The sequence below is a fragment of the Micromonospora sp. NPDC049201 genome, assembly GCF_055586805.1.
The window spans coordinates 230685-287688 of the sequence record NZ_JBVJHM010000005.1 but is presented as its reverse complement, the minus strand read 5'-3'; the positions used below and the strand labels follow the sequence as shown (position 1 = coordinate 287688).

Here is a 57004-nt window from a genome sequence, read left to right as displayed (position 1 = left end):
CGGACGGCGCCGACGGTGGCCGACAGCGGGTTCCACTCCGCCACCGTCCCGAGCCACGCGGGCATGGTGGACGGCGCCACGAACGCGTTGGACAGGAAGCCGAGCGGGAACTCCAGCGTCTGCACGCCGGCGACCGCCTGCTGCCCCCTCATCACCAGGCCGAGGAAGATGCCGACCCAGACCAGAGCGAAGCGCAGCAGCAGGATCAGCCCGAACGCGGCGAGCGTGGCGCCGACGCCGCCGTGCGCCCGCCACCCGACGGCGAGGCCGGCGAGCACCATCACCGCCAGGGTCACCACCGCGAACAGCATGTCGGCCGCGGCGCGGCCGATCAGCGGGGCCAGCGGCGACACCGGCATCGACCGGAGCCGGTCGGTGACGCCCCGGTCGACGTCGGCGGAGACGGCCAGGGTGGTGAGGCTGATGCCGAACACCATGGTCATGACGAACATGCCGGGCATCAGGAACTCGCGGTAGCTACCGCCGCCCGGCACCTGGAGCGCGCCGCCGAACAGGTAGGCGAACATCAGCACCATGACGACGTCGAAGCCCAGCGACGCGATGAGCGGCCCCGGGTCGCGGCGCCAGTGCGCCAGGCCGCGCCGGGTCAGGGTGACGCTGTCGGCGAACAGGAACGGTCGCCCGGGCACGGCGGCCGGGCCGATCGCGGTGGGCAGGGTCGTGCCGGTCACGCGGCCACCTCCTCGGCCGCCCGCGAGCGGTGGCCGGTCAGGTGCAGGAACACCTCGTCGAGCGTCGGACGGCGCAGCGCCACGTCGGCCACGGAGACGCCGCCCGCGTCGAGCGCCCGCAGCACCTCGGTGAGCGCGCCGACCCGGTCGCCGACCGGGGCGCTGACGCGGCGGCGGTCGGGGTCGACCTCCGGCTCGGCGCCGGCGACCAGCCGCAGCCGCGCGGCGGCCACGGCCAGGTCACCGGCGTCGTGCAGCACGAGGTCGATCCGGTCGCCGCCGAGCCGCGACTTCAACTCGTCGGGGCTGCCCGCGGCGATGACCCGCCCGCTGTCCAGTACCGAGATCTGGTCGGCGAGCCGGTCGGCCTCGTCCAGGTACTGCGTGGTGAGCAGCACGGTGGTGCCGGAGCGGACCAGTTCGCGGACCGACTCCCAGACCTCGTTGCGGCCGCGCGGGTCCAGACCGGTGGTCGGCTCGTCGAGGAAGAGCACCGACGGGGTGAGGATCATGCCGGCGGCGAGATCGAGCCGGCGCCGCATGCCGCCCGAGTACGCCTTGACCGGCTTGTCGCCGGTGTCGGCGAGGCCGAAGCGCTCCAGCAGCTCGGTGGCGCGCTGCCGGGCCCGCTTCGTGCCGAGGTGGCAGAGGCGGCCGAAGATGACCAGGTTCTGGTGGCCGCTGAGCACCTCGTCCAGCGCGGCGTGCTGCCCGACCAGACCGATGCGGTGGCGCACCTGGTCGGGCCGGCGGGCGACGTCGAAGCCGGCGACCTCGGCCCGCCCCTCGTCGAACCGGAGCAGGGTGGACAGGATCCGCACCGCGGTGGTCTTGCCGGCGCCGTTCGGGCCGAGCAGGCCGCACACGGTGCCCGGCGGGACCCGCAGGTCGAACCCGTCCAGGACGCTCCTGTCCCCGTACCGCTTGCGTAGCCCCTCCGCGATGATCGCGTGTTCGCCCGCTGCCACGTCGCGCCCTCCTCCGCAGTGTCGCTCCGACGGCAGGCCCTAGCGTACATCATACGGTAAGTGCTACGGCAGAGTTGGACACGACGCGGGGACGCCGGCTGGACGGCGGGGTCACGACATTCGGCGGGGCGCGGTCCGGCGACGGCCGGGACGGCGCGGAGCGGGCCTCGCGACGGCGAACCGGCCCGGGAGAGAGCGGGGGGCGCTCGCCTTCCCGCCACCATCACCATATAGCGCACCCCGGGTCTTGCGGCAAGACCCCGGTGAGGGCGCAGAATGGCCGGCCGAAGCGATTCTCCCGACATGGAAAAGGCCGCCCGGAGCGGCGGATGACTCGTGTCCGCGTCCGCCCGGACCGGCCCACCACAAGCGTTTCGCGGCACCCCGGCCGGCCGCCGGCCGCAGATCGGAGCTGATTTCGTGAATCAATCCGCCACCAGCGTCTTCGACCTTCCCGAGCGCCTCTCCGCGAAGGCCGATCCCGAACTGATCGCCCACGACGAACGGCACTTCGCGACCATCGGGGAGAGCCTGCGACGGTCGATCGCCGAACTGTCCGACCGGCTCGACGCCGAGCGCCGGGCCGCCGGCGGCAAGGGCCGGCAGGCCGTCGACCGGGACCAGGAGATCCGCCGGCTGACCGCGCGGCTGCGTACCCTGCGCCGGTACGGCCTGGACCTGTGCCTGGGCCGGATGGTCGGCGCGGACGGCGCCGACCCGGTGTACGTGGGCCGGCTCGGCCTCACCGACGGCGCGGGCGGCCGGCTGCTGCTGGACTGGCGCTCCCCGGCCGCCGAGCCGTTCTTCGGCGCGACCCACGCCAACCCGATGGGCCTGGCCAGCCGCCGCCGGTACCGCTGGACGCGGGGCCGGATCACCGACTACTGGGACGAGGTGTTCACCACCGACGGGCTGGCCGGGCACGCCGCGCTCGACGACCAGTCCGCGTTCATCGCCAGCCTGGGCGACACCCGGTCGGCCCGGATGCGGGACGTGCTCGGCACCATCCAGGCCGACCAGGACGCCATCATCCGGGCCGGGTCGCGGGGCACGCTGGTGGTCGACGGCGGACCGGGCACCGGCAAGACGGTGGTCGCGCTGCACCGCACCGCGTACCTGCTGCACGCCGACCCACGGTTGGGCGAGCGCCGGGGCGGCGTGCTGTTCGTCGGCCCGCACCAGCCCTACCTGAGCTACGTCTCCGACGTGCTGCCCAGCCTCGGCGAGGAGGACGTGCAGATCTGCACCCTGCGTGACCTGGTGCCCGAGGGCGCGACGGTGGTGGCCGAGACCGACCCGGCCTCGGCAAGGCTGAAGTCGTCCGCGGACCTGGTCCGGGCCGTCGACGCGGCGGTGCGCTTCTACGAGGAACCACCGACGTCCGGCATGACGGTCGGCGTCGCGGACGCCGAGCTGCGACTGACCGCCGACGACTGGGCGGACGCGTTCGCGGCGGCCGGGCCCGGCGTCCCGCACAACGAGGCCCGCGACGACGTGTGGGAGGAACTGCTCACCATCCTGCTGGAGCGGTACCACGGCGACGAGCCGGAACACGCGGTCCGGCGGTCACTGGCCGGCAACCGCGACCTGGCCGTCGCGTTCGGCCGGGCCTGGCCGCTGCTCGACCCGACCGACGTGGTGGCGGACCTCTGGTCGGTGCCGGCCTACCTGCGCCGATGCGCCCCGTGGCTGAGCGTGGACGAGATCCGGACGCTGCGCCGGGACGACGCCCGCGCCTGGACGGTCGCCGACCTGCCGCTGCTGGACGCGGCGCGGCAGCGAGTCGGCGACCCGGAGGCGTCCCGGCGACGGCGCCGAAACGCCGCGGCCCTGGCCGCGCAGCGGGAGCGGATGGACACGGTCGTCGACGCCCTGATCGCCACGCACGCCTACGACGACGGCGAGGGCCTGATGACCATGCTGAGCGGTGCGGACATGCGGACCAGCCTGATCGACGACAGCGGGCTGGCCGTCGCCGACCCGGACCTGCTGGCCGGCCCGTTCGCGCACGTGGTGGTGGACGAGGCGCAGGAGCTGACCGACGCGCAGTGGCAGATGCTGCTGTCGCGCTGCCCGTCGCGCAGCTTCACCGTGGTCGGCGACCGGGCCCAGGCCCGGCACGGGTTCGCCGAGTCCTGGCGGGAGCGGCTGGAGCGGGTCGGTCTCGACCGGATCGAGCTGGCCTCGCTGACCGTCAACTACCGCACCCCGGCGCAGGTCATGGCCGCGGCCGAGCCGGTCATCCGGGCCGTCCTCCCGGACGCCAACGTGCCGACGTCCATCCGCACCGGCGACCTGCCGGTGCGGTACGGCGACCGGTCGGAGCTGGGCGCGGTGGTGCACGGGTGGCTCGACGCCCACCCCGAGGGGACCGCCTGCGTCATCGGCGACCCCGCGTTCCCGGCCCCGCCCCGGGTCCGGTCGCTGACCCCGGAGCTGGCCAAGGGACTGGAGTTCGACCTGGTGGTGCTCGTCGACGCGGCGGCGTTCGGCGACGGCGTCGAGGGCGCGGTGGACCGCTACGTCGCGATGACCCGGGCCACCCGGCAACTCGTGGTGCTCGACTGACCGCCGCGGCGGGGCGACGACGTGCCGTCCCGCCGTCGGCGCCCGCCCGCCGTCACCGGGCCAGCAGCGCGCGCAGCGCGGCGCTGACCTCGGCCGGCGCCGACTCCGCCAGGAAGTGCCCGGCGGAGGTGGTGCGGTGCTCCAGGTCGGAGGCCCAGGCCCGCCACACCGCCGCGGCGTCGTAGCCGAGCGCCGCGCCCCAGTCCTGCTGGATCACCGTGACCGGCATCGCCAGCCGCCGCCCGGCGGCCCGGTCCGCCCGGTCGTGCGCGACGTCGATCCCGGCCGAGGCACGGTAGTCCGCGACGATCGAGTCGACCGCCTCCCGGGAGGCCCGCAGGTACTCGGCGCGCACGTCGGCCGGAATGGCCGCCGGGTCGCCGGCCCAGGCGTCGAGGAAGTACCCGAAGAAGTCGTCCGCGCTCGCCGAGATCATCCGCTCCGGCAGGCCGGGCGGCTGGGCCATCAGGTAGAGGTGGAACGCGACCGACGCGGACGCGCCGTGCAGCACCTCCCACATGTCGAGGGTGGGCAGGACGTCCAGCGACGCCAGGTGGGTGACCGCGTCCGGGTGGTCGAGGCCGGCCCGGACCGCGACCAGGGCGCCCCGGTCGTGACCGGCGAGCGCGAACCGCTCGTGGCCGAGCGCCCGGGCCAGGGCCACCACGTCGGCGGCCATGGTCCGCTTCGCGTACGTGTCCTCGTCGCGCGCGGCCGGCTTGTCGCTGGCCCCGTACCCGCGCAGGTCCGGGCAGATGACGGTGTGGTCGGCGGCCAGGTCGGCGGCGACGTGCCGCCACATCAGGTGGGTCTGCGGGAAGCCGTGCAGCAGCACGATCGGGCTGCCCGAGCCGCCCACGGCCACGTGCAGCGCCACGTCCTCGGCAACGGTGACCCGTCGCGTCTCGAATCCGGCGATGGTGGAGGTCATCGGTCGTTCCTTTCTTCGCTCGACTGGTGCCCGACCAGCGTCGCCGCGCCGGATGAGCAACCGATGAGCGCGGTACGGTGGCCCGGTCGAGGAGGGGGACGGTCGGTGCGGGTCAACTTCGGTGTGCTCGGTCCGGTGACGGCCTGGGACGACACCGGCGCACCCGTCGACCTGCGGGGTCCACGGCACCGCGCGGTGCTGGCCCGGCTGATCGTGGCCCGGGGTCGGGTGGTGCCGGTCGGGCACCTCGTCGAGGACCTCTGGGACGACCCGCCGGCCGGCGCGGTCGGCGCGGTCCGCACGTTCGTGGCGGCGCTGCGTCGCGGCCTGGAACCGCACCGCCCACCGCGGCAGCCGGCCCGGCTGCTGGTCACCGACGGACCGGGGTACGCGCTGCGCGCCGCCCCGGACACGGTCGACGCCTGGCGCTTCGAAACCGCGGTCGCCGACGCCGCCGACGCGCTGCCCCGGCCGACACTCGACCGGCTCGACGCGGCGTTGGGCCTGTGGCGCGGGCCCGGGTACGCCGACGTCGACAGGTCGTGGGCGCAGGCCGAACGCGCCCGACTCGACCAGGTGCGGCTCACCGCCGTCGAACGCCGGGCCGAGGCGCTGCTCACGCTCGACCGGGCCGCCGACGCCGTACCCGACCTGGACGCCCACGTGGCGGACCACCCGTGGCGGGAGGACGGCTGGCGGCTGCTCGCGCTGGCGCTCTACCGCGCCGGGCGGCAGGCCGACGCGCTCGCGGTGCTGCGCCGGGCCCGCGAACTGCTGCGCGACCAGCTCGGCCTGGACCCCGGCCCGCGACTGCGCCGGCTGGAGACCGACCTGAGACGCCAGGCCGACCCCGAGCCGGCCGGTCCCGCGCACGTCTGGGCGGAGGCCGCCGCCGCGTACCAGCGCAGCGTGGTGCCGGGCGCGCGGGCCCGGCTGGAGTCCACCGTCGGCCTGCTGCGCAGCCTCGCGGTGACCGGGCCGGGCGGCCTGGCCGCCGCCCGTGACCAGCGGCTGGCGGCCATCGACGCGGCCGAGCAGCTCGGCGACCCGGACCTCACCGCGCGGGTGATCGGCGGGTACGACGTGCCGGCGATCTGGACCCGGTCGGACGACCCGGAACAGGCGGCCCGGGTGGTGACCGCGGCGGAGCGGGCGCTCGCCGGCCTCGGTCCGGACGCGCCGGAGACGACCCGGGCGCGGCTGCTCGCCACCGTCGCGGTCGAGTCACGCGGCCTGCCGTCGACGCGGGGGCCCGAGGCGGCCCGGCAGGCCGAGGCGATCGCCCGGCGACTGGCCGACCCGGGGCTGCTGGCCCAGGCGCTCAACGGCGTGTTCCTCCAGATGTTCCACCGCACCGGGCTGGCCGCCGAACGGGACGCCGTCGGCGCGGAACTGGTCACGCTGGCCGCCCGGCAGGGCCAGGCCCCGGTCGAGATCCTCGGACACCTGATCCGGATGCAGGCCCGGGGCGCACTCGCCGACTTCGCCGGCGCGGACGGGCACGCGGACGCCGCGGACCGGCTCGCCGACCGGCACGAGTCCCCGCTCACCGGCGTGTTCACCACCTGGTACCGGGCCATGCGGACCGCGGCGACCGGCGCGCCGTACCCCCGGGCCGAGGCCGCCTACCGCTCGGCCGCGCCCCGGCTGGCCGGCTGCGGCATGCCCGGCGTGGCGCGCGGCCTGCTCCCGTTGGCGCTGCTGTGCCTGCGGGTGTGGCACGACCGGCCCGCCGACTTCCCCGACGACACCGACTGGGGTCCGTACGCGCCCTGGGCCCGCCCGCTGGTCCTGCTCGCCACCGAGCGCCCCGCCGACGCCGCCGTCGCGCTGCGCCGGACCCCCGCGCCCCCGCCCGACCTGCTGCTCGAAGCGCTGTGGTGCCTGACCGGCCGCGCCGCGGTGGCGCTCGGCGACCGGGCCGCGATGCGGCGGGCCCGGGCCGCGCTCGCCCCGGCGGCGCACGAGGTGGCCGGCGCGGGCAGCGGCATGCTCACCGCCGGGCCGGTCGCGACGCACCTCGACCGGCTCACCGCCGCTCTCGGGGAGGAGTCCGAATGACTCCCTCGTCCCCGGCCCGCCGCGCCGCCGCATCCGCGTGTCGCCGAGGCGGCTCCTCCGGCCACCGCCACCAGATGCCGTAGGCGCACTCCGGGTCCGGTCGCCGGAGGGTCAACTCGTAGACGACCTTCTCCCCCGCCGGGTCGGCACTGGGCCGGCAGCGGGTACGGGCGACCTCCTGACGGCTCGACCCCGACCGCGTTCTCCGCCACACCACGTGCCACGCCTCGGCCGGCGCGTCCACGTGGTCGAACTGCACCCGAACCGACAGCTTCCGAACCTGTCGCTCCTCGCAGCTCTCCCGGTAGTACGGCTTCATCGGCGCGTACACGTCCTCGAACACCTGCTTGATCCCGACGTTCACCCGACGGCCGCGGGCGAGCGGGCCGAGCAGGTACAGCCACCGGTAGACACGCCCGTCCTCCTCGGCGACGGCGCCGTCGAGCAGTCGATGTTCCGGAAACAGCGAACTCGCCTCCTCGACCACCCGGTTCTGGCCGCTCCAGTGGGAACGTACGCCCACCAACCGGATCTGCCGCGTGGCCCGGACGCGCTGCCGCCGGGTGTAGGCGTAGCGGTGATGGTCGGGGCCGCCGTCACCCGGAACACGCGTGACGACGAGCGAACCGTCGAGTTCCTCGATGACGAAGTCCGGTGGGCGGTAGACACACCGGAGGTAGTACGCCGTCACCACCACGGTGAGCAGGAGCGGCGCTAGCACGACGAGCGCCAGCGGTGAGAGGTGCAGCGCCACCGCCCAGGTGGTACCGACGCCGCACAGCGTCGCGAGGGCCGTGCCGGCCAGGACGACCAACTGAAGCAGGTCGGAACTCCGTCCGGCCAGTTGGGCGAGTGTGCTGTCCAACAATCTCCGCAGACTCATGGGTCCTCCCCCGGGGCGCCTGTTCGTCGGCGGGAAAGCCACCGACGGTCCGACCCACTCCACACAAACGCAGGAGTCCGTGGGTGAGCCAGCGGTCACGGGCGTCACTCAGCACTCACTCCGACTGTGCCGGCCGCCCGACCGCCCTCCCGAGCCGGCGGTCACGGCGCTAGGGTGCGGCGATGGACGAGCTGCGGAAGCTGTTCCGGCGGGCCGCCGACCACGCCGTCGACTACCGGCGGTCACTGCCGGAGCGGCCGGTCGGCCGGCCGGTCGACCAGGCCGCGCTGGACCAGGCGTTCGCGGCCCCGTTGCCGGCCGCGCCCACGCCCCCGGAACAGGTGCTGGCCGACCTGGTGGCCGCCGCCGACCCGGGGCTGGTCGCCACCGCCGGGCCGCGCTACTTCGGCTTCGTGGTCGGCGGCGCGTCCCCGGCCGCCACCGCCGCCGACATGCTCGCCGCCGGCTGGGACCAGATCGCGTTCAACGCGGTCACCTCGCCGGCCGCGGTCGCCGCCGAGACCGCCGCCGGCACCTGGCTCAAGGACCTGCTGGGTCTGCCGGCGTCGGCGTCGGTCGGCTTCGTCACCGGCGGCCAGGCCGCCAACACCGCCGGGCTCGCCGCCGCCCGGCACCAGGTCCTCGCCGACGCCGGCTGGGACGTGGAACGACGTGGCCTGCTCGGCGCGCCGCCGGTGCGGGTGCTCGCCGGCGCCGAACGGCACGCCACCATCGACCGGTCGCTGCGCCTGCTCGGTCTCGGCTCGGACGCGTTGCGCGAGGTGCCGGCCGGCCCGCAGGGCGCGATCGACCCGGACGCGCTGGCCGTGGCGCTGCGCGACGCCGGCCCCGGCCCCACCGTCGTCTGCCTCCAGGCCGGCAACGTGAACACCGGCGCCTGCGACGAGCTGCGCCGGGCCTGCGAACTCGTGCACCGGCACGGCGACTGGGTGCACGTGGACGGCGCGTTCGGGCTGTGGGCCGCCGCCAGCCCGGCCACCCGGCACCTGGTGGACGGCATCGAGGCGGCCGACTCGTGGGCCTGCGACGGGCACAAGTGGCTCAACCTGCCGTACGACACCGCGTTCGCGTTCTGCGCCCGGCCCGACGCGCACACGGCGGCAATGTCGTACTCGGCCGCGTACCTCGTGGGCTCCGGCGGGGCGCCGGCGGGCGCGGACCTGACCGCGGAGTCCTCCCGCCGCGCCCGTGGCTTCGCGGTCTGGGCCGGCCTGCGGGAGCTGGGCCGCGACGGCGTCACCGCGCTGGTGGACCGGTGCTGCGCGCTGGCCCGCCGGTTCGCCGCCGGGCTTTCCGCAGCCGGGTTCGAGGTGGTCAACGACGTGGTCCTCAACCAGGTGCTGGTCGGCTTCGGCGACGACGCGCGCACCGACCGGCTGGTGGCCGCGGTGCAGGCCGACGGCACGTGCTGGGTGGGCGGGACGACGTGGCGGGGCCGACGGTTGATGCGGATCTCGGTGTCGAACGCGACCACCACGGCGGCGGACGTGGACCGGTCGGTGGCGGCCATCGCCCGGTTGGCCGGCCAGCGGGGCACCTACTGAGCGCGACCGATTGATAGCGTCACGGTCACCGATGTCCTCCGGGGAGGTGGCCATGTGGGCGGACGAGGCCGCGCTAGACGCGGCGGGGCGCCGACTCGACGAGTGGGAGGCGGGCCTGGCCGACCGGGCCGCACGCGCGACGGCGCTGTCCACCCGGGCGCGGGCGCTGACCGGGTTCGCCCGCAGCGCCGACGGCCTGGTCGAGGTCACCGTCGACGCCGCCGGCCTGCTGGCCGACCTGCGGCTCGACGAACGCACCCGGCAGCACTCCGCCGCCCACACCGCCCGGCAGGTCCTGGCCGCCACCCGGGCCGCGCGCGCCGACCTGCTGCGGCAGCTCACCGACGCGACCACGGAGACGTTCGGCGAGGACGACCCGGCCGGGCGCTCGATCGTCGACTCCCACCACCGACGGCTCGACCCCGACCCAGGCCCGCCGGATGCCCGGCGGTGAGATCCTCCAGGTCGACCCCGACGACCTGACCGCCCACGCCGCCCACCTCGACCGCTGCGCCGACAGCATCGACACCGCCCACCGGGCCGGCCAGCACGTCCGGCTCGGCGCCAACGCGTACGGGCAGCTCTGTGCCGTCATGCCGGTCCTGCTCGACGGCCTTCAGCGCACGCTTGTCGATGGCGTCGGCGCCGCGGCCGCCTCGGTCCGGGACACCGCCGGCAAGGTCCGCGCCGGCGCCGAACGCTACCGCGCCGCCGACGCCCGCGCCGCACACCTGCTCGACCAGGCACGAGACCGGCGATGACCACCAATCCGCTGGTCGCCGGCGCGGCGGACACCGGGCCCAGCGCCTGGGCGGGGATCTGGATCTGCGAGGACATCGACCTCATCGCCCAAGGCGTACGCACCGGTAGCTGGATCGACGGCAGCCTCGGCGTCGTCAGCGCCGGCCTGGACGTGCTCGCCCTCGTCTCCGACCCGGTCGGCGCCCTGCTGCAATACGGCATCGCCTGGCTCATCGAGCATGTCAGGCCGCTCAGCGAGGCCCTTGACTGGCTCGCCGGCGACCCCACCGAGATCACCGCGCACGCCCGGACCTGGCGCAACGTCGCCGCGTCGCTGCGCGAGGACGCCGCCGAGCTGACCCACGCCGTCCGCACCGAGGTCGCCGGCTGGACCGGCGCCGCCGGCACCGGCTACCGGAACTGGGCCAGTGAACAGCAGCAGGCCGTCACCGGGCTGGCGCAGGGCGCCGAGGCCATGGCCGAGATCACCGAAGGCGCCGCCGGCCTGGTCGCCGCCGTCCGGCTGCTGGTCCGCGACGCCGTCGCCGCCTGCGTCTCCCGCCTGATCGGGTACGCGGCGGAACTGGTCGCCACCGCCGGGCTCGCGACGCCGCTGGTGGTGGAGCAGGTCACCACGACGGTGGCGTCGTGGGGCGCGCGCATCGCGCGGTTGTTGCGGGGGTTGCTGGCGAGCCTGCGGCGGCTGATGCCGGAGGTCCGACGCCTCGGCGACCTGATCGAGAAGCTGAAGCAGGCGCTGGGCCGCCTCACCGACTCCTCTCCCCGCTCTCCGCACGACCCGATCGACGGAGTTCACGGCGGGCACACCAGCCGCCCGCGCAACCTGTCCGACTACGACCGTCAGGAGGGCTGGGCGAGGAAGGCCTATGCGGCGATCCGACAGCAGGACGACACCGCGACGATCGCGGCCAACCTCGCCGAGGCACCTCGGCTTGATGGGTCCCGAGGCTTCTCACCCGCCGAGGTCGAGCGGATTCGACGGCACGTCTTCTTCGAAGAGCATCCGATGGACGACTTTGCCGGCGGGATCGTCCGCCAGCGGTACGACCCGAGCGCGCCGATGGCCGAAGCGTGGTTGCGCCTGCGACGTGGCGATCCCCTGCCGGAGGACTTCCGGCTGCTGGAACACGAGCTGGCCGAATCAAGGTACTACTCGGCCAACCCGCACGCGGACTACCGGGAAGCTCATCTCGCCGCGAATCGCGTCTCGAACTGGGAGGACGCGATTCCCGGCCCCACGTACGAGGACTACGCAGGGTGGGGAGAATAGCGCCATGGGCATGATGGTGGTTGCCCGCCGGGCCGACGCCCCGGTGGATGAGGTGCGCTACGAGTTCGGGTTCGAGGACCGGTTCGACCGCGTCCTCATCATCGACCCGCGGACGCTTGCCGCGCGGGTCGATGATGGCAGCTTCGATGCCGCCGCCAGCGCCATCACTGCCAAGATCGTCAACTCGTGGCGCGACACTGGCGACTTCCCGCAGAAGATGCTCTTCGCGAGTTGACCACCGGCCCCGCGATTCGGGCGCCCGTTCCGATCGCCGACGCCGGTAGGAAGCCAGCTGGGACGGCTACGCGTCGAGGACCCCGCACTGCAACGAGACGCGGACCCGCTCGGTGACCACCTCGCTCCCGCTGAGAGCGTCGCGAACCTCGGCAGCGAACGCGACACGACGCGGCACGGAGGGGAGCCGGTCGGCCGACATCGCGGAGAAGACACCGCCGACCATGTCGTCGACCGTGAGCGGAGCGTCGTACTCCACCGACGTCTCCGCGTACCGGTATCCGGCTCGGACGAGCGCCTCCCGGTTACGGCGCCGGCCCGCTTCGTCGGTCTGGCAGCTCGCGGTGACCGGATGCCCGAACAGCCGTTCCAGGCATCCGCGCAACGCCACCGACCACTCGGTGTCCTGCAGCCACAGCGGCGCACCGTTGGTGACCACGGCGATGCCGCCCCCGGGACGCAGCAACGGGCGCACCGCCTCGAACAGGGCGTCACGGTCCATGAAATGGACGGCGACGGCGACGGTCAACGCGCCGACGGCCCGCTGCCCGAGCAGCCGCCCCCACGAGGACAGGTCGCGGTCCGAGCCCCGCACCCAGGTGACGTTCGTCGTTCCGGCGTCCACGGCGGTGCGGCGGGCGATGGACAGCATGTCCGGCTCCGGGTCCACGCCGACGACCGCACCGACCCGGGCGGCGAGCGGAATGCTCATCTGGCCGGTGCCGCAGCCGAGGTCGACGACCGTGTCCTCGGCGCCGAGGCGGAACGCCGTGGTGAGCGCGTCGGGCACCTCAGGCGGATAGCCGCGCCGGTGTCGTGCGTAGTAGGTGGCCACCTCGCCGCCGAAACCCGTTGCCATGACGGAAGCGTGCCCGCTGCCGGCAGCATGGTGCGAGCCATTCTGCTCAGGGCACGGCATCGCGCAGGCGGCCCGTCGCTCAGCCGCTCGCGCGCGGTGCCGTTGCGGTGCGCGGCTCCGCCGTGCCAAAGGTCGAGGTGACGTCGCGGCCGTCGGGGAGCACGTCCGTGAGACTGATCCGTACGCCGGCGCGCACCACCTCGGTGCCGCGGCCGAACGACGCCGGCATCCGCCAGGTGCGCCACTTACGCAGCGGCACCCGCGCGTCCCGCTTTTGCCGCTTGAGGGTCGCCTCGGCGGCGATGACGTCGGCGTGACGGCCTCGACCACCTCCACGAGTTCCGCACCCGCCAGCAGGTGTTGCCGGACCCGACGCGCGCCACCGACCCCGAACTTGAGCAGACCGCGGTGCCGGACCAGGTAGAGCAGATAGGACGTGTCCTGCAGAGCGGTGAACGACCTGTCGCCCCGGCTCCGGTGGGCACTGCGGGCAGGAGCGGTCGCGAAGTCGCTGCCAGGCTCCGCACCGCTCGTGGACGCCCCACGTGCCGTGGGAGGAGGTTCCGGTCCGTTCGCCGCACCACGGCAGCCCGTGGACGTCGCCGGTGAGGTCGGTCCAGCCGTCGCGGCGGCGTCGGTCGAGTTCGGCGCCGAGGGCGATCGCGGCCTGGAACTCGGCGGCGACGCGTACGGGAATGGCGTCCGTCGGCGGAAGGTCGGCGAAGCGGCGAACCTGTTCCGCCAGGGCGGGTTCGTGCGGGACGCGGGCCAGCAGCCGCTCCCCGGCCGCGAGGGCGTAACCGGCGGACCGCTCGTCCAGGCAGGTGTGACAGCGGGTCCGCCAACCCGTACGGCAGATCCGATGGGCGCCGCAGGCCGTGCACCGGTAGAGGGCGACGCCGCTGTCCTGCGGCAGCACGTCGAGCCGCTCCATCTGCTCCGCCACCAGGTCGGCGCACGGACGGCAGTGGGCGTACCACGCGATGTCGGGGCCGCGCCCGCGCGAGTTCGCCCGGCCGTGGACGACCTCACCGCAGTTGACGCAGACCACCACGGGAGGCCGACCGGCTTGTGCCCTGCGAGTCGTCATTCGGCCGTGTCGACGTGGTGTCGGGTCGCCGCCACCGCCTGCGGGGTGCCACCTCGACCGCCGGTCTTCCACGACACCGTGCTGTAGTCGTCCCACCGCTTGTCGAGCGCCGTGGCGTCCGCCTGGTCGTCCGGGGCAACGGTGAAGTCGCGGCCGATCGCGTTCATCTGTGCCCAGGTGGCGTTGACGACGTCCGCGTACTGGTTGGCGTCCCGGCAGTCGAACCTGATCGTGATCGTGCGCTTCTCATCACCGACGGGGGTGCGGGGTTGGTTCATGGATCTCCTGTCAGGATCGGTCACCGACGGCGAACGACAGGTACGGGCTGGGCGCGCCGCTCCAGGTAACGTGCAGGGCCTCGCGGGCGCGGGTGGCGGCGACGAACAGCGGGGACCGCTCCCGGAGCAGGTCGTTGTCGTGCTGCATCCGGTCTACCTCCGTCGGCGTGACCTGCTGGAACTTCTGCATCGCCTTGCGTACGCCGGCCTTGATCGGCTTTTCCAGGACGTCGTAGCTCTGCCAGAACACGTTGGCGAAGGCGAGCTGGGGCACGAGCGGGCCTCTCGGGGTGGTGGACGGTCAGTCGACGACCAGTTCGTCCGAGGCGGGCACCTGCGCCTGGTCGTAGAACCAGCGGAGGTGGTCCAGCAACGCCTCGCGGGCCTCGGTGTCGGCGAGCACGGTCAGCGGGAAGCCGGGGCGCAGGGTGAGCTTGGCGGCGGCGATGTCCACCCCCGGCAACTCGTTGAGCCGTTGGCGCAGCTCCTCTCGAAGGGCCACCGCGTCGAACGGCGTACGGATGCTGAGGTGCTGGAAGACGACCTCGCACTTCCCGCTGGGATAGAGCGCCACCGGCCAGATGCTGCCGTACTCATGGTCCTTCCCCCGGGCCACCAGGAAGCAGGAGGTCTCGTCGCCGCTGCCGTAGCCCAGGATCCCGCCCATGGTCGTCCACGCGTCGAGCACGACGGCGACGGCCGTGGCGACCGTCGGCCCCTGGGACCCGGTGAGCTGTTCCATGAACCGTGCGGCGCGGTCGACGGCGCCGGTGGCGCGGGATCGCGGCTCGGGCAGGTCGGGGGGCGTCACCCCGGCGAGCTGCGCCAACTCCTCGACGGTGATGCGCTGCGCTTGGTCGGCGCGGCCGTTCTTGTCGAACGTCACGCCTTCGCCGCGCAGCACGTCGCGTGGGTCGTCGGTGCGGCCGGGTTCGAGCCACTTGAAGTTGCCCGCGACGACCCCGCCCGCCTGGAGCACCCGGTGGGCGTTCAGGGTCGGGTGGTTGGCCAGCCGGTTGCCCACCGGCTGAGGGGCCGTGCCGATCAGGGCTGCCAGGTCACCGTAGGTGGTCCACGTGCCGGCCGGCAGTTCGGCGAGGGCTTTCGCCAGCACGTCCCAGGGCACCTCGGACTGATTGCCGCTCTCCTCGGTGGGGCCGGGCCAGATGGTAACGATCCGGTCGGCGAGGGCGTCGGCCCGCGCCAGGATCTCCGAGCGACCCCACCGCTGCCGATCGGCGATGTCCCGGCTCAACTGGACACCGCTCTTCGCCAGGGCGGTCCGCTTGACAGGGAACGGTTTGTTGCTCAGTTCCGAGTTGTAGCCGGTGAGGGTCAGGTTCCCCAGGGTGTGCACGAGCGCGTCGTGCGCCTCGTCGGGGGTCTCGTCGGTGTCGAGGTCGGCGGCGAGCATCTGCCGCCATTCGTCGCTCAGGGTCTGCGGAAGCACGTGCTCGATGGTCAGCTTCTCCAGCGCCACCGGCTCCTTGCTGCCGTGGGACTCCTCCAGCCAGCGCAGCACCAGGTTGCGCTGGCTGGCCCGGCCGTTGAGATAGAACGGGATGGTCCGCACCAGGGCACGCAGGCTCGAGTCGGCGGCCCAGTGCTTGCGGCCCGTCGACAGGTATCTGCGCACCGCCTCGTGGACCGGCAGGTCTCGGTCCATCTCGGTGACCACGGCGAGCAGGATGCGGTTGATGTTCATCGTGCTTCGGCCGATCAGCAGCCGCCGGACGAAGAAGCTCTCCAGGTACAGCATCGCGGCGGCGATCTGCTCGGAGGTCGCCGTGCCCCGGTCCCGCCGGTCGAGCAGGTGCAGCAGCACCGGATAGACGGTGGTGGTGCCCCACGCGCTGAGTCGCTCCAGCCGCTGCCGTACGGCCGGGTCATGCTCCTCGGCGGGGTGCAGTATCACCCGCAGCAGCGCGCCGAGCCGGCTGAACCGCTGCACCTCGGCTTCAACGTCCGCTTCCGTCCGCAGCTTCTCGAGGCGGGCCTGCTGGCTCGCATACGTGTCGGTCTGCTTGACCTTCGGGTCGCGGTGGACCAGGTCGAGCCAGAAGAGCAGGACCAGCTCCGTCGGGGTGAACCGCTGCTGCAGCGGCAGCCAGAGCGACTCGTAGACGACCGGTCCCCGGTTGGGCAACCGCATGAAGATGTAGTTGCGCAGCAGGTCGGCCTGAGTGAGCGTCAGCCCGGTGTTGTTCAGCGACTCGAAGATCCGGTAGACGTTGTCGCCCGGTTTGGCAGTGATCGCCACCAACGCCAGCCCGGTGATCACCGCGCTCTCGATCTGCTGGACGGTGATCGGCTCCTCGGCGGCGCCAAGGGCGTCCAGCGCCTTGGCAAAGAACTGGTACGCCCGGCCCACCGCGTGGTTCCCGCCGGTCTGCGGCGTCGACTTCACGCAGGCCACGTAGGCGTCCCGGTCGGCCTGGGTGGGGACCAGCTTCAACCAGCGCTGTTCCTCGAACGGGTTGGTCAGGTACTGCTGGTCGAGCCGGAGCCGGTGTTTCTGGTCTTCGTGTTCGGCCAGTTGATCGCGGATGGCGCAGAGCAGGATCGTCAGCGTGGTGAGCCGCTGCTGACCGTCCACCACGAGGTATTCAGCGACGCCGACGGCACCCATGGCCGGGCTGGGCGCGAGCACCAGCGAGCCGATGAAGTGGGTGGCGGTCGGGTGGTCGACCCGGTCCCTGGCGAGCTGGCAGACGTCGTCCCAGATCCGCTTGAACTGAAGCTCGGTCCACGAATAGGTCCGCTGGTAGAGCGGCACAAGGTATTGCCTCGTGCCTTCCAGCAGCCCTTGCACCGTGGTTTCGTGCGCCGTGACCATTCCACATCCGTCCTCTTTGGACCCGCCTGAGCCGGCAAGACAACCAGATCAGTGTGGCCGGGGGCAACACGCACGAAAAGTTGCCGCGTCGGATAGTTGACAGCCGGGCGTTCTGCACTCAGGTCACCTGTTGCTCAGCTCTTCAAAGAGCTCGCGTAATGCTGCGCCAGCACGGACCGAGACATCCTGATCGTGGGACGCAAGCGTCACTGAGGGACTGGGTCCCGAGTTGCGGCCGGACCTGACCAGTGAGGTGGAACGGCTGATGGCCCTCGGTAAGCCTTTCGTGCGACCGCGCACCCCGTCGGACTACTGGCTGTATGCGCGACTGTTTTCGTCGACGTGCCCGGTGGCAATGGAGGGTGGCGCCGTGGCCGGTGCGGTGATCGCGTTCCGCAGCCAGGACGACCCGGACGACGTCTACGTGCAGGACATGATGGTCCATCCCGACTTCCGGGGGCGAGGAGTGGCGCGGCTGCTGCTCGACTCGGTGCGGACCCGCGCGGCCGACTGGGGTTGCCACCGGCTCTATCTGACCTCCGAGCCGGAGAATCACGCCGCGCACCGGACGTGGCTCAGACTCGGGTTCCGTAACGTGCCCGGCGACCGGGACGTCGACGGCGTGCAGGTGCTGACGGACTTCAAGGGCCCGGGCAAGGACCGCGCAGTCTACGAGTTGCCGGTCAGCCGGGTCGCATCTCCTCGTCGATCTTGACGATGAGCCGCCGCGACTCCTCCTCGCCCAGGGCCAACGCGTCGAGGCCCGCCCACACCATCTCGTGCACGGCCACCTCTGCCGGCCGCTCGAGCTAGAGCGCCCGGTGAACGACTCGCGACAGACCACCGCCAGGTCCGGTTCGATGCGACTGCCGAGCGGGAAGTCCAGCAGCACGAACGGTCCGCGACCGCCCCGGCGGGCAGGCCGGCGGCGAGCGGCACCACCCGGATCGTGACGTGCGGCAGCAACGGTGCGCATCGGACGATCAGCTCCCGTCGTCCCCCAGCCGGTCCAGGTGGTTCAGCAGCGTTTCGATCTCGGCAGCCGGCGCGGATCCGGCGCCGTGGAGCGCGTTGATGTCACGCCGCAGGCCCTCCAGTTGGTGCCGGGCCTCCGGAACGTCACCCAGGCCGGCGACGAGCATCGCGATCTGCTGCCGTAGCGGAAAGAGTTCGGGGGAATCCGCGGGCATCACCTGCTGCTCGTCGGCGAGCAGGGCACGCAGCTCTCTCAACGCCTCGGTTGCCTCACCCAGTTCGGCCTGGCAGCTCGCCGCCTGTTGCCGGCACTGCCAGATCAGCTCTTCGTCCGGGACCGGACGCGCGGCGAGATCGACGATGAGCCGCTGGAACTCGGGTAGCGCCTGCCGGAACGCGCCGGACAGGACATACAGGTTCGCCAGGTTGAGCCGCAGCTCCAGGATTCGAGGCTGCTTGGCCCCGTGCCCTCTGCCGACCGGCCGCAACGCCGATTCGAGCAGCTCAGCGGCTTGCGTGAATCGTTCCTCCTCGGCGAGCGCCCAGACGCGGTCCTCCACCTCGGCCAGTTCGTCGAGCGACGGCGGCTCGACGATCTCCGTAGCAGCTCGCGGCCGGGCGATGTCGACGCGGGTGGGCGGCAGCGGCGACCTGGGTGGTAACGGCCCGAAGGGATAGCGGTACGGCATGGTCGGGTCGACGCGCTGCCCGTCCGCCACGGTCAGACCGATGTCGGCCGCTCTCTCGGTCGCGACCGCGCCGAACGGCGCCAGCAGCTCGTACACCTCGACGGCCGAATCCGGACGGTGCTGTGGGTCCTTGGCCAGCAGCCGGGCGAGGAGCTGCACCAGGACGTCCGGCACACCCGCCCGGTGGTTCGTGACGGAGGGGACCGGATCGTTCAGGTGTCGGTGCAGCATTCCGAGCGGGTTGTCGGCCCGGTAGGGCGGCTGACCGGTGAGCAGCTCGAACAACACGCAGCCGAGCGCGTAGAGGTCGGCGCGCGGGCCGACGGCGCTGTTGAGCGCCTGTTCCGGGGCCATGTAGGTCGGCGTACCGAGCGTGTGCCCCGTGGCGGTCAGCCGGGGCACGTCCGGCCCGAGCAGGGCCGCCACGCCGAAGTCGAGCACCTTGACCGCGCCGGCGGGGGTGACCATCACGTTCTGCGGCTTCAGGTCGCGGTGCACGAGCGAGGCGGCGTGCGCCACCGCCAGAACCGAGCAGATCTGCGTACCGATGGCGGCGGCCCAGGGCACCGCCAGCCAGCCGCGCTCGGCAATCAGGTCGGACAGGAGCACACCCGGTACGAGCTGCATGACGATATAGAGATCGTCGCCGTGGTGGCCGACATCGTGCACGCTCGGCACGCCGGGGTGGTCCAGCCGCGCGGTCACTCTGGCCTCGCGGATGAACCGGTCGATGGCGGTGTCCCGGTCGCCTTCCGGCACGGTCAGCTTGCGTAGGAACTTGATGGCGACCGGTCGGTCCAGCTTCTCGTCGAAGCCCGCCCACACCTCCCCCATGCCGCCGTGCCCGACCGGATACGTCAGCTCGTACCGGTCGGCTACCCGCTCCTGCGCCTGCATGCGTCTCCCCTCGGCGCCCCGTCAGTTGCTCTGCGGCTTGGCCGGCTAGTACCGCTCGCCGTAGACGTCGGCCAGTTCCCGGTACGCCTCGCGGACGGCCTCGCCGGCACTTGGATCGTGAGCCGCGTTCTCGGCGGCCACGGCGGCGAGTTCCAGCGCGTCACGGATCCGGGCCAGTTCCGCCTCGGTCTCACCCCAGAGGCCGGACACGCGTCGCCGCTGCTCGGTCAACGCCTGGGAGACGCGGCTGCTCGCGTCACCGGTCGTGGCAGGCTGCTGCTGGCGGCGCCACTGAGTACGCAGTTGCTGACGACGGCTCAGCACGTCGCTCGCCTCCCAGAGCACCTGCGCCAGGAGTTCGGCGCCTTCCGTGCCGTCGATGACGGGGCTCACCCCGGGCAACGCGCGGCCGGCGCGTTCCGCCAGCTCGACCAGGTCGAGGAAGTCCTCGCGTTCCTCGCTGCCGGTCAGGGCGTGGTGCAGATTCGGGAAGGCAGCCTGGTCGGGGGCCTCCACCTGGGGCGGCGGCTTCTTCGACATGATTCCGGCGAGCCCGAGGGCCAGCAGGAGCGCCACCAGTAACAGCACGACCAGCGCGGGTGCGCCAGAGCCGCAGAGCACGGCGGAGACGAGCATGGCGACGGCGCAGAGCACGATCACGCCGGGAACCTTGGAGGATTCCGGGCCAGCAGGGACCGCTCGCAGGTCGGTGATGCTGCCCCACTCATGCCGTAGGGGCGACCTGGTCACCTTGAGCGGCGCGAGCGCGGTCATGACGCGTGCCTCGTCCACGGCGATCCAGAGGTGGAAGGCGGGTTCGGACGGGGACAACCGTCCTCCTCTCGGCGGGTATTCAGTTAGGCGATGCCCTTGCGGCGGCGGATCATCTGGTACGCCTGTCGGCGCGCGAACTGGTTGAGTCGTGAGCGCAGGCTCTCGTCGTCGAGGTAGCGCTGCATCAGCTTGCCGTTGTCGTCGTGCCGGGACAGGATCACGTCCTCGATCCGCTTGTCGCAGACGACCCCGAAGTTGCTCTCGTCGTTGACCAGCGCGGCGGCTTCGAGGGTGCCGTCCTCGGCGAGGGCGACGATCTGCTGTTCGACCCAGACCTTGTCGGCCTCGCCGAGCCCGATACCGAACCGGTCGTTGAACGCGTCGATCAGCTCGGAAAGCGCGACCTTCTCCGGGTCGTGCTGGGATCCGGCGCCGCCGCCGACGAAACCGGGCAGCATCTGCTCACCCTCGGGCGACAGCGAGGCATCGTGCTCACCGGTCTTGCTGACCCGCAGGTGGGTCAGCTGCACCTCGCCGATGTCGACGGACGGGTCCTGGCGGCGCGGCAGCCGGTTGAGCAGCGCCCGCCCGTACAGGTAGAGCCGTTCCAGGTCCTCGTCGTGGTAGGGCACCACCTGGCTGAGGAACGCGTACATCCGGGTGTAGTCGCGCAGCGCGGACCGGAAGCCGTCCGCGGCCTCCGGGTCCTCGGCGGCCAGGGCCTCGAAGCGCTGGACGGCCGGCTCGGTGAAGCGGTAGAGCGCGGCGTGGGCCCGCTGGAGGCCGGTCTCGGTGGTCGCCTTCCGTTCCGCCGCGAGCAGCGCTTCGGCGTACGCCTGCATCTCGGACTGGACCAGCACCGGGTAGCAGGTGACCGCGTTCTGTGCGGTGTAGAGCAGGTTCGGGTCGGTGGGGGTGGTCGCGGCGGTCTCGAAGTATGGCTTGAACTGCTCGGCGATGTCGCCGGCCTCGTTGACGAAGTCCAGGACGAACACGTCACCCTGGCTCTTCAGCGGGTGGGTGCGGTTGAGCCGGGACAGGGTCTGCACCGCGGCGACGTTCTTGAGCAGCTTGTCGACGTACATCGTGGTGAGCAGCGGCTGGTCGAAGCCGGTCTGATATTTCTCCGCCACGACCAGGATCTTGTATTCGGTGTCCTGCTTGGCCTTCGGCGTGCCGGCGTGCTTGTCGTCGGCGGCGGTGTAGGCGAACTTCTCGGGCAGTTCGCCCTCACCGAAGCCGTTGACGCGTGCCTCGGTGTGCTCGACGCCGTCGACCTCCAGATCGCCGGAGAACGCCACCAGCGAGTCGCAGCCGACGTAGCCCTGCATGTCGACGTACTTCCGGATGGCGGTGTGCAGACGGACCGCGGCCTCGCGGGAGCCGGTGACCACCATGGCCTTGGCGCGACCGCCAAGGCGCGGCGCGGCGTGCTTTCGGAAGTGCTCGACGATGATTTCCGCCTTCTGGGCCTGCATCGTGGGGTGCAGGCTGGCGAAGCGGGCGAGTTGGGAGCCGGCCTTCTTCGGGTCGACCTCCGGGTCGTCGGGGTTGGCGTTGGCCAGCTTCCAGTACGACTTGTAGGTCAGGTAGTTGCGCAGCACGTCGAGGATGAAGCCCTCGTCGATGGCCTGCCGCATCGAGTAGGTGTGGAACGGCTGCGGGTTGCCGGTGACCGGGTGTGGCGTGCCGAACAGTTCGAGCGTCTTCGGCTTCGGGGTGGCGGTGAACGCGAAGTACGACAACGTCTCGTGGCGCCCCCGCGCCAGTGCCGACGCGGTGAGCAGGTCACCCGACTCGTCGACGTCGTCGCTGCCGAGCTTGAGCAGCACCTTCTTCAGCGCGGCGGCCGAGTCGCCGGACTGCGACGAGTGCGCCTCGTCGACGACGACCGCGAACCGCTTGCCCTTGAGCCCCTGGACCTGGTTGAGCACATAGGGGAACTTCTGCATGGTGGTGATGACGACCTTGGCCGTCTCACCCTGGAGGGCGGCGGCGAGCTGGGCGGAGTCCTTGTCGATGCGCTGCACCACGCCGGGCACGTGCTCGAACTGGAACACCGTGTCCTGCAACTGCCGGTCCAGCACCACCCGGTCGGTGATGATGATGACCTTGTCGAACACCGGCTCGTTGGGACGCAGCCCGTCCTTGGCGACGTCGGGCGCGGTGTGCAGGCTCGACAGCCGGTGCGCCAGCCAGGCGATGGTGTTCGACTTGCCCGACCCGGCCGAGTGCATGACCAGATAGTTGTGGCCCGCCCCGTGGCGGGCCGCGTGCTCGGTGAGCTGGGTGACCGCGTGCCACTGGTGGTAGCGCGGGAAGATCAGCGCCTTGGATTCCTTGTCGTAGTGCAGGAACCGCCGGACCAGGTCCATGAAGACGTCCGGGTGCCAGATCTGCTCCCAGAGGTAGGAGCTGCGGTAGCCCTTGTCCGTGGCCGGCGGGTTGCCTGCCCCACCGGACACGCCGGGCCCGTTCGACCCGGTGTTGAACGGCAGGAACCGGGTCTTCTCCCCCGCCAGCTTCGTCGTGACGAAGACCAGGTCGGGATCAACGGCGAAGTGCACGAGGGTACGCCGCGCGAAGAGCAGTTCCTTCGGGTCACGCGTCTTGCGGTACTGCTCCTTGGCGTCCTCGACGGTCTGGCCGGTGAGCGGGTTCTTCAGCTCGGCGGTGACGAGGGGGATGCCGTTGACGAAGAGGACCAGGTCGAGGGTGTTGTTGTTGCTGGTCGAGTACGCGAGCTGGCGGGTGACGGTGAGGCGGTTGGCGCGGTAGAGCTTGAGGGCGTCGTCGGTGATTGCGTGGGCGGGCTTGAAGTAGGCGAGCCGGATGAGGACGCCCTTGTCCTTGACGCCACGGCGGAGGACGTCGAGAGGGCCACGCTCATCGATCTGCTTAGCGAGGTGCTGGGCGAAGTGCCGCTGCGCTACATCGGGATCGTTCCCATGGTACGCCAACAGCTTCGCCCACTCATCCGGCTGGGCCGCCCCGATGAAGGCGAACAGATCAGCTGTGTCGAGCCCGAACTGCTGGTCGTAGTTGCTGGCCGCCCCCCGCCGCCACCCCGGGCCGACCAAGGCACTCTCAATCGCCGCCTCGAACGACGGCTCATGGTGAACCGGGCTCATACGTCTACTCCCCGCGCCGCCGTCACATCAATCTGCCCGGTCACAGCAGCCGAGATCAGCGCCTGCACCCTTTCCTGAAGCAATTCACGCTGTCTCCGAACTCGTGCAACGATCGTCTGGGATAATTGCCGCTCCACATCGATCCGTTTTTCAATATTTTCCTGCTCACGAAGAGTAGGAACTCGCACCCGGATTTTGTAGCAATCTCCCACCCTGATGTGTTCATGCAGGGATCCAGCACCAAGTAACCTGATCTGCTCTGCAACGGCGGAGCCAAGCAAGGCAAATAAGAGATACCGATTCCGAATAGCTCTCGGATTCGCTCTATAGAGCACCAGACGCTGACCGAGGAAGACAAGATCATCCGAATCCAGGAAGCCGAATTCACCAAGCGGCGCCTCTCGCGTAAGCAAAATGTCGCCTCGCCTGGGCGCCCCGCGCCGGTTCCAGCGGCGGAATGTCGCCTCGTCCACCCGAAGGGAACCCGCAAGGTCGACAGATCCGTTCCGAACATTGCTGGTCCGGATCATATGGTAGGGCGTCTCCTCTTCCACCACTGGGGCCGTCTTATTGACGCAATCAACTATTCGGTCACAAACCGCCGACACCGGGATTTCTCGAACCCCGCGCAGGGCATTCAACTCGCGGTCAATGGATGCTCGACCCCTTTGCGCAGCTAACTGCGCAGTCCGATCTCGCATTGCCGCCGCTTGATCAAGCGCTCGAACCTGCCTATCTAGAAAGTCCGCTATACGCACCTGCTCATCAAACGGAGGATATGGCAGCATGACATCGGCAAGAGTCGCAGGGTCGAACGCCGTTGAGCGTTCGCGGATGCCTTTAGCCAGCGACAAAATGTAACCATTAAGCGCCATATAGCGCAAAATGTACGAGAGGTATCGAACGTCAACACCCCGAGCCCCGGTGTATGCATGAACGACAGGAGATGCCTTGCCGTCCGAATCGGACACTCCAATGGCCCCAGCAAAACCGTCCATCGCGTGAACGACCAAGTCGCCACTCCTGATGCCCTGGTAGCCGAACTCCTGGATTGCCGCGGTAAAGCCATCCGTTCGACGATTGGTGCGAAGAGTGACTTGACCATCGCGGAAGGCTGTTACGACGCCGTCCTCAGGACGCACATCGCGACGCTGCCGAGAAAGAAGCCACCTTGCTCGCTCAACCCGCCAATGTACAGGGATCGAACCTAGGCCAGGCACCGCCGTCACTTCATCACCCCACCAAGCAGTTCCTGAATTTTCTCCTCGAGCGACTTGATTTCGGCGTCGATCTCTGCGAGAGACCTAGGGGGCGTGTAGACATAGAAGTTGCGGGTGAACGGGATCTCATATCCGACCTTGGTCTTGGTCTCATCGATCCATGCATCCGGGAAATGCCGAAGCACCTCGCGCTTGAGGTAGTCGTGGATGTCCTCGTTCAGCGGCACGTTCTCGTTGTCCCGTAGGTCCGGCTCCGGCAGTGGATTGCCCCTGCGGTCGGTCTGTACCTCGCCCTCCGGATCGCTGACCGAGAACGCCTCCCACACTGCCTTCTCCACCGGTGCCGGCAGCTCTCCCAGCCCGTTCAGCTTCATCGCGAACTCGGCCCGAGTCGCGGAGGACGTCCCGATCAGCGACTTCGCCGCCGCCAGTAATGACTCCCGTTCTGCGTACTTGAGCACCGCTCGCGCATCCGCGAATAACGCCACCGTTTCCTCCGTGACCTCGAAGCGCAGCCGCAACGGCCGCTCGACGGTGATGCGCTGGTAGCCGAAGTCGGTGGTCTTGAAGACCTTCACCTTGGCATGCTGCGGATGCTCAGGGTCGTCCGTGATCGACAGCGCGTTCACGTACGCCCGGGTCAGGTCGGCGATGTGCTCGTCGGTGAGCATTTTGCGCTTGTCACCGAGACCCTTGCGCATCTTGGTCCAGTAGTCGCGGCCGTCGAGCAGCACCACCTTGCGCGCCCGAGCCGGGTCCTTGCGGTTGGTGAGGATCCAGAAGTAGGTGGAGATGCCGGTGTTGTAGAAGAGCTGGTCCGGAAGCGCGACGATGCCCTCCAGGAGGTCGTTTTCGAGGATCCAGCGGCGGATCTCCGACTCCCCCGAGCCTGCGGCACCGGTGAACAACGGCGAGCCGTTGAAGACGATGGCGAGGCGGCTGCCGCCGTCCTCGGGACGCTTCATCTTCGAGATCATGTGCTGGAGGAAGAGCAGCGAGCCGTCGTTGATCCGGGGCAGCCCGGCGCCGAACCGGCCGGCGTGCCCGCGGGCCGCCTCGTCCTTGACGAACTTCTCGACCTTCTTCCACTCGACCCCGAACGGCGGGTTGGCGAGCATGTAGTCGAACCGCTCACCCTCGTGGCCGTCCTGGTTGAACGAGTTACCGAAGGCGATCTTCGTCGGGTCGCCGCCCTTGAGCATCATGTCGGAGCGGCAGATCGCATAGGTCTCGCCGTTGAGTTCCTGCCCGTACACCTCGACGGTGGCGTGCGGGTTGTGCGCCTGGATGTGCTCCTGCGCCTCAGTGAGCATGCCGCCCGTGCCGCAGGCGGGGTCGTAGATTTTCCGGACGATGCCGGGGGTGATCAGGTCGTCCTCGTCGGGGGCGAGCAGCAGGTTGACAATCAGCCGAATGACTTCGCGCGGGGTGAAGTGCTCACCGGCCGTCTCATTGCTGATTTCCGAGAAGCGGCGGATCAACTCCTCGAAGACGTAGCCCATCTGGTGGTTGGACACCACATCCGGGTGGAGGTCGATGTCGGCGAACTTCGCGACCACCTGGTAGAGCAGGCCAGCCTCGGCGAGCCGGCTGATCTGCGCATCGAAGCCGTACTTCTCCAGTACGTCGACTGCGCCGGGTGAGAAGCCGCCGATGTAGGCGCGCAGGTTGAGCGCCACGTGGTCCTGGTCGCCGAGCAGCTTGCGGAACGACATCTCGCTGGTGTTGTAGAACGACAGCCCGGCGGCTCTCCGCAGCACCGGATCGACGTTCTGCACGCCGGCATCCTTGAGCTGCTGGTGCCGGGCGAGCACCGCATCCTTTGTCGGCTCCAACACACAGTCCAACCGGCGGAGCACGGTGAGCGGAAGAATCACTCGACCATACTCGGACTGCTTGTAGTCGCCGCGGAGCAGGTCGGCCACTGACCAGATGAAGTTGGCCAACTCTTGGTGCTTGATGCTCACCAGGTTCCTTTCGATTGCCTTAAGGCAAGCAGTATGCCTGCTGCCCTGCGTCGTTCCAGTCGTCCACTCGGCCGAGTTGATCAACCGACTGTCAGAGTGTCATCGCTGACGGAGGATGCGCGCCGGGCCGCAGGCTTCCGCATCTGTCGTCCGAGCGCTGCGCCACCGTCGGATATCTGACGAGAAGTGCATTCGGTGAAAAGTCATTGTCGCCTCCCTTCGGGGCGGACCGCACCGCGCGCCAACCCGTCGGCGGTCAGTCGCACCAGTTCCGCCCCGAGCGCCGCCGCCTGTTGCATCGCGGACTCGAACGCGTCCAGCCGCCGAAACGCCTCCCCGTACGCCCCCTGCTCGTCCCGCGACACCCGCCGCACCTGCGCCCGCCGCACGTCGAACCGCAGCGTCCCCGACAGACTCGACGCCTGCCGTTCGTTCGTCGACGTCCGCAACTGCCCGGCCAGGAACCACGAGTCGAGAACCGCCGGATTGGGCCGCAGCAGGTACAGACCCGGCCCCAGCAGTGCTCCCTCGGCGGTCACCACGAGAGCGGTGAGCTGCCGGGCTACCACCGGCACGACCACGTCGCCGGAGACCAGGGGGAGCTCCTGCCCGAGCGAGCCGCCGCCGCGGGCCGAGGGCTCGCTGCGGGTGACCACGTCCGGCGCGGTGAGCACCGGCCGCCCGTCCCCGGCCGGCTCACCGCCGCCGCCGGGCACGCCCCGGATCGGGCCGAGGAGTTGCAGCGCGCCGGACCGGATCAGCTCGCCGACGGTGAGGCATTCCCCGTCAACCCCGTCGGGCACGGGCGTGACCTGCGGCATCAACGCCGGCAGGTCCGCGACGACGGCGGCCAGGCGCTCCCGCGTGCGTACCAGATGTTCTCCGCTCGCCTCGCCCACGACGGCGGGTTGGCGGCGGGCGGGGGTGAGGTCGACGTCCTCGTCCAGCAGCTCGATCACCGGCACCGCGCGGGCGTAGCCGGGCTCGTCGACGTCGGCGTCCGCGACGAACGCCCGCCAGGTGTCGAGGACGCGCGCCAGGTCGCCGGCGGCGGCGTCGACCAGCAGCGTCCGCGCCGGTGGCGGCCCGTCGGCTGGCGGGCGTCGCAGCACCCACAGATGCAGCGGTACGCCGTGCGGTGCCGCCGCCCCGGGCGGAAGTGCCACGACGGCGCGCAGTGCGCCGCGGCGCAGCAGCTCGGCGCGGATGCGCCGCCCGGCGCGGCGACCGGCGACGGTGGGCGGCATCAGCAGCACGGCGTGACCGCCGGGGCGCAGGTGCGCCAGGGCGTGTTGGACCCAGGCCAGCTCGGGTTCGGTACGCGGGGTGGTGCCGACGATCCACCGGGGATCGTGGCCGAGTTCCTCGTCGCCCCAGTTACTGGCGCCGAACGGCGGGTGACAGACCACCGCGTCGAAGGTGCGCCCCGGGTAGGCGTCGGCGCGCAGTGAGTCGCCGGTGCTCACCTCTCCCGGCACGTCGCGCAGGGCCAGCCAGAGTTCGGCGAGCCGGGCGAGGTCGCCGTCGAGTTCCTGCCCGTACGCGGAGGTGCAGCCGGCGCGGACGGCGGCGCGGAGCGTGGCGCCGGTGCCGGCGGCCGGGTCGAGCACGGCGCCGCCGGCGACGTCGGCGAGCCCGGCCATCAGGTCGGCAAGGTCGTCGGGGGTGGCGAACGCGCGGCCGGGGCCGGGGGCGGAGAAGCGTTGCCACAGCGCGTCGAAGGCGCCCTGCGGGCCGAGTTCGTCGGCGAGCGCGTCGACGTCGGGCAGCAGCGGTGTGAGCTGCGGGTCGGTGGACCGGGCGGGGCGTCGGCCGTGGTGCCGGGCGAGCAGTCGGGTGCCGACGGCGGCGAGACCAGCGGCCGGGGAGGTGCTGGTGGCGGCGAGGTGCCGCCAGAGCCGGTCGGCGGTGGCGAGGTCGGGGAGCTTGCCCTGAGCGTGTAGCCAGCGTTCAACCTGGGCGAGGTCGAACTCGGGGCTGGTCACGCTGCCGCCGACGGGCGCGGGGAAGTCCTCGTGCCGTTTGCGCCAGTTGCTGACGGCGGCCCGGCCGACACCGGCGAGCCGGGCGATCTCCGCTGCGGTGATGGTCGGCGTCTCCTGCACGTTCGAAGTGTGCCACAGACGTCAAGCGTCATGTCTGTTGACACGGTTCACGGACGATGCTGTCATTGAGCCCGTTGACACCCCTGCTCTCAACGGAGTTCGTCATGCACTTGGTGAACAACCCCAACGACACCTACCCGACCACGTTCTACCGGCTCGCCGTGCCACCCACCGTCGACGGCCTGTCGTCCGCGCTCCACGTCGACTACCTGCGGAGACACGGGTTCGAACCAACGCCGCATCGGGTCGGCGACGCGCCGGCGATCCTGGTGCACGGCAGCGCCCCGCGCAGCCGGGCCGAGTGGTGCGGCGTGCTGTCCGGACTGGTCGGTACGGACGTGACCATCGGCCACAGCAACGGCGGCGGTGCGCTGCTGCTCGCCGTGGACGACCGGGCGTACGCCCTGACCTTCGGCACGCTGGGCCGGTTCATGGTCGATCCGGAGCGGGTGGATCCCACGTTCGGGGTCTCCTTCGCCGTGCGGACCCTTAAGCCCGACGACATCCGCCAGGTACGGCGGCGGGTGCTCGGCGCCAGTGGCCGCGTGGACCGCAGCCTCGTGCCGGGCGGTCAGCCCATCTGGAGGTACGCCATCGACAAGTGGGGCGAGATCGTCGGCCAGCTGTCCGGCCGGGTCGACAATCCGAACCTGACCGCGTGCCGGCGCGTCGGCGGGGCGGTGCGGGTCGAGGGCGGTGACGCGCTGCGTATCCCGCTCGGCGTCTCCCCGGAACGGCTCCTCGCCGACCTGCGGGAGGTCGACCGGGTGTGCCGGCAGGAGTCGCCCCCGGCCGACCTGGAGTTCATCGAGCAGATCCGGCCGCTGCGACCCACCGACCCGCGACAGTCGGCCCTTGCCGACGAGTTGGACCGGCGGCTGGCGCTGGCGGAGCCGCCGGACCTCGGCGTCGCCGTGCCGGGCCGGCTCGTGGCCGACGTCGAGCACGTCGGGTCGTACCGGATCCGGGTGCCCCGCTCCGGACGGCGCCCCACCCTGACCACGGAGCTGGACCTGGCCGCGATCCTCGCCCACACCACCGGAGCGCTCGACGGTGACCGGTGGACCGGGCTGCACGACGGCACACTGACGCTCTACGCCGACACCGCCGGCACCGAGGAGCTGACGTCCACGCCGGTGTCCCGCTGGCTCACCGCGGAGGTGGCGGTCGGCACCGGTCACCTGCTGCTCCACGAAGGCCGGTGGTACGAGATCGGCGCTCGGCACCGCGAGTTCCTGCGCGACGAGATCGCCCGTCTCCTGGACCGGCCACCGAGCGTCACGCTGCCGGCCTGGACCACCGCGCTGCCCAACGAGGACGCCTACAACAAGGAGGCCGCGACGCGTCACCCCGGGCTGGTGCTGCTGGACAAGAAGCTCGTCCACACCCGTCAGCACCCCCGTGGAATCGAGGCGTGCGACCTGCTCGGCCCGAACGGCGAGCTGATCCACGTCAAGCGGGCGTCCGGCAGTTCCCCGCTCAGTCACCTCTTCGCGCAGGGTGTCACCTCGTACGACGCGCTGCGCTACGACGCCCGGGCGCGTACCCGGTTCCGTGACCTGGTGCGTGCCCAGCCCGGCGGCGTGGAGCTGCCCGAGGACTTCCGTCCCCGCACAGTGGTCTACGCCATCGCGCTGAGCGCCGGCCGCACGCTCACCGTGGACTCGCTCTTCACGTTCGCGCAGGTCGCGCTCTACCAGGCGGTGAAGACGCTGCGCGCCGAGGGCGTCGACGTCGAGGTCGTCGCCATCCCGTCCAGCTGACCGCGCGTCGCTGACCCACCCCGCGCCCGCCGCACCGCGCCGGGGTGGCCCCCTGCCCGTTGACGTCACTCCGGAGGCACCGTGCGATCCGACGAGTTCCGCCATGCCCTGAGCCTGCTCCCGGCCGCCCTGTACGACCGCGTTCCCGCGCTGCGTCGCCACCTGTTCCGCGCCGACTGTCCGGGCTGCCAGCGAATCGGCGACACGGTCACGCTCGCGCTCACCGCCGTCCACTACGGCCAGGTGGCCTCGGCAGGCCGACTCCTCGACAACGCCACCCGGCTGGCCGCCGAACACGACGCCGCCGGCCACCCGCCCGACCGGGAACGGGGACACGGCCGGGCCGAGCGCCGGGTGGCGGTCTCCGCGTCAGTCACCGCCAGGACCGACGCCGGCCGGGACGAACACCCCGCGCCGGCAACGGCCGATTCGTCCTACGCCTCCGAGGCGCGGATCGGCCCGACGCGTCCCCGAGCGCGGCCGGCCGGTCCGGTCCCGGTGTCGCTGCGGCGGCCCGGCTCCGGCCCGATTGTTTCGTCGCCGCGTTTGCTCCGGTCGCCCACCGGATAGTTGACTCGGAGACATGGCCCGCATCGCGTACGACGACACGGACGCGGCGGCCTTCGCGGCGACCCGGCACCTCGCCGACGACGGGCTCACCGCGTGGCGGGAGGCGGTCGCCCGGCACCTCGACCCGCGGCCCGGCATGCGCCTGCTCGACCTGGGTGCCGGCACCGGCAGTTGGGCACGCGCGTTCACCGCCTGGTTTCCGGGCCTGCACGTCGTCGCGGTCGAGCCGTCGCCGGCGATGCGCGCCCACGCCGCGTTCCGGCCGCTCCTGGGCGGCGACGCGGCGGGCATCCCGCTCTGCGACGGCAGCGTCGACGGCGCGTGGGTCTCCACCGTGATCCACCACGTGCCCGACCTCGCCGCCGCGGCGCGCGAGCTGCGCCGGGTCGTGCGCCCCGGCGGCCCGGTGCTCATCCGCTCGGCGTTCGCCGGCCGGCATCGGGCGATCACGCTGTTCCGCTACTTCCCGGAGGCCGTGCGCGTGCTCGACACGTACCCCGGCGTCGCCGAAGTCGGGTCGGCCTTCGCCGGCGCCGGTTTCCCCGCCGCGTCCGTCGAGCCGGTCCCGCAGGTCACCGCCAGGTCGCTGCGGGAGGCGGCGGGCACGCTGCGCCGGGAGGCGCACACGCCGCTTCAGTTGATCAGCGACGACGAGTACGCGGCCGGCGTCGCGCGCCTGCGCGAGGCCGCCCGGGCCGACACCGGGCCGGTGGTCGACGCGTTGGACCTGCTGGTCGTGCGCTGATCACCGCTGCGTGAGTCGTTTCCGCTCTCAGCTCGACAGGGGCCGTCCGGCACCGTCCGACGCCCTGCCAAGCGTGACGTGACGTGACGTGACGTGACCGAACGCTAGCCGACCTCGGGGTCGGCGAGGTGCAGCGACAGGACCTTCGCGGTGCCGACCGTCAGTTCGCGGTCGAGCACCCGGTCGCGGGGCACGAACACCATGGCCTGCCCCTCGCCGAGCACCACGTCCTCCTGCCGGGCTCGATGCTGCCGCCGGGGAGGCTCCACCGGTACGGCGAGACGGGTGCGTTGCCGTCGCGGTGCTGCATGAGGATCGCGCCGGTCGGGTCGACGAGCAGGACGAGGGCGACGTCGTAGCTGGTCATGCGCGGAGCATGGCACGACGCACCACTTTCGTCCAACCTAGGCAAAAGTTGTGCCGGAAACGCAGAAAGCTATGGACATATCGATATGCCTTTTGTAGCGTCGGCGCATCCCATGACCTGCCACCGTCCCGAGCAAGGAGAGGCAGTTGACTGGAAGACTCGCACCCGCGGTGGCCACCGTTACCGCCACCGCCCTCGTCGCCGCCCCCCACCGTCGCCGCCACGGCCGCACCGGGCACCGCCGCCCCGCCGCCCCGGGCGCCAACGAGGGCGACGCGCCCGGCTGGGGCACCGCCGAGGACTTCGCGCCGTTCCGGGGCGTGCTGCGCCTGTCCCGGTTCCGCCCGGCGGGTTCGTCGCCAGCTACACCGATGCCGGGAGCGACGGGCTGCCCGCGCTGACCGGCACCGACCAGGTCGTCCTGGTCCTCCGCGTAAGACCGGCGAAAAGGAGAACGACATGTGTTACGGATTCGACGGGGAGGGCGCGCTGCGGCAGTCCCTCGACCGACGCAACCTGCTGCGCGGCTCGCTGGCGGCACTGGCCGGCGTCGGGCTGGCCAGCGGGCTCGGCGCGACCGCGGCGCAGGCCGGCGGTGGGCACCAGCACGGCCGGCGGCACGTGCCGAAGGAGCTGATCAGTCTTCAGCTCTGGACGGTCCGCGACGCGCTCAACGGCGCACCCGGCTACGACGCGACGCTGGCCCACCTGGCCCGCATCGGCTACCCGCGGGTGGAGCTGGCGCTCGGCTACTTCGGCCGCACTGCGAAGGAGCTGCGCGGGTTCCTCGACGGCATCGGCATCCGGGCCACCTCCAGTCACGACGGGATCGCCGCCGACGCCGCCGCGTTGGAGCAGAAGATCGCCAACGCCCGTACGCTCGGCCAGCGGTTCATGGTGGTGCCGTACCTGAACTCCGACCGCGAGGACGACTGGAAGCGCTGGGCGGAGCAGATGAACGTCGAGGCCGCCGCCGCGCGCCGGGCCGGCCTGCGGTACGGCTACCACAACCACGCGCACGAGTTCACCATCGACTTCGGCAACGGCCGGCGCCCGTGGGACGTGCTGACCGAGGAGTTGGACCCGAGGCTGGTGCACCTGGAGATCGACCTGTACTGGGCGGTGACCGGTGGCATCAACTCGGGTGAGGGCGTCGACGACCCGGAGGGCTTCGCGCTCGACGTCATCCGCTGCGCGCCCCAGCGGGTGTTGCAGTACCACGTCAAGGACCGCGACCCGGTCACCGGCGACATGGCCGACCTGGGCACCGGGATGATCGACTTCGCCCGGATCTTCCGCCGGCACCAGGTGCTGGAGTACATCGTGGAGAACGACACCCCGGACGTGACGCCGCAACGGACCGCCGAGGTCGGGTACCGCTACCTGCGCCACCTGACCTACTGACACGACGGCGCCTACGGCTCGCCGCACCCTCGGGTGGCCGAGCCGTAGGCGCCGTCCTGGTCAGCGGCGCCAGTGCTGGCGCGGGGCGTAGCCCTCGCGGCGCAGCCAGTGTTCGGTGTAGACGATCCGCTGCGCCTCGACGACCACGAGCGTCTCCTGGGGCGGCTCGGCAAGCGACCGGCCCCGCTCGGCGTGCTCGTTCTGCCAGCGGAACGCCGACCAGTGGTGCGCGTGGTCCGGATGGTCCGGGGCGAGCACCCGGGCGGTGCCGAACACCTGCGCGCCGCGACTGCTGGCCAGCCCGACCAGCGGCGCGAAGACGCCGACGGACACGCGCGGGTCGGCGGCGATGTTGCGCATCTTGGGCGAGCGCGGCGCCGCGGTGAACATCAGTGTGAAGTCGAGCGGGTAGAAGCGCACCGGGGTGGCCAGCGGCCCGTCCGGGCCGGAGGTGGCCAGCACGCACATGTTCTGCGACGACAGCAGGTTGTGGATGCGCTCCTCGAGGCGTTCCCGGTCCAGCTTCCTCGTCGGCGTCGGCCCGGCCAGCCACGGATTCGTCAACGGCACGCGACATCCTCGATCATGGCGGAACACTACCGGCCCGGGCCCGGAGGCGGGCGCCGGCCGACAGCCCTCAGGTCAGCCGGGCGCGGACCGCGGACAGGCGGGCGGGTGTCACGCCGGAGCCGAGCAGGTAGTCGGTGACGCCGCCGTAGCGCGCGTGCAGGTGGTCCCAGGTATTGGTGATCATGGAGGGCGGCGCGTTCTCGGTGAGCGCGTAGTCGGCGGCGATCGCCTCCACCGCCACGCCGGCAACGTGCAACGCGAGCGCCACCAGCACGCCGGTGCGGTCCCGGCCGGCGTGGCAGTGCACCACCACAGCACCGGGTGGCGCGTCCGCGATCGCGGTGAACGCCGCGGCCAGGCGGTCCCGGCTGGCGTCCACCAGCAACCGGTAGCTGTCCGGCGGGATGTCCTCGTCGCCGGTCGGATCGAAGCAGGCCGGGACGAGTCGGTAGGACGTGTCGGCGGCCAGTGGGCTCGGGTCCACCGCCGCCTCCGAGGGCCAGCGCAGGTCGAGCACGCGGCTCACGCCGTACCCCCGGAGGGCGGCGAGTCCGGCGGCGCCGAGCCGGCGGTGGTTGTCGGTGCGGACCAGCGCCCGATCGCGGACGCGCCCGCCGCCGATGGTCGCGATGCCGCCCAGGTCCCGCGCGTTGCGCAGGTCGGGCCAGCTCAGCCGGGGCACGATCCGAGCGTACGCCGGTGTTCAGGCCCGGACCAGCACCTCCACGGCCGTCTCGCGGACCACCGACACGTCCACGCCGGGCCCTGGGCCGCTGGCCGCCCCGGTCACCCGCCCAGCTTCGCGGTGCTGGCGCGCAGGACCACCTCGCCGCTCAGGCGCAGGATCCGCCGGCGACGGGTGGTGTTCTCGGTGAGCGCCAGCTCCATCACCTTCTCGCCGATCTCGCGTAGCGGCAGCGCCACGGTGGTCAGCGGCGGGGTGAGGTCGCGGACGATCGGGATGTCGTCGAACCCGGCGACGGACACGTCACCGGGCACCGAGAGCCCGTGGTCGCGCAGCGCCGCGTACGCGCCGATGGCCATCACGTCGGTCACCGCGAACACGCAGGTGGCCTCCAGTCCGCCGGTGAGCAGGTCGGTCATCGCCTGGTAGCCGCCGTCGCGGGTGAACGGCCCCTCGATCACGTCTGCCGGGTGGAGGGTGACGCCGGCGGCGGCCAGCTCGTCCCGGAAGCCGCCGAGCCGGTCGATGACGGTGGTGAGCGTCCGGGGGCCGGAGAGCACCGCGAAGCGGCGGTGGCCCAACTCCAGCAGGGCGCGGGCCATGGCGGCGGCGCCGGCCCGGTTCTCCGGCAGCACGCTGTCGACCTTGAGGCTGCGGTGCCGGCTGACCACGGCGACCCGGCCACCGCCGTCGAGGTAGGGCTTCAGCTCGGCCTCCATGGCCCGCTCCCAGCGGGTGTCCTCGAAGCCGGAGCCGATGAGCAGGATGGCGGGGGCGCGTTCGGCGCGCAGCATCGACACGTACGCGATCTCGCGTTCCGGGTCGCGGAACGTGCTGGCCAGCATGACCAGCAGGTCGTTGGCGCCGGCGACCCGCATGACGCCGCCGGCGACGGCGGCGAAGTAGGGGTCGGTGACGTCGTGACAGATCACGCCGACGGTGCGGTGGGAGGCCCCGGCCAGCGCCCGGGCGTGCGCGTTCGGGGTGTACGCGAGTTGCGCGGCGGCGGCCAGGACGCGGTCCCGCAGGTGCGGGGTGACCCGCATGCCGTTGAGCGCGCGGGAGGCCGTGGCCAGCGAGACGTCGGCGGCCCGGGCCACGTCCTCCAGCGTCACGTGCGTCCGTGGCTGCATCGCTTTTCCCCCTGCGCAACGTCTTGACCGGCGTGAATCGCCCTGGTTACCGTAACATTCTGAAAGCGCTTACTGAAAGCGCATTCAATCGCGTGACCGACGACCCGCCGGAGGGACACACACGTGGAGCGCACGTCTATCGGGATCATCCTCAACGGCGTGACCGGGCGGATGGGCTACCGGCAACATCTGGTCCGGTCCCTGCTCGCGATCCGGGAGCAGGGTGGGCTGCCCGCCCGCGACGGCAGCCGGATCTGGCCGGAGTTGACCCTGGTTGGCCGCAACGAGGCCCGACTCGCCGAGATCGCCGTCCGGCACGGGCTCACCTCGTACACCACCGACCTGGCCGCGGCGCTCGCCGACGACCGCCACCAGATCTACTTCGACGCGCAGGTCACCGCCCAGCGGGAGAAGGCGATCCGGGCGGCGATCGAGGCCGGCCGGCACGTCTACACCGAGAAGCCGCTCGCCGAAGGGGTGCCCGGGGCGCTGGAGCTGGCCCGGCTCGCCACCGACCGGGGCGTCCGCCACGGCGTGGTGCAGGACAAGCTGTTCCTGCCCGGCCTGCGCAAGCTCAAGCGGCTGGTCGACGGCGGGTTCTTCGGCCGGATCCTGTCGGTGCGCGGCGAGTTCGGCTACTGGGTGTTCGAGGGTGACTGGCAGGACGCGCAGCGGCCGAGCTGGAACTACCGCGCCGAGGACGGCGGCGGCATCACCGTCGACATGTTCCCGCACTGGCACTACGTGCTGGAGCAGCTCTTCGGCCGGGTCACCGCCGTCACCGCGGTCACCGCCACGCACATCCCGGAGCGGGTCGACGAGAACGGCGTCACCTACCCGGCCACCGCCGACGACGCGGCGTACGGGATCTTCGAGCTGGCCGGCGGCGTCATCGCGCAGATCAACTCCTCGTGGGCGGTCCGGGTGTACCGGGACGAGCTGGTCGAGTTCCAGGTCGACGGCACGCACGGCAGCGCGGTGGCCGGGCTGCGGGACTGCCGCATCCAGCACCGCGGCGCCACCCCGATGCCGGTGTGGAACCCGGACCTGCCGGTCACCGAGCCGTTCCGCGCCCAGTGGCAGACCGTGCCGGACAACGCCGACCACGACAACGGCTTCAAGGTGCAGTGGGAGGCGTTCCTGCGGCACGTCGTGGACGACGAGCCGTTCCCGTGGGACTTCCTGGCCGGCGCGCGCGGCGTGCAGCTCGCCGAGGCCGGGCTGCGCTCCGCCCGGGAGGGGCGGCGGGTCGAGATCGAGGAGATCGACAGGTGACCGTCCGGATCACGCTGCCCACCCCGGGCGGCGGTACCGAGACGCGGACGCTGCGGGAGCCGGCCGGCTGGCAGCGGCCGGCCGCACCGCCGGCCAGCCGGATCGCGTACGCGGCGGCGCACGTGGTCGCCGACCCGTACGCCGACAACGCCCCCGACGCGCCCGCCCGGCTGGACTGGGACGCCACCCTCGCGGTCCGGCGTGACCTGTGGTCGTGGGGGCTCGGCGTGGCCGAGGCGATGGACACCGCGCAGCGCGGCATGGGGCTGGACTGGGCGGCCACCCGCGAGCTGATCCGGCGCAGCGCCGCCGAGGCCGCCGCCTGCGGCGGGCGCATCGTCGCCGGGGCGGCCACCGACCAGCTCACCGGCGTGCCCGACACGCTCGACGAGGTGATCACCGCGTACGCCGAGCAGGTCGCGTTCGTGCAGGAGTGCGGCGCGGTCGCGGTGGTGATGGCCAGCCGGCAGCTCGCCGCGCTCGCCACCGGCCCCGACGACTACCGGCGCGTCTACCAGCAGGTGCTGGGCGCCAGCGGCGCGCCGGTGGTGCTGCACTGGCTCGGTGACATGTTCGACCCGGCGCTCGCCGGCTACTGGGGCTCGACCGACCTGGACGACGCCACCACGACGTTCGTCGCGCTGGTGCGCGCGCACGCCGACGTGATCGACGGCGTGAAGGTGTCGCTGCTCGACGCCGGCCGGGAGGTGCGGCTGCGGGAGCTGCTGCCGCCCTCCGTAAAGGTCTACACCGGCGACGACTACCACTACCCCGAGCTGATCGCCGGCGACGGCGAGCGGTCCAGTCACGCGCTGCTCGGCGCGTTCGCGGCCGTCGCCCCGGCCGCGTCGGCCGCGCTGCAACGGCTCGACGCCGGCGACCCGGCCGGCTTCCGGGCGATCCTGGACCCGACCGTGCCGCTGTCCCGGCACGTGTTCGCGCCGCCGACGCGGTACTACAAGACCGGCATCGCGTTCCTCGCCTGGCTCAACGGCCGGCAGCCCGGCTTCACCATGGTCGGCGGCCTGCACGGCGGGCGCGGCGTACCGCACCTGGTGGAGACGTTCCGGCTGGCCGACGCCGCCGGGCTGCTGCTCGACCCGGAGCTGGCGGCACACCGGATGCGCGGGTACCTCGACGTGGCGGGGGTGACCGGGTGACCGCCGATCCGCGGCTGGCGAAGCTGTCGCTCAACCAGCGCACCACCGAACGCTGGTCGGTCCGGGAGGCGGTCGACGGCTGCGTCCGCGCCGGCATCCCGGCGATCGGGTTGTGGCGCGAGCCGGTCGCCGAGATCGGCGTACCGGTCGCGGCGTCGCTCGTCGCGGACGCCGGGCTGCGTGTGTCCTCGCTGTGCCGGGGCGGCTTCCTCACCGCCGCCGGCGGGACCGCGCGGGCCGAGGCGCTGGCCGACAACCGGCGCGCCATCGACGAGGCGGCCGGCCTCGGCACCGACTGTCTGGTGCTGGTCGTCGGCGGCCTGCCGCCCGGCTCCCGCGACCTGGCCGGCGCGCGGGCGCGGGTCGCCGACGCGCTCACCGAGCTGGCCCCGTACGCGAGCGAGCGCGGCGTGCGCCTGGCGCTGGAGCCGCTGCACCCGATGTACTGCGCCGACCGGGCGGTGCTGTCCACGCTCGGGCAGGCGCTCGACCTGGCCGAGGCGTTCCCGGTCGACCAGGTCGGCGTCGTGGTGGACACGTTCCACGTCTGGTGGGACCCGGACGTGTGGCGGCAGATCGCCCGCGCCGGGGCCCGGATCGCCAGCTTCCAGGTGTGCGACTTCCTCACCCCGCTCCCGGCCGACGTGCTGCTCGGGCGCGGGATGATGGGCGACGGGCACATCGACTTCCCGCCGCTGCGCCGCGCCGTGGCGGCGGCCGGCTACACCGGGGACACCGAGGTGGAGATCTTCAACGCCGAGGTGTGGGCGACCGACCCGGATCAGGTCGTCGCCACCATGGCCGAGCGCTACGTCGAGCTGGTGCTGGCCGACTGACGCGCGCCCGGGTCCGGCCTCCCGGACGAAACACGTGGTCGTCCGGCGGACCGGTAGGTCAAGATCGGATCATGACCCTGCCGCCCCCCTCGATCACCACGCCGATCACCGCCGACCTGCTGCGCGGCGCGCTGGACCTGGAACGCACCGCGCACGGCGTGCTGCCGCACCGGCTGCCGGCCCGCGCCCGGGCCCAGAACACCGACCCGCAGGTGACGATGGCGGAGACGATGCCGTCCGGCGTACGCCTGGTGTTCCGCACCCGCGCCACCGTCGTCGAGCTGGACGTGCTGCCCACCAAGATGGTCTACCGGGGCGCCCCGCCGCGCCCGGACGGCCGCTACGACCTGCTCGTCGACGGGCGGCTGGCCGGGCAGGCCACCGCCGACGGCGGCAAGGTGCTCACCATCGACCTGACCACCGGCGCCGTGACCACCGATCCCGGACCGGTCGCCGCGGTCCGCTTCGCCGACCTGCCCGTCGGCGACAAGGAGGTGGAGATCTGGCTGCCGCAGCGGGAGATCACCGAGCTGGTGGCGCTGCGCACCGACGCGCCGGTCGAGCCGGTCGGCGACCGGGGGCGGCGGGTGTGGCTGCACCACGGCAGCTCGATCAGCCACGGCTCGGACGCCGAGAGCCCCACCGCCACCTGGCCGGCGATCGCCGCCGGGCTCGCCGGCGTGGAGCTGGTCAACCTCGGGTTCAGCGGCAGCGCGCTGCTCGACCCGTTCACCGCGCGGGCGATGCGGGACACCCCGGCGGACCTGATCAGCGTGAAGATCGGGATCAACCTGGTGAACAGCGACGCGATGCGGTTGCGCGCGTTCACCCCGGCGGTGCACGGCTTCCTCGACACGCTGCGCGACGGGCACCCGGACACCCCGCTGCTTGTCGTCTCGTCGATCCTGTGCCCGATCCAGGAGGACACGCCCGGCCCGGGCGCGGCCGACCTCAGCACCGGCACGCTGCGGTTCGTCGCCACCGGCGACCCGGCCGAGCAGGCCGCCGGGAAGCTCACGTTGCGGGTGATCCGCGCCGAGCTGGCCCGGATCGTGGCCGGCCGGGCCGCCGACGACCCGAACCTGCACTACCTGGACGGGCTGGAGCTCTACGGCGAGGCGGACTACGCCGAGCTGCCGCTGCCCGACGAGCTGCACCCCGACCCGGTCGCGGACCGCCGCATCGGCGAGCGGTTCGCCGCGCTGGCGTTCGGCGCGGGCGGCCCGTTCGCCGCCGCGGGCTCCTGACACGCCGACCGGTCGGGACGCTCGCGGCGTCCCGACCGGCCCGGGTGACGGCGGTGCGGTCGGGTCAGATCCGTCGCCGGCCGTAGGTGCCGGCGACGATCGCCACGCCGATCGCGGCGAAGACGACCTGGATGAGCAGCTCGATCCAGTCGACGCCGTTGGTGTCGGACACGTCCAGCGCGCCCGCTACGGCGGTACCGAGGAGCGCGGCGACCACGCCGATGACCAGGGTGAGCCAGATCGGGATGTTCTGCTTGCCCGGTACGACCAGGCGGCCCAGCGCGCCGATGATCAGACCGATGATGATGCCGGAGATGATGCCGCCGACGTGCATGATGGCCGCCCTTCCTCAGGGGTGTGAGTCGACCGGTCAATTGCCCCGGGCAACGAAAAATGAAACCGGGTGGCGGGCTGACCTGAGCGCCGCCGGTGAGGTGGGATGGGACGGACCGGACGGCGCGGCACACCGAGGAGGACGCGATGGCACACGGCCCGGTGCTGGTGATCGGACTCGACCCGGCTCGGATCCCGGGCTGGGACCCGGCGCCGGTGGTCGCCGCGATCGCGCGCGGTCACGCCCGCTTCGCCGAGCACGGGATCGAGGCCGACCTGTGCCTGGTCGCGCCGGACCCGGACGCCGAACGAGAGGTCGCGGCGGCGCTGACCCGCCGGGCGTACGCCTGCGTGGTGGTCGGGGGCGGCCTCCGCAAGCACGAGCCGCTGCTGGAGCTCTTCGAGCAGGTCGTCAACCTGGTGCACCGGCACGCCCCGGGCGCGGCGATCGCGTTCAACAGCACCCCGGAGGACACCGTGGACGCGGCGCTGCGCCGGCTCGGTTAGGGCGTGTCGCGCAGCGGCCACACCTCGACGACGCCGTGGGCCACCGCGCACGGGGTGCCCGACACCAGCTCGATCGCCTCCGCCATCGACGCCGCCTCGATCACCGCGAAGCCGCCGATCGGCAGCGCCGAGGTCAGGAACGCCCCGTCGCGCACCTCGGCGCCCGCGCCGTCGGGGTTGCGCACCTGCACCGGCGGGCCGGCCACACCCATCCGGACCCCGGCCGCCCGCAGCCGCTCGTCGTGCGCGTGGGCGGCGTCGCGTACCGCGGGGTCGGTGCGGTCGTAGCCGTCCTGGTCGCCGTACCCGATGGTGATGAACGTCGGCATGCTGCGGGCCCTCCGTCGCGGTTGCGGTCCTCGACCTGCCTACCACGCCCGCGCCGCACCACGGCGCGCCGCGCCCTGTCCGGGGACGTCGAAACCGATTTAGCACCATCGATTGACATCGTTATCGAACGCTCAGTAGCGTGGGCCGGCGGGAGCGGAGGGCACGCTCCCCGTGCGGCACGACACCGGTGTCCGGGTCCCGGTCGGTCGCTCCGCGCCCGCACTCCCATCCCGTCACCGCGCGTGCCACGGCGACCGCGGTGACGCAGGCACCTACCGATCCCCGCGGAGGACCCGATGATCCGAAGATTTCGACTGTGGAGCGCGGCAGCCGCCGCGATGGTGGCCCTGGCCGCCGCGGCGACGATGGCCGGCGGCCCGGCGAGCGCCGAGTCCAACGGGGGCGTCCGGGTGATGCCGCTCGGCGACTCCATCACGGACGGGTTCAACGTGCCCGGCGGCTACCGGACGGAGCTGTGGCGGCGGCTGGCGGCGGACAACTACCGGATCGACTTCGTCGGCTCGCAGTTCAACGGCCCGAGCAGCCTGGGTGACCACGACCACGAGGGGCACTCCGGGTGGACCATCGCCCAGATCGACGCCAACGTGGTGAACTGGCTGCGGGCGACGAACCCCCGCACCGTGCTGCTGCACATCGGCACCAACGACATGTACGGCGACACCAGCGGCGCCCCCGGCCGGCTGGCCACGCTCGTCGACCGCATCACGTCGACGTCGCCCACGACCGAACTCTTCGTCGCCACGATCGTTCCCAAGTCCGGCGCGGACACGCAGGTCCGCGCGTACAACGCGGCGATCCCCGGCATCGTGAAGAGCCGGGCCGACGCGGGCCGGCGCGTGCACCTGGTGGACATGTACGCCGCGCTGACCCTCGGCGACCTGGCCGACGGCGTGCACCCCAACGCCGGCGGCTACGCCAAGATGGCCGCCGCCTGGTACAACGCGCTGCGATCGGTCCCGGGCAGCATCAGCGACAGCACGCCCCCGACCACTGCGCCGCCCACCACACCGCCGCCCACCACTCCCCCGCCGACCACCCCGCCGCCGGCCGGCGGGTGCCGGGTGGCGTACGCGGTCAACGCCTGGGGCAACGGTCTCACCGCCAGCGTCACGATCACCAACACCGGCGGCGCGGCCGTCAACGGGTGGGCGCTGGCGTTCACGCTGCCGGGCGGGCAGACCATCACCGGCGGCTGGAACGCCTCGTACGCGCCGACGAGCGGGGCGGTGACCGCGCGCAACGTCTCCTACAACGGCACGATCGCCCCGAGCGCCTCCGTCGACATCGGCTTCCAGGCCAGCCACTCCGGCAACACCGGCAAGCCGGCGTCCTTCACCCTGAACGGCGCCCCCTGTTCGGTCGGCTGATCGGCCGCCGACGGACCGTACCCGCCGTCCCGACGCGCCCGGCCGCACCGGCCGGGCACGCCGGGAGCGGCGGGCGGTCAGGTCCGCACCGGCGCGTCGGCACGCCGGAGCACCCCCTCCAGCCAGCTTCGCTGCCGCCGCGCGTGGACCGCCTCCCCGCCCTCGTGGCCGTTGTACGGGTAGGTGTGCATCTCCCGCAGTGGCGGCACCGGCCGGCCGGCGGCGGCGCCGTACTGGTTGTACGCGGCGAAGCCGGTGCTCGGCGGGCAGACGTCGTCGCGCAGGCCGATGCCGAAGTGCGCCGGGGCGGTGGCCCGGCGGGCGAAGGCGACGCCGTCGACGTGGGCGAGCGTGTGCCGGACCGCCGCCTCGACCTCGCGGTCCACGGCCAGGTACCGGGCGATCTCGCCGTACGGGGAGGCGTCGGTGAGCTGGACGGCCCGCAGGATGTGACACGCGAACGGCGCGGTGACCAGCACCGCGGCGAGGTCGTCGACCAGGCCGGCGACCGCCAGGGCGAGACCGCCGCCCTGGCTGTTCCCGGCCGCGACGACGCGCGTCGCGTCGACGCCCGGCAGCGCGCGGACGGCGTCGACCGCGCGGACCGCGTCGGTGATCAGGCGACGGTAGTAGTAGTCGTCCGGGTTCAGGATGCCCCGGGTGGCGACGGTCGGACCGCCCGGGCCGCCGTGCGGGTCGGGGGTGTCGCCGCGGGCGTACCAGCCGCCCTGGCCCCGGTTGTCCATCAGCAGGTGGGCGTACCCGGCCACCGGCCAGGTCAGCCGCTCCCCCGGCAGACCCCGCCCGCGGCCGTAGCCGGCGTACTCCACCACGGCGGGCAGCGGCCCGTCGACGCCCGCGGGGCGGGTGTACCAGGCCCGCACCGGTTCGCCGTCGAAGCCGGCGTACGTCACGTCCCAGGTGTCCACCAGGCGCAGGCCGGTGGGTTCGGGCCGGACGTCGCACAGGACCGGGGTCGCGGCGGCCCGGTCGAGCGTGGCGCGCCAGAACCTGTCGAAGTCGGCGGGCTCGGGGACCTCCGGCCGGTACCGCCGGAGCTGGTCGAGTGGCAGGTCGGAGAAGGGCACGGATCCTCCACGGATGACGGGCACATCGATCGCCTTGACATGGATCAAGCGATGGCCATAAATTTCCGGAAAGCTTACGGGCCATTACCGGAATTTTCGGCCACGGTGGGAGGGCGCGAATGACATCCGTACGCTCGGATGCGCGGTTCGCCCCGACGGGGCCCGCGCCCGCGCCGCGGCCGGACCGCCGGCGCCGCGTCGGCCGCCGCCGGCCCTGGCGGCGGGCGCTGCGGCGGGACTGGCAGCTCTACTCGCTGGCCGTCCTGCCGCTGCTGTTCTTCCTGGTCTTCCGCTACCTGCCGATGCTGGGCAACGTGATCGCGTTCCGGCGCTTCCGCCCCGGCGGCAGCGTGTTCGGCGAGTACTGGACCGGCCTGCGCTACTTCCGGCTGTTCTTCACCGACCCCACGTTCTGGGACGTCTTCACCAACACGCTGGTGCTGGGCGCGCTGACGCTGCTGTTCTGCTTCCCGCTGCCGATCGTGCTCGCGCTGCTGCTCAACGAGGTGCGCAGTCGGTTCCTCAGGCGGTTCGTGCAGTCGGTGTCCTACCTGCCCCACTTCCTGTCGATCGTGATCGTGGCCGCGATGGTCATGCAGTTGCTGTCCGTGGACGGCACCGTGAACCAGGTGGTCGGCGCGTTCGGTGGGCAACCGGTCACGTTCATCCAGGAGCCCGGCTGGTTCCGGTCGATCTACGTCTCCTCCGAGGTCTGGCAGACCGTCGGCTGGGGCACCATCCTCTACCTCGCGGCGCTCACCACGATCGACGGCGACCTCTACGAGGCGGCCCGGATCGACGGCGCCAACCGGTGGCGACAGACCTGGCACGTCACGCTGCCCGGGATCCGACCGACCATGATGACGTTGCTGATCCTGAACATCGGCACGTTCATGGCGGTCGGCTTCGAGAAGATCCTGCTGCTCTACAACCCGCTCACCTACCCGACCGCGGACGTCATCTCCACCTATCTGTACCGGGTGGGCATCGTCTCCGGGAACCTCAGCTACGCCGCCGCGATCGGCCTGTTCGAGGCCGTGATCGGCTTGACGCTGGTGCTGTCCGCGAACGGGATCTCCCGGCGCGCGGTGGGGACGAGCCTGTGGTGACCGCCGACGCCCGGGCCCGGGGACGGGCGAACCGGCCGCGCGGCCCCCGGCCCAGCCGGGGCTACCGCGTCTTCCAGGCGGTCAACGCCGTCGTCCTCACCGCCGTGGTGGTGGTGACGGTGTACCCGTTCCTCACCATCGTGGCGCGCTCGCTCAGCGACAACGCCGCCATCGTCAGCGGGCAGGTCAACCTCGTCCCGCGCGGGTTCAACCTCACCGCGTACCGGGTGGTGACGTCCGACCCGGCGTTCTGGATCAGCTACCGCAACACCGTCGTCTACACGGTGGTCGCCACGCTCATCTCCGTCGTGCTGACCACCTGCTACGCGTACGTGTTGTCGAAGAAGCACCTGCGGGGCCGGACCGCGCTGGTCGGGATCGCCGTGTTCACCATGTTCTTCACCGGCGGCCTGATCCCCAACTACGTGCTGGTCACCAGCCTGGGCCTGAAGAACACCGTGTGGGCCGTCGCGCTGCCCAACGCCATCAACGTGTTCAACCTGCTGGTGATGAAGGCGTTCTTCGAGAGCCTGCCGGTCGAGCTGGAGGAGGCCGCCGCGGTCGACGGGCTGGGCACGTACGGGACGTTGCTGCGGATCGTCCTGCCGCTGTCGAAGGCGATGGTGGCCACGATGGTGCTGTTCTACGCGGTGTCGTTCTGGAACTCGTGGTTCGCCGCGTTCCTCTACATGGACCGGCAGGACCTGCTCCCGGTGACGGTCTACCTGCGCAACCTCATCGTGGGCGCGAGCGACGCCACGCAGACCGGCGGCGGGCTCGGCAGCGGCGACGACATCGTGCAGGCCGCCGCGACCATCCAGTCCGTGACCATCGTGCTGACGGTCCTGCCGATCCTCGCGGTCTACCCCTTCATCCAGCGCTACTTCGTCTCCGGAATCATGCTCGGCGCCGTCAAGGGATAGCGGCGCCGCCAACCGAAGGGAACACCCATGGTCCAGCTGTCCCGCCGCCAGGTGCTGCTCGGCACCGGCGCGGCCGCCGTCGTCTCGCTCACCGGATGCGGTGACGACGGCCCCGACAAGAAGGACCTCGACCGCAACCGGACCGGCGCGATGGAGAAGTACGGCGTCGGCGACCAGTTCCGGGCCACCGAGCCGGTCACGTTCTCGATCCTCTACAACAACCACCCGAACTACCCGCTCAAGCCGGAGTGGCTGTTCTGGTCGGAGCTGGCGAAGCGGACCAACGTCAAGCTCGACCCGGTCGCCGTGCCGCTCAGCGACTACGAGCAGAAGCGCAGCGTGCTCGTCTCCTCCGGGGACGCGCCGTTGATCATCCCGAAGACCTACCACCCGCAGGAGAACTCGTACGTCTCCTCCGGCGCCATCCTGCCGGTCAGCGACTACCTCGACCTGATGCCGCACTTCGCGGAGAAGCTGGAGAAGTGGAACCTCAAGCCGGAGATGGACACGCTCCGGCAGGAGGACGGCAAGTTCTACCTGCTGCCCGGCCTGCACGAGAAGCCCTGGCAGGAGTACACGCTCGCGGTTCGCACCGACATCCTGGAGCAACTGGGCATCCCGTCGCCGACCACCTGGGACGAGGTCTACACCATGCTCAAGGCGATGAAGGCGGCCCACCCGGACGTCCATCCGTTCTCCGACCGGTTCGGCAAGCCCAACCCGGCCGGCAACCTGCTGAACATGCTCGCCCTGTCGCACGGGCTGCCGGGCGCCGGCTGGAACTACCAGGCCACCGCCTGGGACGCCGGCGCCGGGAAGTACGTCTTCACCGGCGCGTCGGAGCAGTACCGGCAGGTGGTGACGTTCCTGCACAAGCTGGTCGCCGAGGGGCTGCTCGACCCGGAGACGTTCACCCAGACCGACGACCAGGCCCGCCAGAAGCTCGCCAGCGGCAAGTCGTTCGTGATCAGCACGAACGCGCAGACGCTCGTGAACGACTACCGCCCGGACATCGCGAAGATCAACCCGAACGCCCGGCTGAAGAAGATCATGTTCCCGATCGGCCCGGCCGGCCCGGTCAACCCGGCGAGCCGGCTGGAGAACGGCGTGATGATCTCCAGCAAGGCGCGCGACGGCAAGAACTTCGTGGCCATGATGCAGTTCATCGACTGGCTCTGGTATTCCGACGCCGGCGAGGAGTTCGCCAAGTGGGGCGTCGAGGGCACCACGTTCACCCGGGACGCCGCCGGCCGGCGCGCCCCCACCCCCGACGTCGACATCGTCGGGCTCAACCCCAAGGGCACCAAGCACCTCCAGAAGGACTTCGGCTTCGCCAACGGCGTCTTCGCGTACGGCGGCAAGCTGGACCTGGTGCAGTCGTTCTTCTCCCCCGAGGAGATGGAGTTCCAGCGGGAGATGAACGGCCGCAAGCCGGCGCCCTGGGTGACGCCGCCGCCCGCGCCGCTGACCGACGAGGAGCGCGAGCAGACCACGCTCTGGGCGACGGCGCTGAAGGACTACGTCACCCAGAACACGCTCCGGTTCGCGCTGGGCCAGCGCCCACTGAGCGAGTGGGACGCCTACGTCACCGAGCTGAAGGGCAAGAACGCGCAGGCGTACACCGATCTGGTCAACAAGGCGTACGAGCGGTACCGCAAGAACCACGGGTGACCGGCGATGCGCCAGATCGTCCCCGACCGGCCCGTCGGCCGGCTGACCGACGCCTGGCGGGCCTGCGTGGGCACCGGGCGGTTCGACCTGGCGCTGCGCCGGGACCACCAGGACTCGCTGGCGCTCGTGCAGCGCGACATCGGGTTCCGGCACATCCGCGGCCACGGCCTGTTCAGCGACGGCGTCGGCGTGCACCAGCCGTACGAGTACCGGGGCGAGCGCCGGGTGCGGCACGCGTTCACGTACGTCGACCAGGTCGTCGACGCCTACCTGGAGCGGGGCGTCCGGCCCTTCGTGGAGCTGGGTTTCATGCCGTCGGCGCTCGCCTCCGGGGACCAGACCGTGTTCTGGTGGCGGGGCAACGTCACGCCACCCCGCTCGTACCCCGAGTGGGGCGACCTGGTCCGCGCCACGGTGGCCCACCTGGTCGACAGGTACGGCCTGGCCGAGGTGCGCGGCTGGCCCATCGAGGTGTGGAACGAACCCAACCTGCCCGACTTCTGGCGCGACGCCGACCAGGCCGCCTACCACCGCCTGTACGAGGTGTCGGCGCACGCGGTCAAGGACGTCGACGCCTCGCTCCAGGTCGGCGGCCCGGCCATCTCCCCCGGCGCGGACGAGTGGCTGGCGCCGTTCGCCGAGTTCGTCGCCGCCCGCGACGTGCCCGTCGACTTCGTCAGCCGCCACGCGTACACCTCCGGCCCGGCCCGGCACGTGCCGTTCGGCACCCACCAGACCCTGGCCCCGGCGGCGGAGCTGCTGGAGCAGTTCGCCGCGCCGCGCCGCCACCTGGCCGGGACCGCGCTGGCGGACCGGCCGGTGCACATCACCGAGTTCAACTCCTCCTACCGGCCGGACAACCCGGTCCACGACACCGCGTTCCACGCCGCCTATCTCGCGCCGGTGCTGGCCGGCGGCGGGGACCTGGTCGACTCGTTCTCCTACTGGACGTTCAGCGACGTGTTCGAGGAGGTGGGTGTGCCGACCGCGCCGTTGCACGGCGGTTTCGGCCTGCTCGCCCACCGGCAGCTCAAGAAACCCACCTACCACCTGTACGCGTTCATGGCGCGGCTCGGCGGCGAGGTGCTCGCCCGCGGGCCGGACCACCTGGTCACCCGGCACCCGGACGGTCGGGTCGCGGTGCTGGCCTGGGCGCCGGTCGACGTCACCGGCCGGGCGGCGGCGCCGGCGCGGCACACCCTGGCGCTGTCGGTCCCGCTCGGCCCGCCGGGCACCACCTCGGCGTTCCAGCTCCGCTCGTCGGTGAGCGAGGAGGCCGGCAACGTCCGGGCGGCCTGGCGGGAGATGGGCAGCCCGCGCTCGCCCCGCCCCCGGCAGCTCGACGCGCTGCGGGAGGCCGCCGAGCCGGCCCGCGGCCACCGGGCCCTGCCGGTCACCGCCGGGCGGGCCGACGTCGACCTCACGCTCGCCCGGCACGAGGTGACGCTCGTCGAACTCACGCCGGTGGTGGACGAGACGCCGCCGTGGGACGACGGGCGGCTGCTCGACCCGACCGGTGAGCCGGCCCCGACAGGGGCGGAGCCGTGGTGAGCGGGCCCGGCCGGCGGGAGTTCGGCGACGGGCCGCTGTCGCGGGCCGCCGCGGCCGTGCACATCCTGCTCGTCGTGGAGCTGCTGCTCCTGCTCACCACCGTGCCGGGGCTGGTCGCGCTGGTGCTGCTCGACCGGGACGCCAGCAACCTGCCGCTGGTCGCGGTCTGCCTGCTGCCGGTCGGGCCGGCCGTCTCCGCCGCGCTGCACGCCCTGCGTCACCAGCGCCGGGACCTGACCGACCTGCGGCCCGCCGCCGCGTTCCGGCGCGCCTACCGGGCCAACCTGCCGGGCGTGCTGCGGGTCTGGGTGCCGACGCTGGCGTGGTTGACGCTCATCGCGGTGAACCTGGCCCACCTGCCGGCCGCGGCCGTGCCGGCCTGGTGGGCGGTGCCGCTGGCGCTGGTCGGGGCGGGCGTCACGCTGGTCGGGACCAACGCCCTGGTGATCGTCTCGCTGTTCGCGTTCCGCACCCGCGACGTGGTCCGGCTGGCCGGGTACTTCCTGATCCGCACGCCCGGCGTCACGGTCGGCAACATCGTCCTGCTGGGCGCCGCCGCCGGCGTCACCGCCGTCTTCTCCGAGGCGGTGCTCGCGCTCCTGGGCGCGGTCGGCGTGCTGGCGCTGCTCCGGATCGGCGACCCGATGATCGACGTGATCCGGAGGGAGTTCACCACGTGAGTACCGCTGCCACGGACGACCCGGCGAGCGGCGCGGAGCCGCGGCCGGTGGACACCACCACCTGGCACGCCGCCTGGCTGCCGCCGGAGGCGTTCCGGGCGCTCGGCACCCGGGGCGTCCTGGTGCACGGTTCCGGCCCGCTGGTGGACACCGTGCTGGACGAGGTGACGCGGGCCTGCGCCCGATACGGCGGCCGGGTGTGGCGCTCCCCGTCCTGGGACGTCGACGCCGACCTGGTGCTCGCGCTGCGCGACGCCGGTCCGCTGGCGAACGCGACCGCGGAGGCGGTCCGCCTCGCCGCCACGCCGGCGGTGAACGGCCGGGGCGACGGCACGCTCGGCGACGAGGGGTTCCTGACCGCCCGGTCGGCGGGCGTGACGGTGGTGCTGGCCGACGCGCCGGCCGGCCTGCTGTACGGGCTGTTCCACGTGGTCCGGCTGGGCGCGGCGGCGTTCGACGTCGACCGTCCGGCGCGGCGGCATGGCCCGGCGCTGTCCCGCCGGATGCTCGACCACTGGGACAACGTGGCCGTGCACCCGGTGTCGGGTCAGGTCGAGCGCGGCTACGCCGGCGGCTCGATCTTCTGGCGCGACGGCGCGGCGCGGCGGGACACGGCCCGGATCCGGGACTACGGGCGGCTGCTCGCCGCCGCCGGGATCAACGCGATCGCGGTGAACAACGTCAACGTGCACGACACCGAGGCGCGGCTGCTGACCGACCGGCTGGGCGACGTGGCGGAGATCGCGGACGTGCTGCGCCCGTACGGCGTGCGGGTGCACCTGGCGGTGACGTTCGCCGCCCCGGTGGTGCTCGGCGGCCTGCCCACCGCCGACCCCCACGACGAGCGGGTGCGGGCCTGGTGGGCCGCCGCCGCGGAGCGGGTGTACGCGCGCGTCCCGGACTTCGGCGGCTTCCTGGTGAAGGCCGACTCGGAGGGCCGGCCCGGCCCGTTCACCTACGGACGCGACCATGCTGACGGGGCGAACCTGCTGGCCGCCGCGCTCGCGCCGCACGGCGGCGTGGTGCACTGGCGGGCGTTCGTCTACGACCACCACCAGGACTGGCGGGACCGGTCGACGGACCGGGCCCGGGCCGCGTACGACCACTTCACCCCGTTGGACGGGCACTTCGCCGACAACGTGATCGTCCAGGTGAAGTTCGGCCCGGTGGACTTCCAGGTCCGCGAGCCGGTGTCGCCGCTGCTGCTGGCCATGCCGGCCACCCGGATGGCGGTCGAGGTGCAGGTGACGCAGGAGTACACCGGCCAGCAGCGGCACGTCTGCTGGCTCGGCCCCTGCTGGAGCGAGGTGCTGCGGTTCGCGCCCCGGGGCGACGCCGGCACGGTCGCCGACGTGGTGGCCGGCGCGCGCGGTGGCGGCCTGGCCGCGGTGGCCAGCACCGGGGACGACCCGTTCTGGACCGGGCACCCGCTGGCCCAGGCCAACCTGTACGCCGTGGGGCGGCTCGCCTGGGACCCCCGCCTGGCGCCCGACGTGGTGCTCGACGAGTGGATCGGGTTGACGTGGCCGCCGGCCACGACGCCCGACCCGGACCTGCTGCGGCGGACGCTGCACGAGATCATGGACGACTCCTGGCGCGGCTACGAGCGGTACACCGCGCCGCTGGGTGTCGGTTTCATGGTGCGGCCCGGGCACCACTACGGGCCCGACGTGGACGGCTACGAGTACACCGCCTGGGGCACCTACCACTTCGCCGACCGCGACGGCGTCGGGGTGGACCGCACCCGGGCGACCGGGACCGGGTTCACCGGCCAGTACCCGGAACCCTGGTCGGAGGTGTACGAGTCACGCGAGCGGTGCCCGGACGAGCTGCTGCTCTTCTTCCACCACGTCCCCTACGACCACGTGCTGCACAGCGGCCGTACGGTGATCCAGCACATCTACGACACGCACTTCGCCGGCGTCGAGCAGGTCGAGGCGATGCGCGAGCGGTGGCGTCGGCTCGCCGGCCTGGTCGAACCGGCGCTGCACGAACGGGTGGCCGAGCGCCTCGACGAGCAGGTCCGCAGCGCCATCCAGTGGCGGGACCAGATCAACACCTACTTCTTCCGCAAGTCCGGGGTGCCGGACGCGTACGGTCGCCGCATCTGGTGACCCGGCGCGGTCACCACGGGTGCACCGTGCCGTCGGTCAGCCGGTTCACCGGCAGGTAGGCCGGCGCGTACGGGAACCGGGCCGCCGCCGCCTCGTCGATGTCCACCCCGAGGCCGGGCGTCTCGGCGGGGTGCAGGTAGCCGTCGGCGAAGTGGTAGCCGTGCGGGAAGACCGAGTCGGTCTCGTCGGTGTGCCGCATGTACTCCTGGAGGCCGAAGTTCGGGATGGCCAGGTCGAGGTGGAGCGCGGCGGCCATGCAGACCGGCGACAGGTCGGTGGCCCCGTGCGAGCCGCTGCGGACGTGGTGCAGCGCCGCGAGGTCGAAGATGCGCCGCAGGTGGGTGAGCCCACCGGCGTGCACCACCGTGGCGCGGACGTAGTCGATGAGCTGTTCCCGGATGAGCTGGGCGGCGTCCCAGATGCTGGTGAACACCTCACCGACGGCGATCGGGGTGGTGGTGTGCTGGCGGATGAGCCGGAAGCCCTCCGGCAGGTCGGCCGGGACCGGATCCTCCATCCAGGTCAGCGCGTACGGCTCCAGGCTGCGGCCGAGCCGGGCCGCCTCGATCGGGGTGAGCCGGTGGTGCACGTCGTGCAGCAGCCGCAGGGTGGGGCCGAACTCGTCCCGGACCCGGGCGAACACGCCCGGCACATGGGCGAGGTACGCCTCGGTGGACCAGGTGGTCTCGCTGGGCAGCGCGGCGTCGGCCGGCTCGTAGAACATCTTGTCGGCGCTGACGCCGTAGGTGCGGGGCAGGCCGGGCACACCGCACTGCACGCGTACCGCGCGGTAGCCGAGGTCGACGTAGCGGGCCACCTCGGCCAGCACCTCGTCGACGCTCTCGCCGTTGGCGTGGCCGTAGACGGTGACGCCGTCGCGGGACCGGCCGCCGAGCAACTGGTAGACCGGCAGCCCGGCGACCTTGCCCTTGATGTCCCAGAGCGCGGTGTCCACCGCCGCGATCGCGCTCATCGTGACCGGCCCACGTCGCCAGTAGGAGCCCTGGTAGAGGTACTGCCAGGTGTCCTCGATGCGGGCCGGGTCGCGGCCGATCAGCAGCGGCACCACGTGGTCGCGCAGGTAGGACGCGACGGCCAGCTCCCGACCGTTGAGGGTGGCGTCGCCCACCCCGGTGACGCCCTCGTCGGTGACCACCTTGAGGGTGACGAAGTTACGGCCGGGGCAGGTCAGGATGACCCGAGCATCGACGATCCTCACCATCAGGACATTAACAGACATCCATGGTCGCGGCGGGCCGACGGCCCGCCGGGCGGTCAGGTCGTCGGCACCCAGGCCACCGTCCGCATGGTGGTCGGGGCGGTCGCCTTCAGGCCGGTGTCGGAGACGGTCCAGAGCACCCCGTCGACCACCAGCGACCGGCGGACCGGCGTCCACTCCGCACCGTCGCCCAGCGACGGCGGATGGTCGATCGTGCCGGCCACCGTGAACCCGTCGTCGCCGACCCGCAGCGCCAGCATCCCGGTGGCCGGCGCGGCCCGGCCGGCCGTCCCGCCGGCCCGGTCGGTGACCACGCCCGGCCGGCTCACCGGCAGCACCACCAGGCGCTCCGGCGCCCAGTAGAGGAACGCGTGCGGGTCGGCCTCCGCGTCGGACCAGCCCTGCGCGACGTGGTGCCGGGCGATCCGGGTCGGCCGGGCCGGGTCGGCGACGTCGAACAGCGACACCTGGGTGCCCAGGACCTGCCCCCGGTCGGTCGCCTCCTGCCCGACCCCGAGCAGTCGGCCGTCCCCGGCCGGATGCAGGTACGACGAGTAACCGTTGATCTTCAGCTCGCCGGTCACCCGGGGCGCGGAAGGGTTCCGCAGGTCCACCGCGTACAGCGGGTCGGTCTGCCGGAACGTCACCGCGTAGCCGGTGGGGCCGAGGAACCGCACCGCGAAGATCCGCTCGCCCCGACCCAGCCCGGTGACCTGACCGACCCGGGTGAGCGTCGGGCCGTCGGGCCGCAGCACGTAGACGCCGGAGGTGGAGCGATCCCCGCGGCCCCACCGGTCCCCGGTGGTGGTGGCCACCCGCAGGTGGCCGTCCCACTCGGACAAGGCGTACTGGTTGATCAGCCAGCCCGGCACCGAGCCGGACGCGACGTGACGCGGGGTGCGCCCCGTCAGGTCGAACTGGTAGATCTCGGTGCCGCCGTCCGCCCCGCCCGGCGACGCCACCGACACCCGCCGGCGCTGGTCGTTGGTGAGATAGAGCCGAGGACCGCTGCTGTAGACCGTCTCGCCGTCGGCCGCGACGGTCACCGGGTCGCCGGTGCCGAGCGTGGACGCGCCGAGATCGAAGCTGAGCACGGTCACCATCGCGGTGCCGGAGAAGCCGGCCGGCCGGCTCACCCGGTCGCAGTCCACCCGCCCGGTGGCGGTGCGGCCGCCCTCGCGCACCTCGTACCGGGGCAGCCAGTCGTCGATCGTGGCCCGGTCGACGACGGCGCGGTTGGCGGCGGTCCGCTGCGCGTCGCTGCCTCGGCCCGGTGCGGGGAAGGCCAGCCGGGGTGTGGAGCGCACCACCACCCGGGCGCTCGCCCCGACCTGCCGCGCGTCGACCATGCTGCCGTCGATCCGGTAGTCGCCGAGGATCCGCGGCGCCCCGGCGAGGTCGACCAGGACCAGCCGGGCCTGCGGCTCGTCCGGGGCGAGCCGCCCCTTCGCCGCGGCGGACTTGACCACCCACCGGGCCGGGAGCAGCACGAGCGCCCGGTCGCCGTGCAGCAGCAGGCTGATGTCACCCCCGGCGAACCGCTCCCCCACCGTCGGGTCGATCGCCAGCCGGCCGGTCAGCCGGCGGCTCGCCGGATCCACCACGGACAGCACGCCCCGGGTCACCGTGACGATCCGCCGGCCGTCGGTCTTGACCAGGTCCGGTTCGTCCACACCGGCCTCGTGCACGGTGGTGCCGGAGAAACCGGCAGTGGGCGCGCTCGCCGCGTCCTTCGCGGCGGCCGGTCCGTCGACCCGCTCGGCGGCGGCAAGCGGCATGGCGTCCCCGTCCGGTCCGACGCCCCACGGACCGACGGCCGGCCGCGCCGCGGCCCGGAGCTGCCGCAACGCCTGCTCGCAGGAGTCGAACGCGACCAACCGCAGCCCGCCGGCCGACCCGCCCCGGTCCCGGGGCGGCGGCGCGGCCGACGGTGCGGCGGTGCAGCCGGCGAGGGTCAGCGCGACGACCGTCATCCAGCCGACGGTTCGGGATCTGCCACCAGTCATGGACCCTCAGACGTGGCCGCTCCGGACGCGGTTCCCGGACGCGGCGACTCAGCCCCCGGCCATCGCCCCGAGCACGATGAACGGCTCCTTGCCGACGACCACCTCCTCGGGCAGCGGCGCGTCCGGCGGCTCGTGGGACAGGTCCCGTTCGCAGGCGTAGAAGCGGACGAACGGGCGGCGCGCGCCGCTGTGCCGGTCGCGGATCGTGCCCCGCAGCATCGGGTACGCGGCCTCCAGCGCGTCGAGCACCTCGCGCTGCGTGGGCGGGCCGGCCACCTCGACGCGCACCTCGCCGGTGACGTGCGCCAGGTTCTTCAGGTGGGCCGGCAGCACGACCCGGATCACGGCAGCACCTGCACCTCGACGGAGAGCACCGGCGGCAGGTCGCGCACGATCGGCGCCCAACTGTCGCCGGCGTCCGCCGAGTGGTAGACCTGCCCGCCGGAGGTGCCGAAGTAGATCCCGCACTCGTCGAGCGTGTCGACCGCCATCGCGTCCCGCAGCACGTTGACGTAGCAGTGCGACTGCGGCAGGCCCTCGGTCAGCGGCTCCCAGTGCTCGCCGCCGGTGCGGCTGCGGTAGACCCGCAACCGGCCGTCCGGCGGGTAGTGCAGCGAGTCGCTGGTGATCGGCACCACGTAGATCGTCTCGGGCTCGTGCGCGTGCACCGCGATCGGGAAGCCGAAATCCGACGGCAGGTTGCCGCTGACCTCGCGCCAGCTCCCACCGGCGTCGTCGGTGCGCATCACGTCCCAGTGCTTCTGCATGAACAGGGTGTCGGGCCGGGACGGATGCTGGGCCAGCCGGTGCACGCAGTGGCCGGTCTCCGAATCCTGGTCGGGGATCTCCGCCGACCGCAGCCCCTTGTTGATCGGCAGCCAGCTCGCGCCGCCGTCGTCGCTGCGGAACGCCCCCGCCGCCGAGATCGCCACGTAGATCCGGTCCCGGTGGACCGGGTCCAGGATGATCGTGTGCAGGCACATCCCGCCCGCGCCGGGCTGCCAGCCGGGACCGCTCGGGTGCTGGCGCAGCGCGGTCAGCTCGGTCCACTTCTCGCCGCCGTCGGTGGAGACGTAGAGCGCGGCGTCCTCCGCGCCCGCGTACACCGTGTCGGGGTCGTGGCGGGACGGTTCGAGATGCCAGATCCGCTTGAACTCCCACGGCCTGGGCGTGCCGTCATACCAGAGGTGCTCGCCGACGTCCCCGGCGTAGGCGAAGTCGTTGCCGACCGGGGCCCAGCTCCGGCCGCCGTCGTCCGAACGCTGGATGAGCTGCCCGAACCAGCCGCCGGACTGGGACGCGTAGAGCCGGTCCGGAGCGACCGGGGAGCCGGTCAGATGGTAGATCTCCCAGCCGCCGAAGTGCGGGCCGTCGACCGTCCAGTCGCGGCGCCGCTCGTCCGACGTCAGCAGGAACGCGCCCTTGCGCGTGCCGACAAGCACTCGAACTATGCTCATATCCTCATCCTTTGTCCGCAGGTGCAGCAGCTATGACCACGGATCGCGTCGAGACTCATCGGTGTTCTACTCCCCGCCTACGACAATCGACGGCCCCACCGGCGGCGGCAAGGACGCC

51 protein-coding genes (1 of these 51 running past the window's edge) are annotated in these 57004 nt (G+C 72.2%); 25 read left to right on the top strand and 26 right to left on the bottom strand.

Features of this window, described 5'->3' with window-relative positions; genetic code table 11:
• Positions 1-692, bottom strand: partial view of an ABC transporter permease gene (locus ACZ6O5_RS13255; protein WP_465976945.1) — the 5' portion only. 142 nt of this gene lie to the left of the window's left edge; the window shows 692 of its 834 coding nt (coding positions 1-692); it begins with the start codon at positions 690-692; its stop codon lies off the left edge, out of view.
• Complete coding sequence (locus ACZ6O5_RS13250; RefSeq protein WP_465976943.1) at positions 689-1660, bottom strand: ATP-binding cassette domain-containing protein; 972 nt, start codon at positions 1658-1660, stop codon at positions 689-691. The genes ACZ6O5_RS13255 and ACZ6O5_RS13250 overlap by 4 nt, the downstream gene beginning before the upstream one ends.
• 420 nt (positions 1661-2080) lie before the next feature.
• Here ACZ6O5_RS13250 and helR point away from each other — a divergent pair, with 420 nt between their 5' ends.
• A complete protein-coding gene (gene helR / locus ACZ6O5_RS13245) occupies positions 2081-4228 on the top strand; it encodes an RNA polymerase recycling motor ATPase HelR (protein ID WP_465976941.1) in 2148 nt (715 codons plus the stop codon).
• Between the two features lie 52 nt (positions 4229-4280).
• Here the strand turns inward: helR and ACZ6O5_RS13240 are convergent, their stop codons facing one another.
• Positions 4281-5159 (bottom strand): alpha/beta fold hydrolase, encoded by an 879-nt coding sequence (locus ACZ6O5_RS13240; protein ID WP_465976940.1) that lies wholly within the window; start codon positions 5157-5159, stop codon positions 4281-4283.
• 63 nt (positions 5160-5222) lie between these two features.
• On the opposite strand from ACZ6O5_RS13240, the gene ACZ6O5_RS13235 reads away from it, so the two are divergent.
• Complete coding sequence (locus tag ACZ6O5_RS13235) at positions 5223-7220, top strand: AfsR/SARP family transcriptional regulator (RefSeq protein WP_465976938.1); 1998 nt, start codon at positions 5223-5225, stop codon at positions 7218-7220.
• Here ACZ6O5_RS13235 and ACZ6O5_RS13230 read toward each other — a convergent pair.
• Positions 7189-8103, bottom strand: a complete 915-nt coding sequence (locus tag ACZ6O5_RS13230) for a hypothetical protein (RefSeq protein ID WP_465976936.1) — start codon at positions 8101-8103, stop codon at positions 7189-7191. The two genes, ACZ6O5_RS13235 and ACZ6O5_RS13230, sit on opposite strands and share 32 nt — an antisense overlap.
• A 182-nt stretch (positions 8104-8285) precedes the next feature.
• Between ACZ6O5_RS13230 and ACZ6O5_RS13225 the strand changes: the two genes are divergently transcribed.
• From ACZ6O5_RS13225 to ACZ6O5_RS13205, 5 genes are read left to right on the top strand one after another with little or no spacing between them, the layout of a single operon-like run.
• The gene (locus ACZ6O5_RS13225) at positions 8286-9668 is read left to right on the top strand and encodes a pyridoxal phosphate-dependent decarboxylase family protein (protein ID WP_465976934.1); all 1383 of its coding nucleotides are present in this window, start codon (positions 8286-8288) and stop codon (positions 9666-9668) included.
• A 52-nt stretch (positions 9669-9720) separates the two neighbouring features.
• Entirely contained in the window at positions 9721-10122 is a 402-nt protein-coding gene (locus ACZ6O5_RS13220; RefSeq protein ID WP_465976933.1) for a YbaB/EbfC family nucleoid-associated protein, read from the top strand.
• A complete protein-coding gene (locus ACZ6O5_RS13215; protein WP_465976931.1) occupies positions 10109-10429 on the top strand; it encodes a type VII secretion target in 321 nt (106 codons plus the stop codon). Before ACZ6O5_RS13220 ends, ACZ6O5_RS13215 begins: the two co-directional genes overlap by 14 nt.
• On the top strand, positions 10426-11700 hold the full coding sequence (locus ACZ6O5_RS13210; protein WP_465976930.1) for a WXG100 family type VII secretion target: 1275 nt from the start codon (positions 10426-10428) through the stop codon (positions 11698-11700). Before ACZ6O5_RS13215 ends, ACZ6O5_RS13210 begins: the two co-directional genes overlap by 4 nt.
• Positions 11701-11704: 4 nt before the next feature.
• Entirely contained in the window at positions 11705-11935 is a 231-nt protein-coding gene (locus ACZ6O5_RS13205; RefSeq protein ID WP_465976928.1) for a hypothetical protein, read from the top strand.
• A gap of 66 nt (positions 11936-12001) precedes the next feature.
• On the opposite strand, the gene ACZ6O5_RS13200 is transcribed toward ACZ6O5_RS13205, so the two are convergent.
• The 5 genes from ACZ6O5_RS13200 to ACZ6O5_RS13180 form a co-directional block, all read right to left on the bottom strand.
• The gene (locus ACZ6O5_RS13200; RefSeq protein ID WP_465976926.1) at positions 12002-12793 is read right to left on the bottom strand and encodes a class I SAM-dependent methyltransferase; all 792 of its coding nucleotides are present in this window, start codon (positions 12791-12793) and stop codon (positions 12002-12004) included.
• 79 nt (positions 12794-12872) lie between these two features.
• A complete protein-coding gene (locus ACZ6O5_RS13195; RefSeq protein WP_465976924.1) occupies positions 12873-13883 on the bottom strand; it encodes a hypothetical protein in 1011 nt (336 codons plus the stop codon).
• The gene (locus ACZ6O5_RS13190; RefSeq protein ID WP_465976922.1) at positions 13880-14161 is read right to left on the bottom strand and encodes a hypothetical protein; all 282 of its coding nucleotides are present in this window, start codon (positions 14159-14161) and stop codon (positions 13880-13882) included. The genes ACZ6O5_RS13195 and ACZ6O5_RS13190 overlap by 4 nt, the downstream gene beginning before the upstream one ends.
• Positions 14162-14171: 10 nt before the next feature.
• Complete coding sequence (locus ACZ6O5_RS13185; RefSeq protein ID WP_465976920.1) at positions 14172-14435, bottom strand: hypothetical protein; 264 nt, start codon at positions 14433-14435, stop codon at positions 14172-14174.
• 27 nt (positions 14436-14462) lie between these two features.
• A complete protein-coding gene (locus ACZ6O5_RS13180) occupies positions 14463-16997 on the bottom strand; it encodes a GmrSD restriction endonuclease domain-containing protein (RefSeq protein WP_465976918.1) in 2535 nt (844 codons plus the stop codon).
• A gap of 265 nt (positions 16998-17262) precedes the next feature.
• Here ACZ6O5_RS13180 and ACZ6O5_RS13175 point away from each other — a divergent pair, with 265 nt between their 5' ends.
• A complete protein-coding gene (locus ACZ6O5_RS13175; protein WP_465976916.1) occupies positions 17263-17712 on the top strand; it encodes a GNAT family N-acetyltransferase in 450 nt (149 codons plus the stop codon).
• A gap of 268 nt (positions 17713-17980) precedes the next feature.
• Here the strand turns inward: ACZ6O5_RS13175 and ACZ6O5_RS13170 are convergent, their stop codons facing one another.
• The 6 genes from ACZ6O5_RS13170 to ACZ6O5_RS13145 all read right to left on the bottom strand — a co-directional run bounded on the left by ACZ6O5_RS13170 (position 17981) and on the right by ACZ6O5_RS13145 (position 28755).
• Positions 17981-19558: a protein kinase domain-containing protein gene (locus ACZ6O5_RS13170; RefSeq protein WP_465976914.1), complete on the bottom strand. Its 1578-nt coding sequence runs from the start codon at positions 19556-19558 to the stop codon at positions 17981-17983.
• Positions 19559-19603: 45 nt separating this feature from the next.
• Positions 19604-20389 carry a hypothetical protein gene (locus ACZ6O5_RS13165; RefSeq protein WP_465976912.1) on the bottom strand — a complete coding sequence of 262 codons (786 nt, stop codon included), beginning with the start codon at positions 20387-20389 and terminating at the stop codon, positions 19604-19606.
• Between the two features lie 26 nt (positions 20390-20415).
• Positions 20416-23463, bottom strand: coding sequence for a type I restriction endonuclease subunit R (locus ACZ6O5_RS13160; RefSeq protein WP_465976910.1), 3048 nt, complete (start codon positions 23461-23463; stop codon positions 20416-20418).
• A complete protein-coding gene (locus ACZ6O5_RS13155) occupies positions 23460-24605 on the bottom strand; it encodes a restriction endonuclease subunit S domain-containing protein (protein ID WP_465976908.1) in 1146 nt (381 codons plus the stop codon). Before ACZ6O5_RS13155 ends, ACZ6O5_RS13160 begins: the two co-directional genes overlap by 4 nt.
• 83 nt (positions 24606-24688) lie before the next feature.
• Positions 24689-26650, bottom strand: a complete 1962-nt coding sequence (locus ACZ6O5_RS13150) for a type I restriction-modification system subunit M (RefSeq protein WP_465976906.1) — start codon at positions 26648-26650, stop codon at positions 24689-24691.
• Between the two features lie 203 nt (positions 26651-26853).
• Positions 26854-28755, bottom strand: a complete 1902-nt coding sequence (locus ACZ6O5_RS13145) for an N-6 DNA methylase (RefSeq protein ID WP_465976904.1) — start codon at positions 28753-28755, stop codon at positions 26854-26856.
• Positions 28756-28859: 104 nt separating this feature from the next.
• Here ACZ6O5_RS13145 and ACZ6O5_RS13140 point away from each other — a divergent pair, with 104 nt between their 5' ends.
• The 3 genes from ACZ6O5_RS13140 to ACZ6O5_RS13130 all read left to right on the top strand — a co-directional run bounded on the left by ACZ6O5_RS13140 (position 28860) and on the right by ACZ6O5_RS13130 (position 31833).
• Entirely contained in the window at positions 28860-30518 is a 1659-nt protein-coding gene (locus tag ACZ6O5_RS13140; RefSeq protein WP_465976902.1) for a DUF6119 family protein, read from the top strand.
• Between the two features lie 81 nt (positions 30519-30599).
• Positions 30600-31088 (top strand): hypothetical protein, encoded by a 489-nt coding sequence (locus tag ACZ6O5_RS13135; protein WP_465976900.1) that lies wholly within the window; start codon positions 30600-30602, stop codon positions 31086-31088.
• Between the two features lie 13 nt (positions 31089-31101).
• A complete protein-coding gene (locus ACZ6O5_RS13130) occupies positions 31102-31833 on the top strand; it encodes a class I SAM-dependent methyltransferase (protein ID WP_465976898.1) in 732 nt (243 codons plus the stop codon).
• 104 nt (positions 31834-31937) lie between these two features.
• On the opposite strand, the gene ACZ6O5_RS13125 is transcribed toward ACZ6O5_RS13130, so the two are convergent.
• Positions 31938-32102, bottom strand: coding sequence for a hypothetical protein (locus ACZ6O5_RS13125; protein ID WP_465976896.1), 165 nt, complete (start codon positions 32100-32102; stop codon positions 31938-31940).
• Positions 32103-32346: 244 nt separating this feature from the next.
• Between ACZ6O5_RS13125 and ACZ6O5_RS13120 the strand changes: the two genes are divergently transcribed.
• Both ACZ6O5_RS13120 and ACZ6O5_RS13115 read left to right on the top strand, forming a co-directional pair.
• Complete coding sequence (locus ACZ6O5_RS13120) at positions 32347-32601, top strand: hypothetical protein (RefSeq protein WP_465976894.1); 255 nt, start codon at positions 32347-32349, stop codon at positions 32599-32601.
• 58 nt (positions 32602-32659) lie between these two features.
• Positions 32660-33604 (top strand): sugar phosphate isomerase/epimerase family protein, encoded by a 945-nt coding sequence (locus ACZ6O5_RS13115; protein WP_465976892.1) that lies wholly within the window; start codon positions 32660-32662, stop codon positions 33602-33604.
• A 60-nt stretch (positions 33605-33664) separates the two neighbouring features.
• On the opposite strand, the gene ACZ6O5_RS13110 is transcribed toward ACZ6O5_RS13115, so the two are convergent.
• The 3 genes from ACZ6O5_RS13110 to ACZ6O5_RS13100 all read right to left on the bottom strand — a co-directional run bounded on the left by ACZ6O5_RS13110 (position 33665) and on the right by ACZ6O5_RS13100 (position 35992).
• A complete protein-coding gene (locus ACZ6O5_RS13110) occupies positions 33665-34174 on the bottom strand; it encodes a pyridoxamine 5'-phosphate oxidase family protein (protein WP_465976890.1) in 510 nt (169 codons plus the stop codon).
• Between the two features lie 67 nt (positions 34175-34241).
• Positions 34242-34856 carry a tyrosine-protein phosphatase gene (locus ACZ6O5_RS13105; protein ID WP_465976888.1) on the bottom strand — a complete coding sequence of 205 codons (615 nt, stop codon included), beginning with the start codon at positions 34854-34856 and terminating at the stop codon, positions 34242-34244.
• 104 nt (positions 34857-34960) lie between these two features.
• Entirely contained in the window at positions 34961-35992 is a 1032-nt protein-coding gene (locus tag ACZ6O5_RS13100; protein ID WP_465976886.1) for a LacI family DNA-binding transcriptional regulator, read from the bottom strand.
• Positions 35993-36115: 123 nt separating this feature from the next.
• Here ACZ6O5_RS13100 and ACZ6O5_RS13095 point away from each other — a divergent pair, with 123 nt between their 5' ends.
• The 4 genes from ACZ6O5_RS13095 to ACZ6O5_RS13080 all read left to right on the top strand — a co-directional run bounded on the left by ACZ6O5_RS13095 (position 36116) and on the right by ACZ6O5_RS13080 (position 40510).
• A complete protein-coding gene (locus ACZ6O5_RS13095; protein ID WP_465976884.1) occupies positions 36116-37267 on the top strand; it encodes a Gfo/Idh/MocA family protein in 1152 nt (383 codons plus the stop codon).
• On the top strand, positions 37264-38427 hold the full coding sequence (locus tag ACZ6O5_RS13090; RefSeq protein WP_465976882.1) for a dihydrodipicolinate synthase family protein: 1164 nt from the start codon (positions 37264-37266) through the stop codon (positions 38425-38427). The genes ACZ6O5_RS13095 and ACZ6O5_RS13090 overlap by 4 nt, the downstream gene beginning before the upstream one ends.
• Positions 38424-39263 carry a sugar phosphate isomerase/epimerase family protein gene (locus ACZ6O5_RS13085; RefSeq protein ID WP_465976880.1) on the top strand — a complete coding sequence of 280 codons (840 nt, stop codon included), beginning with the start codon at positions 38424-38426 and terminating at the stop codon, positions 39261-39263. Before ACZ6O5_RS13090 ends, ACZ6O5_RS13085 begins: the two co-directional genes overlap by 4 nt.
• Positions 39264-39334: 71 nt before the next feature.
• Complete coding sequence (locus tag ACZ6O5_RS13080; protein WP_465976878.1) at positions 39335-40510, top strand: SGNH/GDSL hydrolase family protein; 1176 nt, start codon at positions 39335-39337, stop codon at positions 40508-40510.
• A gap of 64 nt (positions 40511-40574) precedes the next feature.
• On the opposite strand, the gene ACZ6O5_RS13075 is transcribed toward ACZ6O5_RS13080, so the two are convergent.
• Positions 40575-40844, bottom strand: a complete 270-nt coding sequence (locus ACZ6O5_RS13075) for a GlsB/YeaQ/YmgE family stress response membrane protein (RefSeq protein ID WP_343447369.1) — start codon at positions 40842-40844, stop codon at positions 40575-40577.
• A 146-nt stretch (positions 40845-40990) separates the two neighbouring features.
• On the opposite strand from ACZ6O5_RS13075, the gene ACZ6O5_RS13070 reads away from it, so the two are divergent.
• Positions 40991-41350 (top strand): hypothetical protein, encoded by a 360-nt coding sequence (locus tag ACZ6O5_RS13070; RefSeq protein WP_465976876.1) that lies wholly within the window; start codon positions 40991-40993, stop codon positions 41348-41350.
• Here the strand turns inward: ACZ6O5_RS13070 and ACZ6O5_RS13065 are convergent.
• Positions 41347-41679, bottom strand: coding sequence for a YciI family protein (locus ACZ6O5_RS13065; RefSeq protein WP_465976874.1), 333 nt, complete (start codon positions 41677-41679; stop codon positions 41347-41349). The genes ACZ6O5_RS13070 and ACZ6O5_RS13065 overlap by 4 nt on opposite strands.
• A 297-nt stretch (positions 41680-41976) precedes the next feature.
• Between ACZ6O5_RS13065 and ACZ6O5_RS13060 the strand changes: the two genes are divergently transcribed.
• Entirely contained in the window at positions 41977-43068 is a 1092-nt protein-coding gene (locus tag ACZ6O5_RS13060) for a cellulose binding domain-containing protein (RefSeq protein ID WP_465976872.1), read from the top strand.
• Positions 43069-43145: 77 nt separating this feature from the next.
• On the opposite strand, the gene ACZ6O5_RS13055 is transcribed toward ACZ6O5_RS13060, so the two are convergent.
• Complete coding sequence (locus ACZ6O5_RS13055) at positions 43146-44156, bottom strand: acetylxylan esterase (RefSeq protein ID WP_465976870.1); 1011 nt, start codon at positions 44154-44156, stop codon at positions 43146-43148.
• A 119-nt stretch (positions 44157-44275) separates the two neighbouring features.
• Here ACZ6O5_RS13055 and ACZ6O5_RS13050 point away from each other — a divergent pair, with 119 nt between their 5' ends.
• The 6 genes from ACZ6O5_RS13050 to ACZ6O5_RS13025 are packed head-to-tail and all read left to right on the top strand — an operon-like array spanning position 44276 to position 52204.
• Complete coding sequence (locus ACZ6O5_RS13050; RefSeq protein ID WP_465976868.1) at positions 44276-45265, top strand: ABC transporter permease; 990 nt, start codon at positions 44276-44278, stop codon at positions 45263-45265.
• Positions 45262-46188: a carbohydrate ABC transporter permease gene (locus tag ACZ6O5_RS13045; RefSeq protein WP_465976867.1), complete on the top strand. Its 927-nt coding sequence runs from the start codon at positions 45262-45264 to the stop codon at positions 46186-46188. Before ACZ6O5_RS13050 ends, ACZ6O5_RS13045 begins: the two co-directional genes overlap by 4 nt.
• Before the next feature lie 27 nt (positions 46189-46215).
• Positions 46216-47859 (top strand): ABC transporter substrate-binding protein, encoded by a 1644-nt coding sequence (locus ACZ6O5_RS13040; RefSeq protein ID WP_465976865.1) that lies wholly within the window; start codon positions 46216-46218, stop codon positions 47857-47859.
• Positions 47860-47865: 6 nt separating this feature from the next.
• A complete protein-coding gene (locus ACZ6O5_RS13035) occupies positions 47866-49410 on the top strand; it encodes a GH39 family glycosyl hydrolase (protein WP_465976863.1) in 1545 nt (514 codons plus the stop codon).
• Positions 49407-50090, top strand: coding sequence for a hypothetical protein (locus ACZ6O5_RS13030; protein ID WP_465976862.1), 684 nt, complete (start codon positions 49407-49409; stop codon positions 50088-50090). Before ACZ6O5_RS13035 ends, ACZ6O5_RS13030 begins: the two co-directional genes overlap by 4 nt.
• Complete coding sequence (locus ACZ6O5_RS13025; protein ID WP_465976860.1) at positions 50087-52204, top strand: alpha-glucuronidase; 2118 nt, start codon at positions 50087-50089, stop codon at positions 52202-52204. The genes ACZ6O5_RS13030 and ACZ6O5_RS13025 overlap by 4 nt, the downstream gene beginning before the upstream one ends.
• Positions 52205-52214: 10 nt before the next feature.
• On the opposite strand, the gene manD is transcribed toward ACZ6O5_RS13025, so the two are convergent.
• The 4 genes from manD to ACZ6O5_RS13005 all read right to left on the bottom strand — a co-directional run bounded on the left by manD (position 52215) and on the right by ACZ6O5_RS13005 (position 56886).
• Positions 52215-53423, bottom strand: coding sequence for a D-mannonate dehydratase ManD (gene manD, locus ACZ6O5_RS13020; protein ID WP_465976858.1), 1209 nt, complete (start codon positions 53421-53423; stop codon positions 52215-52217).
• A gap of 56 nt (positions 53424-53479) precedes the next feature.
• Positions 53480-55396 (bottom strand): beta-propeller domain-containing protein, encoded by a 1917-nt coding sequence (locus ACZ6O5_RS13015; RefSeq protein ID WP_465976856.1) that lies wholly within the window; start codon positions 55394-55396, stop codon positions 53480-53482.
• An 81-nt stretch (positions 55397-55477) separates the two neighbouring features.
• On the bottom strand, positions 55478-55774 hold the full coding sequence (locus ACZ6O5_RS13010) for a MoaD/ThiS family protein (protein ID WP_107156744.1): 297 nt from the start codon (positions 55772-55774) through the stop codon (positions 55478-55480).
• Positions 55771-56886: a WD40/YVTN/BNR-like repeat-containing protein gene (locus ACZ6O5_RS13005; protein ID WP_281941017.1), complete on the bottom strand. Its 1116-nt coding sequence runs from the start codon at positions 56884-56886 to the stop codon at positions 55771-55773. The genes ACZ6O5_RS13010 and ACZ6O5_RS13005 overlap by 4 nt, the downstream gene beginning before the upstream one ends.
• Positions 56887-57004 lie beyond the last annotated feature (118 nt).

Coding starts and splice junctions, on each gene's coding strand:
- ACZ6O5_RS13200 (WP_465976926.1), bottom strand. CDS start 12,793: ATGGCAACGGGTTTCGGCGGCGAGGTGGCCACCTACTACGCACGACAC.
- ACZ6O5_RS13205 (WP_465976928.1), top strand. CDS start 11,705: ATGGGCATGATGGTGGTTGCCCGCCGGGCCGACGCCCCGGTGGATGAG.
- ACZ6O5_RS13040 (WP_465976865.1), top strand. CDS start 46,216: ATGGTCCAGCTGTCCCGCCGCCAGGTGCTGCTCGGCACCGGCGCGGCC.
- ACZ6O5_RS13210 (WP_465976930.1), top strand. CDS start 10,426: ATGACCACCAATCCGCTGGTCGCCGGCGCGGCGGACACCGGGCCCAGC.
- ACZ6O5_RS13130 (WP_465976898.1), top strand. CDS start 31,102: ATGGCCCGCATCGCGTACGACGACACGGACGCGGCGGCCTTCGCGGCG.
- ACZ6O5_RS13190 (WP_465976922.1), bottom strand. CDS start 14,161: ATGAACCAACCCCGCACCCCCGTCGGTGATGAGAAGCGCACGATCACG.
- ACZ6O5_RS13170 (WP_465976914.1), bottom strand. CDS start 19,558: ATGCAGGCGCAGGAGCGGGTAGCCGACCGGTACGAGCTGACGTATCCG.
- ACZ6O5_RS13005 (WP_281941017.1), bottom strand. CDS start 56,886: ATGAGCATAGTTCGAGTGCTTGTCGGCACGCGCAAGGGCGCGTTCCTG.
- ACZ6O5_RS13100 (WP_465976886.1), bottom strand. CDS start 35,992: ATGCAGCCACGGACGCACGTGACGCTGGAGGACGTGGCCCGGGCCGCC.
- ACZ6O5_RS13080 (WP_465976878.1), top strand. CDS start 39,335: ATGACCCTGCCGCCCCCCTCGATCACCACGCCGATCACCGCCGACCTG.
- ACZ6O5_RS13175 (WP_465976916.1), top strand. CDS start 17,263: ATGGCCCTCGGTAAGCCTTTCGTGCGACCGCGCACCCCGTCGGACTAC.
- ACZ6O5_RS13230 (WP_465976936.1), bottom strand. CDS start 8,103: ATGAGTCTGCGGAGATTGTTGGACAGCACACTCGCCCAACTGGCCGGA.
- ACZ6O5_RS13180 (WP_465976918.1), bottom strand. CDS start 16,997: ATGGTCACGGCGCACGAAACCACGGTGCAAGGGCTGCTGGAAGGCACG.
- ACZ6O5_RS13215 (WP_465976931.1), top strand. CDS start 10,109: ATGCCCGGCGGTGAGATCCTCCAGGTCGACCCCGACGACCTGACCGCC.
- ACZ6O5_RS13065 (WP_465976874.1), bottom strand. CDS start 41,679: ATGCCGACGTTCATCACCATCGGGTACGGCGACCAGGACGGCTACGAC.
- ACZ6O5_RS13240 (WP_465976940.1), bottom strand. CDS start 5,159: ATGACCTCCACCATCGCCGGATTCGAGACGCGACGGGTCACCGTTGCC.
- ACZ6O5_RS13235 (WP_465976938.1), top strand. CDS start 5,223: ATGAGCGCGGTACGGTGGCCCGGTCGAGGAGGGGGACGGTCGGTGCGG.
- ACZ6O5_RS13140 (WP_465976902.1), top strand. CDS start 28,860: ATGCACTTGGTGAACAACCCCAACGACACCTACCCGACCACGTTCTAC.
- ACZ6O5_RS13115 (WP_465976892.1), top strand. CDS start 32,660: ATGTGTTACGGATTCGACGGGGAGGGCGCGCTGCGGCAGTCCCTCGAC.
- ACZ6O5_RS13015 (WP_465976856.1), bottom strand. CDS start 55,396: ATGACGGTCGTCGCGCTGACCCTCGCCGGCTGCACCGCCGCACCGTCG.
- ACZ6O5_RS13050 (WP_465976868.1), top strand. CDS start 44,276: ATGACATCCGTACGCTCGGATGCGCGGTTCGCCCCGACGGGGCCCGCG.
- ACZ6O5_RS13035 (WP_465976863.1), top strand. CDS start 47,866: ATGCGCCAGATCGTCCCCGACCGGCCCGTCGGCCGGCTGACCGACGCC.
- ACZ6O5_RS13075 (WP_343447369.1), bottom strand. CDS start 40,844: ATGCACGTCGGCGGCATCATCTCCGGCATCATCATCGGTCTGATCATC.
- ACZ6O5_RS13225 (WP_465976934.1), top strand. CDS start 8,286: ATGGACGAGCTGCGGAAGCTGTTCCGGCGGGCCGCCGACCACGCCGTC.
- ACZ6O5_RS13070 (WP_465976876.1), top strand. CDS start 40,991: ATGGCACACGGCCCGGTGCTGGTGATCGGACTCGACCCGGCTCGGATC.
- ACZ6O5_RS13060 (WP_465976872.1), top strand. CDS start 41,977: ATGATCCGAAGATTTCGACTGTGGAGCGCGGCAGCCGCCGCGATGGTG.
- ACZ6O5_RS13220 (WP_465976933.1), top strand. CDS start 9,721: ATGTGGGCGGACGAGGCCGCGCTAGACGCGGCGGGGCGCCGACTCGAC.
- ACZ6O5_RS13160 (WP_465976910.1), bottom strand. CDS start 23,463: ATGAGCCCGGTTCACCATGAGCCGTCGTTCGAGGCGGCGATTGAGAGT.
- ACZ6O5_RS13195 (WP_465976924.1), bottom strand. CDS start 13,883: ATGACGACTCGCAGGGCACAAGCCGGTCGGCCTCCCGTGGTGGTCTGC.